Annotated in this window: 54 protein-coding genes (2 of these 54 cut by a window edge); 32 read left to right on the forward strand and 22 right to left on the reverse strand. The window is 74.5% G+C overall.

Annotated features, from left to right (window positions below; all coding sequences use genetic code 11):
* The 3 genes from FHX75_RS25190 to FHX75_RS25205 all read left to right on the forward strand — a co-directional run.
* A protein-coding gene (locus tag FHX75_RS25190; RefSeq protein WP_154942839.1) for a DUF5522 domain-containing protein crosses the window boundary here: on the forward strand, positions 1–159 show its 3' portion. 84 nt of this gene lie to the left of the window's left edge; 159 of the gene's 243 nt are visible here — the last part of the coding sequence; the start codon falls outside the window, past its left edge; it ends in the stop codon at positions 157–159.
* Between the two features lie 121 nt (positions 160–280).
* A complete protein-coding gene (locus tag FHX75_RS25195) occupies positions 281–1552 on the forward strand; it encodes an MFS transporter (protein ID WP_154942840.1) in 1272 nt (423 codons plus the stop codon).
* A gap of 153 nt (positions 1553–1705) precedes the next feature.
* Positions 1706–2254 (forward strand): hypothetical protein, encoded by a 549-nt coding sequence (locus FHX75_RS25205; protein ID WP_154942842.1) that lies wholly within the window; start codon positions 1706–1708, stop codon positions 2252–2254.
* A gap of 85 nt (positions 2255–2339) precedes the next feature.
* On the opposite strand, the gene FHX75_RS25210 is transcribed toward FHX75_RS25205, so the two are convergent.
* The gene (locus FHX75_RS25210; RefSeq protein ID WP_154942843.1) at positions 2340–3023 is read right to left on the reverse strand and encodes an iron-dependent transcriptional repressor DtxR; all 684 of its coding nucleotides are present in this window, start codon (positions 3021–3023) and stop codon (positions 2340–2342) included.
* Between the two features lie 94 nt (positions 3024–3117).
* Here FHX75_RS25210 and FHX75_RS25215 point away from each other — a divergent pair, with 94 nt between their 5' ends.
* The 3 genes from FHX75_RS25215 to FHX75_RS25225 are packed head-to-tail and all read left to right on the forward strand — an operon-like array spanning position 3118 to position 7789.
* Positions 3118–3975 (forward strand): sulfurtransferase, encoded by an 858-nt coding sequence (locus tag FHX75_RS25215; protein WP_154942844.1) that lies wholly within the window; start codon positions 3118–3120, stop codon positions 3973–3975.
* A gap of 48 nt (positions 3976–4023) precedes the next feature.
* Positions 4024–5205 carry an acetoin utilization protein AcuC gene (locus FHX75_RS25220; protein WP_154942845.1) on the forward strand — a complete coding sequence of 394 codons (1182 nt, stop codon included), beginning with the start codon at positions 4024–4026 and terminating at the stop codon, positions 5203–5205.
* Between the two features lie 28 nt (positions 5206–5233).
* Positions 5234–7789 carry a bifunctional acetate--CoA ligase family protein/GNAT family N-acetyltransferase gene (locus FHX75_RS25225; RefSeq protein ID WP_154942846.1) on the forward strand — a complete coding sequence of 852 codons (2556 nt, stop codon included), beginning with the start codon at positions 5234–5236 and terminating at the stop codon, positions 7787–7789.
* 8 nt (positions 7790–7797) lie between these two features.
* Here FHX75_RS25225 and FHX75_RS25230 read toward each other — a convergent pair whose 3' ends face one another.
* Positions 7798–8205 (reverse strand): VOC family protein, encoded by a 408-nt coding sequence (locus FHX75_RS25230; protein WP_154942847.1) that lies wholly within the window; start codon positions 8203–8205, stop codon positions 7798–7800.
* Positions 8206–8297: 92 nt separating this feature from the next.
* Positions 8298–9314 carry an RNA polymerase sigma factor SigB gene (sigB, locus tag FHX75_RS25235; RefSeq protein WP_425463538.1) on the reverse strand — a complete coding sequence of 339 codons (1017 nt, stop codon included), beginning with the start codon at positions 9312–9314 and terminating at the stop codon, positions 8298–8300.
* A 222-nt stretch (positions 9315–9536) separates the two neighbouring features.
* Here sigB and FHX75_RS25240 point away from each other — a divergent pair, with 222 nt between their 5' ends.
* On the forward strand, positions 9537–10325 hold the full coding sequence (locus FHX75_RS25240; RefSeq protein WP_154943150.1) for a sporulation protein: 789 nt from the start codon (positions 9537–9539) through the stop codon (positions 10323–10325).
* A gap of 145 nt (positions 10326–10470) precedes the next feature.
* On the opposite strand, the gene dtd is transcribed toward FHX75_RS25240, so the two are convergent.
* Entirely contained in the window at positions 10471–10893 is a 423-nt protein-coding gene (gene dtd / locus FHX75_RS25245; protein ID WP_154942848.1) for a D-aminoacyl-tRNA deacylase, read from the reverse strand.
* A 103-nt stretch (positions 10894–10996) separates the two neighbouring features.
* Positions 10997–12481, reverse strand: a complete 1485-nt coding sequence (locus FHX75_RS25255; RefSeq protein WP_211364583.1) for a DUF7782 domain-containing protein — start codon at positions 12479–12481, stop codon at positions 10997–10999.
* A 188-nt stretch (positions 12482–12669) separates the two neighbouring features.
* Here FHX75_RS25255 and FHX75_RS25260 point away from each other — a divergent pair, with 188 nt between their 5' ends.
* Positions 12670–13884: a S8 family peptidase gene (locus FHX75_RS25260; protein ID WP_154942849.1), complete on the forward strand. Its 1215-nt coding sequence runs from the start codon at positions 12670–12672 to the stop codon at positions 13882–13884.
* Between the two features lie 61 nt (positions 13885–13945).
* Here the strand turns inward: FHX75_RS25260 and FHX75_RS25265 are convergent, their stop codons facing one another.
* The 3 genes from FHX75_RS25265 to FHX75_RS25275 all read right to left on the reverse strand — a co-directional run bounded on the left by FHX75_RS25265 (position 13946) and on the right by FHX75_RS25275 (position 17693).
* Positions 13946–15034 (reverse strand): ABC transporter ATP-binding protein, encoded by a 1089-nt coding sequence (locus FHX75_RS25265; RefSeq protein ID WP_154942850.1) that lies wholly within the window; start codon positions 15032–15034, stop codon positions 13946–13948.
* The gene (locus FHX75_RS25270) at positions 15031–16563 is read right to left on the reverse strand and encodes an ABC transporter permease (RefSeq protein WP_154942851.1); all 1533 of its coding nucleotides are present in this window, start codon (positions 16561–16563) and stop codon (positions 15031–15033) included. The genes FHX75_RS25265 and FHX75_RS25270 overlap by 4 nt, the downstream gene beginning before the upstream one ends.
* A gap of 71 nt (positions 16564–16634) precedes the next feature.
* Positions 16635–17693 carry an iron ABC transporter substrate-binding protein gene (locus FHX75_RS25275; RefSeq protein WP_154942852.1) on the reverse strand — a complete coding sequence of 353 codons (1059 nt, stop codon included), beginning with the start codon at positions 17691–17693 and terminating at the stop codon, positions 16635–16637.
* Positions 17694–17836: 143 nt separating this feature from the next.
* Between FHX75_RS25275 and FHX75_RS25280 the strand changes: the two genes are divergently transcribed.
* A complete protein-coding gene (locus tag FHX75_RS25280) occupies positions 17837–18412 on the forward strand; it encodes an HhH-GPD-type base excision DNA repair protein (RefSeq protein WP_154942853.1) in 576 nt (191 codons plus the stop codon).
* A 57-nt stretch (positions 18413–18469) separates the two neighbouring features.
* Positions 18470–19669, forward strand: coding sequence for a low temperature requirement protein A (locus FHX75_RS25285; RefSeq protein WP_154942854.1), 1200 nt, complete (start codon positions 18470–18472; stop codon positions 19667–19669).
* A gap of 25 nt (positions 19670–19694) precedes the next feature.
* Here FHX75_RS25285 and FHX75_RS25290 read toward each other — a convergent pair whose 3' ends face one another.
* On the reverse strand, positions 19695–20006 hold the full coding sequence (locus FHX75_RS25290; protein WP_154942855.1) for a hypothetical protein: 312 nt from the start codon (positions 20004–20006) through the stop codon (positions 19695–19697).
* Entirely contained in the window at positions 19996–20307 is a 312-nt protein-coding gene (locus FHX75_RS25295; RefSeq protein ID WP_246158594.1) for a hypothetical protein, read from the reverse strand. Before FHX75_RS25295 ends, FHX75_RS25290 begins: the two co-directional genes overlap by 11 nt.
* Positions 20308–20413: 106 nt before the next feature.
* On the opposite strand from FHX75_RS25295, the gene FHX75_RS25300 reads away from it, so the two are divergent.
* Entirely contained in the window at positions 20414–20770 is a 357-nt protein-coding gene (locus tag FHX75_RS25300) for a DUF3099 domain-containing protein (RefSeq protein ID WP_088964797.1), read from the forward strand.
* Between the two features lie 46 nt (positions 20771–20816).
* Here the strand turns inward: FHX75_RS25300 and FHX75_RS25305 are convergent, their stop codons facing one another.
* Positions 20817–21716 (reverse strand): carbohydrate kinase family protein, encoded by a 900-nt coding sequence (locus FHX75_RS25305; protein ID WP_088963333.1) that lies wholly within the window; start codon positions 21714–21716, stop codon positions 20817–20819.
* Positions 21713–22648, reverse strand: coding sequence for a pseudouridine-5'-phosphate glycosidase (locus FHX75_RS25310; RefSeq protein ID WP_154942857.1), 936 nt, complete (start codon positions 22646–22648; stop codon positions 21713–21715). The genes FHX75_RS25305 and FHX75_RS25310 overlap by 4 nt, the downstream gene beginning before the upstream one ends.
* A gap of 88 nt (positions 22649–22736) precedes the next feature.
* Between FHX75_RS25310 and FHX75_RS25315 the strand changes: the two genes are divergently transcribed.
* The 3 genes from FHX75_RS25315 (at position 22737) to FHX75_RS25325 (ending at position 25653) form a co-directional block, all read left to right on the forward strand.
* On the forward strand, positions 22737–22955 hold the full coding sequence (locus FHX75_RS25315; RefSeq protein ID WP_154942858.1) for a DUF3039 domain-containing protein: 219 nt from the start codon (positions 22737–22739) through the stop codon (positions 22953–22955).
* A 42-nt stretch (positions 22956–22997) separates the two neighbouring features.
* Positions 22998–23648: a trimeric intracellular cation channel family protein gene (locus tag FHX75_RS25320; RefSeq protein WP_154942859.1), complete on the forward strand. Its 651-nt coding sequence runs from the start codon at positions 22998–23000 to the stop codon at positions 23646–23648.
* Between the two features lie 271 nt (positions 23649–23919).
* Positions 23920–25653 (forward strand): DEAD/DEAH box helicase, encoded by a 1734-nt coding sequence (locus FHX75_RS25325; RefSeq protein ID WP_154942860.1) that lies wholly within the window; start codon positions 23920–23922, stop codon positions 25651–25653.
* A 204-nt stretch (positions 25654–25857) separates the two neighbouring features.
* Here the strand turns inward: FHX75_RS25325 and FHX75_RS25330 are convergent, their stop codons facing one another.
* Together FHX75_RS25330 and FHX75_RS25335 are read right to left on the reverse strand one after the other, a co-directional pair.
* Positions 25858–26091 (reverse strand): DUF7455 domain-containing protein, encoded by a 234-nt coding sequence (locus FHX75_RS25330; protein WP_088964796.1) that lies wholly within the window; start codon positions 26089–26091, stop codon positions 25858–25860.
* A 247-nt stretch (positions 26092–26338) separates the two neighbouring features.
* Entirely contained in the window at positions 26339–27952 is a 1614-nt protein-coding gene (locus FHX75_RS25335; protein ID WP_154942861.1) for an RNA polymerase sigma factor, read from the reverse strand.
* 288 nt (positions 27953–28240) lie between these two features.
* On the opposite strand from FHX75_RS25335, the gene FHX75_RS25340 reads away from it, so the two are divergent.
* Entirely contained in the window at positions 28241–29059 is an 819-nt protein-coding gene (locus tag FHX75_RS25340; RefSeq protein WP_154942862.1) for an inositol monophosphatase family protein, read from the forward strand.
* A 124-nt stretch (positions 29060–29183) separates the two neighbouring features.
* Here FHX75_RS25340 and FHX75_RS25345 read toward each other — a convergent pair whose 3' ends face one another.
* Complete coding sequence (locus tag FHX75_RS25345; RefSeq protein ID WP_211364600.1) at positions 29184–29699, reverse strand: LytR C-terminal domain-containing protein; 516 nt, start codon at positions 29697–29699, stop codon at positions 29184–29186.
* A 433-nt stretch (positions 29700–30132) separates the two neighbouring features.
* Between FHX75_RS25345 and FHX75_RS25350 the strand changes: the two genes are divergently transcribed.
* Entirely contained in the window at positions 30133–30429 is a 297-nt protein-coding gene (locus tag FHX75_RS25350; RefSeq protein WP_046565779.1) for a DUF4193 domain-containing protein, read from the forward strand.
* 600 nt (positions 30430–31029) lie between these two features.
* Positions 31030–31914: a hypothetical protein gene (locus tag FHX75_RS25360; protein WP_425463539.1), complete on the forward strand. Its 885-nt coding sequence runs from the start codon at positions 31030–31032 to the stop codon at positions 31912–31914.
* Between the two features lie 4 nt (positions 31915–31918).
* Here FHX75_RS25360 and FHX75_RS25365 read toward each other — a convergent pair whose 3' ends face one another.
* Positions 31919–32413: a DUF3093 domain-containing protein gene (locus FHX75_RS25365; RefSeq protein WP_211364601.1), complete on the reverse strand. Its 495-nt coding sequence runs from the start codon at positions 32411–32413 to the stop codon at positions 31919–31921.
* A 90-nt stretch (positions 32414–32503) separates the two neighbouring features.
* On the opposite strand from FHX75_RS25365, the gene dut reads away from it, so the two are divergent.
* From dut to FHX75_RS25385, 4 genes are all read left to right on the forward strand, one after another.
* Positions 32504–33031 carry a dUTP diphosphatase gene (gene dut, locus FHX75_RS25370; RefSeq protein ID WP_154942865.1) on the forward strand — a complete coding sequence of 176 codons (528 nt, stop codon included), beginning with the start codon at positions 32504–32506 and terminating at the stop codon, positions 33029–33031.
* A gap of 25 nt (positions 33032–33056) precedes the next feature.
* Positions 33057–33725 (forward strand): DUF3710 domain-containing protein, encoded by a 669-nt coding sequence (locus tag FHX75_RS25375; RefSeq protein WP_154942866.1) that lies wholly within the window; start codon positions 33057–33059, stop codon positions 33723–33725.
* A 322-nt stretch (positions 33726–34047) separates the two neighbouring features.
* Positions 34048–34428, forward strand: coding sequence for an OB-fold nucleic acid binding domain-containing protein (locus FHX75_RS25380; protein ID WP_154942867.1), 381 nt, complete (start codon positions 34048–34050; stop codon positions 34426–34428).
* Positions 34425–35096: a DUF3159 domain-containing protein gene (locus FHX75_RS25385; protein WP_154942868.1), complete on the forward strand. Its 672-nt coding sequence runs from the start codon at positions 34425–34427 to the stop codon at positions 35094–35096. Before FHX75_RS25380 ends, FHX75_RS25385 begins: the two co-directional genes overlap by 4 nt.
* 99 nt (positions 35097–35195) lie before the next feature.
* Here FHX75_RS25385 and FHX75_RS25390 read toward each other — a convergent pair whose 3' ends face one another.
* Positions 35196–35885 (reverse strand): potassium channel family protein, encoded by a 690-nt coding sequence (locus tag FHX75_RS25390; protein ID WP_154942869.1) that lies wholly within the window; start codon positions 35883–35885, stop codon positions 35196–35198.
* Positions 35886–35887: 2 nt separating this feature from the next.
* A complete protein-coding gene (locus FHX75_RS25395; protein WP_154942870.1) occupies positions 35888–36553 on the reverse strand; it encodes a potassium channel family protein in 666 nt (221 codons plus the stop codon).
* Positions 36554–36718: 165 nt separating this feature from the next.
* Here FHX75_RS25395 and FHX75_RS25400 point away from each other — a divergent pair, with 165 nt between their 5' ends.
* The 4 genes from FHX75_RS25400 (at position 36719) to dxs (ending at position 43247) form a co-directional block, all read left to right on the forward strand.
* Complete coding sequence (locus FHX75_RS25400; RefSeq protein WP_154942871.1) at positions 36719–38791, forward strand: APC family permease; 2073 nt, start codon at positions 36719–36721, stop codon at positions 38789–38791.
* On the forward strand, positions 38788–40053 hold the full coding sequence (locus FHX75_RS25405; protein WP_246158597.1) for a class I SAM-dependent RNA methyltransferase: 1266 nt from the start codon (positions 38788–38790) through the stop codon (positions 40051–40053). Before FHX75_RS25400 ends, FHX75_RS25405 begins: the two co-directional genes overlap by 4 nt.
* Before the next feature lie 13 nt (positions 40054–40066).
* Complete coding sequence (locus FHX75_RS25410) at positions 40067–41227, forward strand: anhydro-N-acetylmuramic acid kinase (RefSeq protein WP_154942872.1); 1161 nt, start codon at positions 40067–40069, stop codon at positions 41225–41227.
* Positions 41228–41297: 70 nt separating this feature from the next.
* The gene (gene dxs, locus FHX75_RS25415; protein WP_154942873.1) at positions 41298–43247 is read left to right on the forward strand and encodes a 1-deoxy-D-xylulose-5-phosphate synthase; all 1950 of its coding nucleotides are present in this window, start codon (positions 41298–41300) and stop codon (positions 43245–43247) included.
* 253 nt (positions 43248–43500) lie between these two features.
* On the opposite strand, the gene FHX75_RS25420 is transcribed toward dxs, so the two are convergent.
* Positions 43501–44694 carry a hypothetical protein gene (locus FHX75_RS25420; RefSeq protein WP_154942874.1) on the reverse strand — a complete coding sequence of 398 codons (1194 nt, stop codon included), beginning with the start codon at positions 44692–44694 and terminating at the stop codon, positions 43501–43503.
* A gap of 345 nt (positions 44695–45039) precedes the next feature.
* On the opposite strand from FHX75_RS25420, the gene FHX75_RS25425 reads away from it, so the two are divergent.
* Complete coding sequence (locus FHX75_RS25425; protein WP_246158601.1) at positions 45040–46938, forward strand: DUF6311 domain-containing protein; 1899 nt, start codon at positions 45040–45042, stop codon at positions 46936–46938.
* Positions 46939–46969: 31 nt separating this feature from the next.
* Here FHX75_RS25425 and FHX75_RS25430 read toward each other — a convergent pair whose 3' ends face one another.
* Entirely contained in the window at positions 46970–48841 is a 1872-nt protein-coding gene (locus FHX75_RS25430) for a DUF6311 domain-containing protein (protein WP_211364602.1), read from the reverse strand.
* A gap of 115 nt (positions 48842–48956) precedes the next feature.
* Between FHX75_RS25430 and FHX75_RS25435 the strand changes: the two genes are divergently transcribed.
* Together FHX75_RS25435 and FHX75_RS25440 are read left to right on the forward strand one after the other, a co-directional pair.
* Positions 48957–50243: an outer membrane protein assembly factor BamB family protein gene (locus FHX75_RS25435; protein WP_154942877.1), complete on the forward strand. Its 1287-nt coding sequence runs from the start codon at positions 48957–48959 to the stop codon at positions 50241–50243.
* Positions 50240–51511: an outer membrane protein assembly factor BamB family protein gene (locus tag FHX75_RS25440; protein ID WP_154942878.1), complete on the forward strand. Its 1272-nt coding sequence runs from the start codon at positions 50240–50242 to the stop codon at positions 51509–51511. Before FHX75_RS25435 ends, FHX75_RS25440 begins: the two co-directional genes overlap by 4 nt.
* Here the strand turns inward: FHX75_RS25440 and FHX75_RS25445 are convergent, their stop codons facing one another.
* A complete protein-coding gene (locus tag FHX75_RS25445; protein ID WP_154942879.1) occupies positions 51512–52774 on the reverse strand; it encodes a C39 family peptidase in 1263 nt (420 codons plus the stop codon). It lies immediately after the preceding gene.
* Between the two features lie 133 nt (positions 52775–52907).
* On the opposite strand from FHX75_RS25445, the gene FHX75_RS25450 reads away from it, so the two are divergent.
* The 4 genes from FHX75_RS25450 (at position 52908) to FHX75_RS25465 (ending at position 56621) form a co-directional block, all read left to right on the forward strand.
* On the forward strand, positions 52908–53576 hold the full coding sequence (locus FHX75_RS25450) for a response regulator transcription factor (RefSeq protein WP_154942880.1): 669 nt from the start codon (positions 52908–52910) through the stop codon (positions 53574–53576).
* An 85-nt stretch (positions 53577–53661) separates the two neighbouring features.
* Complete coding sequence (locus tag FHX75_RS25455; protein ID WP_425463540.1) at positions 53662–54876, forward strand: sensor histidine kinase; 1215 nt, start codon at positions 53662–53664, stop codon at positions 54874–54876.
* 82 nt (positions 54877–54958) lie between these two features.
* Complete coding sequence (locus tag FHX75_RS25460; protein WP_154942881.1) at positions 54959–56071, forward strand: AEC family transporter; 1113 nt, start codon at positions 54959–54961, stop codon at positions 56069–56071.
* Positions 56072–56234: 163 nt separating this feature from the next.
* On the forward strand, positions 56235–56621 hold the full coding sequence (locus FHX75_RS25465; protein ID WP_154942882.1) for a VOC family protein: 387 nt from the start codon (positions 56235–56237) through the stop codon (positions 56619–56621).
* A gap of 56 nt (positions 56622–56677) precedes the next feature.
* On the opposite strand, the gene FHX75_RS25470 is transcribed toward FHX75_RS25465, so the two are convergent.
* Positions 56678–57245 carry the 3' portion of a hypothetical protein gene (locus tag FHX75_RS25470; protein WP_154942883.1) on the reverse strand. Its footprint extends 245 nt past the window's final position, so the window shows 568 of its 813 coding nt (coding positions 246–813); its start codon lies off the right edge, out of view — the gene reads right to left on this strand; its stop codon occupies positions 56678–56680.

Here is a 57245-nt window from a genome sequence, read left to right on the forward strand (position 1 = left end):
GAGCGGATCCTCGCGGCCCACGCCGCCGCGCTTGCCGTCGGTGAGGCCGGCTACCTCGACCCGGCCAGCGGGCTCTTCGTGCTCAGCGCCGGCTTCCTGGCCCGCCGGGGCACCTGCTGCGGGCGCGGCTGCCGCCACTGCCCGTACGTCGACGACTGACCGCCGGCCAGGCGATATTCGGGTGCCCGCACCGGTGGCGCCGCCTAGGTTGGGTCGGCCGAGCCGCCGGTTCGGTGTCGGTCCTCGTCGGCCCGTCCCTGCCGCCGGAAAGTGGTGACCCGTGCCCCGGCAACTGGAGGCCGTCGCGCCGGAGCGGCCCCGCCGGCCCGGGCCGCTCTGGCGCAGCCGCGACTTCGCCCTGCTCTGGGGCGGTCAGACGGTCAGCGAGATCGGCACCCGGATCTCCGGGGTGGCGGTACCGCTGCTCGCCGCCGACACCCTGCGCGCGAGCGTGTTCCAGGTCTCCCTGCTGACCTTCCTGGCGTGGCTGCCCTACCTGCTCTTCTCGCTCCCCGCCGGCCTGCTCGCGGACCGGGTCGACCCGCGGCGGCTGATGGTCGCCTGCGACCTCGGCCGCGCCGCGCTGCTGCTGTCACTGCCGGTGGTCGCCCTGGTCAATCGCCTCACCCTGCCCTTGCTGTACGTCGTGGTCGGGCTCTGTGGCGTGCTGACCGTCCTGTTCACCGTGGCGTACAAGAGCACCCTGCCCCGGCTGGTGCCGGCGGACCGGCTCGTCGAGGGCAACGCCCGGCTCACCGTCAGCCAGGACGGGGCCCAACTGGTCGGGCCGACGGTCGGCGGGACGCTGACCGGGCTCGTCGGCGCGGCGTGGACCTTCCTCGGCACCGCGCTGGCCTTCGTGGTCAGCGCGGTGACGCTGCTGCTGATCCGGCAGCCGACCGCCGCCCGACCCGCCACCGGCGATCGGGTGCCGGTGCGGGTCGCCCTCACCGAGGGGCTGGGTTTCATCCGCCGACAGCCGATCCTGGTACGGATCCTGGCCTGCGTCACCACGTCCAACTTCTTCGCCATGGCGACCAGCTCGTTGGAGGTCACCTACCTGGTGCGGGAGCTGCACGCCTCCCCGGCGGTGGTCGGCGTGGTCTTCTCCCTCGGCGCGGTCGGCGGGCTCGTCACCGGTGCCTTGGCCGACCGGCTCTCCCGGTGGATCGGTTCGGCGCGGGTGATCTGGGTCGCGATGGCCGTCCCGGGGCCGCTCTACCTGCTGGTGCCGCTGGCCCGGCCCGGCTGGGGCCTGGCGCTCTACGCCGTCGGCCTCGCCGCGTTCTCCGCCAACGCGGTGCTGTTCAACGTCGCCATCCTGTCCTACCGGCAGCGCATCACCCCGCCGGAACTGCTCGGCCGGGTGAACGCCTCGTTCCTGTGGATCTGCTTCGGGGTGGTGCCGCTCGGCGCGCTCTTCGGCGGGACGCTGGGCAGCCAGTGGGGGCTGCGGCCGGCGCTGGTCCTGACGGCGTTGGGGACGTGGAGCGCGGCGCTGTTCGTGGTCTGCTCGCCACTGCGCCGACTGCGCGACCTGCCGCCGACCTGACGAGGTCGGGGTGACGCGGCGGTCGCGGACCGCGACCCTCGACGAGGGCCCGCCCCGGGTACGCGCCGAAGGACTTTCGCGTCGGCACGGGTTGCCCGTACGGTGTCCGACGGACATCCGGCGGGCCCCCGCCGACGATCGCGGAGGTTCCCCGTGCACGCGCGGATCTGGCTCACCGCCTCAGCCGTCCTGCTGACCACCGGCTGCGGCGCCCAGCCTCGACCGGTGGCCGTGCCGGCGGTGGACCCGGTGACGGTGGAGGTGGCCGCCGCGTCGTCGGGCGGCGCGTGCCGGCTGCTGGACTTCGCGGTGATCGAGGAGCACGCCGGCGTCCGGTTCGACGTGGCCGCCGCCAGCGACAAGGGCGACACCCACACCTGCGTGGTGCGCAGCGGGTCGGCGGCGCTGCCCGAGCTGACCCTGACGGTCACCGACACGTCGATCGACGTCGCCACGTTCAACGCCGACGTGCTGCCCGATGGAACGACGAAGGTGTCGAAGCTGGGCCAGGTCGCCTACCGCCGCACCCTCGCCAAGACCGCGAAGCACGGTCCGGTCGCCGAGGTCGGCTGGCTGGCCACCGAGGACCGGTTGGCCACCCTGCAGTGGACGTGCGAGCGTGGCGCACCGAAGGCTGAGGCCGAGGAGTTGACCGGCAAGCTGGTCGCCCTGGCAAAGAAGATCAACACCCGGGCCATGTGAGGCTCGCAGGCGGGGCGCGCCAACGGAAGCGGGCCGCCCGCGCGGACCGGGGCAATGGCCCCCGGAGAGCAGGCGGCCCGAGCCGTCAGTGCGCGGCGACGAAGACCCGCGAGGCGACCTCGCGGGGCAGCCGGACCCGCTCGCCCGAGCGGTCGATGAACACCCCGTCCCGCTCCTGCGCGACGGTGACCGTGGCGCCCGGGTCGACCCCGGCGGCGTGCAGCTGGCGCAGCACGTCGGCGTCGGTCTGCACGCTCTCGCAGATCCGCCGGACCACGACCGTCCCGGACAGGCCGGGGAAGGCCAGGTTGCGCTCACCCTCGACCGTGTCGGCCTCGGGCTCCGGCGAGCCCAGCTCCTCCAGCCCGGGGATCGGGTTGCCGTACGGCGAGCGGGTGGGCCGGTTGAGCAGGTCGTAGACCCGCTTCTCGACGGCGTCGCTCATCACGTGCTCCCACCGGCAGGCCTCCTCGTGGGCCTCCTCGTAGGGCATCCCGATCACGTTGACCAGCAGCAGCTCGGCGAGGCGGTGCTTGCGCATCACGGAGACGGCGCTGTTGCGACCCAGCGGGGTCAGCGTCAGGTGCCGGTCGCCCTCGACGGTGAGCAGCCCGTCGCGCTCCATCCGGGCGACGGTCTGGCTGACGGTGGGCCCGCTCTGGCGCAGCCGCTCGGCGATCCGCGCGCGTAGCGGCGGCACACCCTCCTCCTCGAGCTCGAGGATGGTGCGAAGGTACATCTCGGTCGTGTCGACCAAATCGTGTTTCACGTCAGCCCTCCGGTGCACGATGCTACCCCGCAGCCCCGACAACGGCCGCTGCCGAACCGCCAGGTCGCTGCCCGGATGGTGTTGACTGGTCGCCATGTCCGGAACTCAGGAGCCGCTGATCGAGGTCGAGCAGCTCGCCGCCGCGCTCGCCGAGCCCGACCCGCCCACCCTGCTCGACGTGCGCTGGCGGCTGACCGGCCCGCCCGGCCGCGAGGACTACGCCGCAGGTCACCTGCCCGGCGCGGTCTTCGTGGACCTGGACACCGCGCTCTGCGGCCCGCCCGGCGCCGCCGGCCGGCACCCGCTGCCCGACCCGGCCGCCCTGCAGGCCGTGCTGCGGGCCGCCGGCGTCCGCGCCGGTCACCCCGTCGTCGTGTACGACGGCGGCGACGGCATGTCCGCCGCCCGCGCCTGGTGGACCCTGCGCTGGGCCGGTCACCGACCGGTACGGCTGCTGCACGGCGGGTGGCCGGCCTGGCTCGCCGCCGGCCTGCCCACCTCCACCGAGGCGCCCGCCCCGCCACCGGGTGACGTGACCGTCCGCCCCGGTGCCCTGCCGGTGCTGGACACCGCCGCCGCGGCGGCGCTCGCCGCCGCCGACGAAGGCGTCCTCCTCGACGTCCGGGCCGCGCCCCGCTACCGGGGCGAGACCGAGCCGATCGACCCCGTCGCCGGGCACGTGCCGGGCGCGGTGAACCTGCCCGCCCCGGAGTACGTCACCGAGGGGCGGTTCCCGGCCGCCGAGGCGCTGCGCGAGCGGTTCGCCGCCGCCGGGGTGACCGAGGGCACGCCGGTCGGCGCGTACTGCGGATCGGGGGTGACCGCCGCGCAGGCGGTGCTCGCCCTGCACCTGGCGGGGCGACCGGACGCCGCGCTCTACGTCGGCTCGTGGAGCAACTGGGTGGCCGACCCGGACCGGCCGGTGGCCACCGGGGAGACATCACCCCGCTGAGCAGCGCGTGCGGTGGGCGGCCGGCGGCCCTCGTGCGACGATGACCTCATGTCGGACGACACAGTGGTGGTGTGGGACGAGGCCCTGCTCGCCTACGACATGGGAGAGCACCCACTCGACCCGGTACGGGTCGAGCTGACCATGGCGCTGGCCCGGGAGCTGGGTGTCCTCGACCGGCCCGGGGTCCGCCTGGTCCGGCCGACGCCGGCCGACGACGCGCTGCTCACCCGGGTGCACCAGCCGGACTACCTGGACGCCGTCCGGGCCGCGCCGCGCGACCCGCTCTTCGCCGGCTACGGGCTGGGCACCTCCGACAATCCCGTCTTCGAGGGGATGCACGAGTCCAGCGCGCTGATCGCCGGGGCCAGCGTCACCGCCGCCGAGGCGGTCTGGCGGGGCGAGGCCCGCCGCGCGGTGAACGTGGCCGGTGGGCTGCACCACGCCATGCCGGACCGGGCCGCCGGCTTCTGCGTCTACAACGACCCGGCGGTGGCCATCGCCCGCCTGCTCGACCTGGGCGCCGAGCGGGTCGCGTACGTGGACGTGGACGTGCACCACGGCGACGGCGTGCAGGAGATGTTCTACCGCGACCCGCGGGTGCTCACGGTCAGCCTGCACGAGACCCCGCTGGCGCTCTTCCCCGGCACCGGTTTCCCCGACGAGACCGGCGGTCCGGGCGCGGAGGGCAGCGCGGTGAACGTGCCGCTGCCGCCCGGCATCAACGACGCCGGCTGGCAGCGCGCCTTCCACGCGATCGTGCCGTCGGTGCTGCGCGCGTTCCGGCCGCAGATCCTCGTGACCCAGTGCGGCGCGGACGGGCACCGGATGGACCCGCTGGCCGACCTGCACCTCACCGTCGACGGACAGCGCGCCACCTACCTGGCCCTGCGGGCGCTCGCCGACGAGCTCTGCGAGGGTCGCTGGGTCGCCACCGGCGGCGGCGGGTACGCGCTGGCCGAGGTGGTGCCCCGGGCGTGGACCCACCTGCTGGCCATCGCCGGCGGCGACCCGATCGCGCCGGCCACCCTGACCCCGCCGGCCTGGCGGGAGCTGGTCGCCAAGCGGCTGCCCGGCCGGGAGATCCCGCTGCGGATGACCGACGACGTCGACCCGGCGTACGAGCCGTGGCAGCCGACCGGCGAGCCGACCTCCGTGGACCGGGCGATCGCCGCCACCCGCAAGGCGGTCTTCCCGCTGGTCGGGCTCGACCCCCACGATCCGCGCGACTGAGCCGGTGGCCTGGGGAGGGGACCGACCGGTGACCACTGTCGACCAACCGGTGGACGTGCTGCTCAGCGACGGCAGCACCGTCCAGCTGCGCCCGATCCGCCCCGCGGACGGGCCGGGGATCGTGGCCATGCACTCGCGCTTCTCCGAGCGCACCCGCTACCTGCGCTACTTCTCCCCGTACCCGCGCATCCCCGACCGCGACCTGCAGCGCTTCATCAACGTCGACCACCGCGACCGGGAGGCCTTCGTGGTGCTCGCCGGGGACCGGATCGTCGCCGTCGGCCGGTACGAGCGGCTCGGCCCGGAAGCCCCGGAGGCCGAGGTGGCGTTCGTGGTCGAGGACGCCTACCAGGGGCGGGGGATCGGCTCGGTGCTGCTGGAGCACCTCGCCGACGCGGCCCGGCGCGCCGGCATCGTGCACTTCGTCGCCGAGGTGCTGCCCGCCAACGGCGCCATGCTGCGGGTCTTCTCCGACTTCGGTTACCAGGTCCAGCGCCAGTTCGCCGACGGCGTGGTGCACCTGAGCTTCCCGATCGCGCCCACCGAGTCGACGCTGGAGGTGCAGCGCGGTCGGGAGCACCGCACCGAGGCCCGCTCGATCGCCCGGCTGCTCGCCCCGCGCGGCATCGCCGTCTACGGCGCCAGCGCCACCGGGCAGGGCGTCGGCGCGGCCGTGCTCGGGCACCTGCGCGACGGCGGCTACCCCGGCGCGATCGTGCCGGTGCACCCGAGTGCGGCCACCGTGGCCGGGCTGCCCGCGTACCCGTCGGCGGCCGACGCCGGTCTCGACATCGACCTGGCGGTCGTGGCCGTGGCCCCCGACGCGGCGCCCCTGGTGGTCGCGGACGCCGCCGCCGCCGGCGCGCACGGCCTGGTGGTCATCTCCGCCGGCTTCGCCGAGGCCGGTGGCGAGGGCGCGGCGGCGCAGCGCGCGCTGGTCCGCGCCGCGCACGCCGCCGGCATGCGGGTGGTCGGCCCGAACTGCCTGGGCGTGGCCAACACCGACGAGAAGGTACGCCTCAACGCCACCCTCGCCCCCGTCCTGCCGGCTCCCGGCCGGGTCGGCCTGTTCAGCCAGTCCGGTGTGTTCGGCGTGGCGCTGCTCGCCGAGGCGCAGCGGCGCGGGCTCGGCCTGTCCAGCTTCGTCTCGGCCGGCAACCGGGCCGACGTCTCCGGCAACGACCTGCTCCAGTACTGGCAGGACGACCCCGGCACCGACGTGATCCTGCTCTACCTGGAGACCTTCGGGAACCCGCGCAAGTTCGCCCGGCTGGCCCGGCGGATCGGCCGGGACAAGCCGGTGGTCGCGCTCGCCTCGCTGGCCCGCCCGGCCGGCCTCGGCGCGGGGCCGGCGCTGGACGCCGCCGCGGTCAGCGCGCTCTTCGCCCAGTCCGGGGTGATCCGGGTGGACACCGTCGCCGAGCTGCTCGACGTCGGTCTGCTGCTGGCCCGCCAGCCGCTGCCCGCCGACCCCCGGGTCGGCGTGGTCGGCAACTCCTCGGCGTTGACCGGGCTCGCCGCCACCGCCTGCGCCGCCCAGGGGCTCACCGTCGCCGACGGGTACCCGCGCGACGTCGGCCCGCACGCGGGCACCGCCGAGTTCAGCACGGCGCTGGCCGAGGCGACCGCGGACCCGGGGGTGGACGCGCTGGTCGCCGTCTTCGCCCCGCCGCTGCCCGGCCAGGTCACCATGGAGGAGGCGGACTTCACCGCCGCCCTGCCGACCGCGCTCGCCGCCGGCAAGCCCACCGTGGCGACGTTCCTGGCCGGGCGGGTGCCGGCCGGCGTGCCGGCGTACCCGAGCGTGGAGGAGGCGGTGCGGGCCCTGGCCCGGGTCACCACGTACGCGGCCTGGCTGCGCCGGGACCCGGGCACGCTGCCCGACCTGCCCCGGGTGGACCCCGTCGCCGGGCAGGCCGCGCTGCGCGCCGACGCCACCGACCCGGCCGGGCTGCTCGCCGCGTACGGGATCGACGTGGTCGGCTCCGCGCCGGCCGCCACGGCCGACGAGGCGGTGGCCGCCGCCGACCGGCTCGGCTGGCCGGTGGCGCTCAAGGCCGCCGCCGCCGGTTTGCGGCACCGGCTCGACCTCGGCGCGGTACGCCTCGACCTGGCCGACCCGGTCGCGCTGCGCCGCGCGTACGCCGAGATGGCTCCGGTCTTCGGCCCGGACGTGCTGGTCCAGCCGATGGTCCCGCCCGGGGTGGCGTGCGTGGTGGAGCTGCTGGAGGACCCGGCGTTCGGGCCGGTGGTCGGCTTCGGTCTGGGCGGCGTCGCCACCGAACTGCTCGGCGACCGGGCCTGGCGGGCGGTGCCGCTGACCGACCGGGACGCCGCCGAGCTGGTCGACGAGCCACGGGCCGCGCCGCTGCTGCGCGGGCACCGGGGCGCGGCGCCGGTGGACCGGGCGGCCCTGGTCGACCTGCTGCTGCGGGTCGGCCGGCTCGCCGACGAGCAGCCCCGGGTCCGGTCGCTGACGTTGAACCCGGTGCTGGCCCGGCCGGACGGCATCTCGGTGCTGCACGCCGGCGTCCGGATCGGCTCGGCGGGCGCCCGCCCGGACACCGGCCCCCGGCGCCTCTGAGTCGCGGCTCAGCCGCGGCTGGAGATCTGCTGCACGCCCCAGGCGTTGCCGTCCGGGTCGGTGAAGAAGACGAAGCCCACATTGTCCAGCGGGTGCGGCACCGGCCGGGGATTCTGGCCCAGCACCTGGATCTCGCTGACCTCCACGCCCCGCGCGACCAGCTCCGCGCGCGCCTTCTCCACGTCGGGCACCACCAGTTGGAGGCCCTTGAGCGAGCCCGGCGGCATGTCGGGCACCGCGCCGCGGCCGATCACGATCGAGCAGCCGGAACCCGGGGGAGTGAGCTGCACGATGCGTACGTCGTCGCCGATCCGGGTGTCGTGGTCGACGACGAAGCCGAGCCGGTCGGCGTAGAACTCCTTGGCCCGGTCGATGTCGCTGACCGGCACCACCACCACTTCCAGCGTCCAATTCATACGCCGACCCTGCCCGACCGGTACGACATCACCCAAGCGCCACACGCCGGAAGGCCCCGGCGAACCGCCGGGGCCTTCCGCTCAGGGGTGGGTCAGCAGGCGTACGCCTCCAGCCGCTGCGCCCGCTCCGGGGCGCGCAGCTTGAGCAGCGTCACCTTCTCGATCTGCCGGATCCGCTCCCGGGACAGGCCGAACTCCTTGCCCACCTCGTCCAGGGTGCGCTGCCGGCCGTCGTCCAGGCCGAACCGCAGCCGGATCACCGCCTGCTCCCGCTGGGAGAGGGTGGCCAGCACGATGCTCACCTCGTTGCGCAGCTCACCGTTGGCGGCCGCGTCACCCGGCTCCTCGCGCGGGTCCACCGCGGCGACGAAGTCACCCAGCGCGCTCTCGCCGTCCTCGCCGACGGCCTGGTCCAGGCTGACCGGCTCCCGGTCGTACGAGATCAGCTCGATCACCTGGTACTCGGGGATCTCCAGGGCGACGGCCACCTCGGCCACGGTGGGCTCCCGGCCCAGCGAGACCGACAGCTCGCGGCGGACCCGGACCATCCGGTTGACCTGCTCGACCATGTGCACCGGGATGCGGATGGTGCGGGCCTGGTCGGCCATCGCCCGGGTGATCGCCTGCCGGATCCACCAGGTGGCGTACGTGGAGAACTTGTAGCCCTTGGCGTAGTCGAACTTCTCCACCGCGCGGATCAGGCCGAGGTTGCCCTCCTGGATCAGGTCCAGGAACGCCATCCCGCGCCCGGTGTAGCGCTTGGCGATGCTCACCACCAGCCGGAGGTTGGCCTCCAGCAGGTGGTCCTTGGCGGCGCGGCCCTGCGCCACGATCAGCTCCAGGTCACTCTTCAGCTCGGCGGAGACCGGGGTGCAGGCGGAGAGCTTCTCCTCGGCGAACAGCCCCGCCTCGATCCGCTTCGCCAGCTCGACCTCCTGCGCGGCGGTCAGCAGCTTCGTCCGGCCGATCCCGTTGAGGTACGCCCGGACGAGGTCGGTGGAGATGCCGCGCTCGTCGGTCGCGTCCAGGTCGGTCAGGGTCTCCGGGCCGTGCTCGGCGTCAATGGTGGTGGCCGGGCGCGTCTGGTTCTCGATCATCTGCAGGGCCATCTCAGTTTCTCCCCGTGTCCGCTTCTGTGCCGCGTACCGGCCCCAGTGGTGCCGGTGACAGACAGCTTTCCAACCGGGGCGTGAAACGGGAGTGAGGCGATCGGGGACCCGACAGCAATCCGGTCGGTCGCCGGGTGTCGTCGCCCGGTCCGCTTGCCGGCGACGGTTACCGTGCCAGCGGTCGGCCACCGGGGCCGGCCGGAACAGGCGACGGAGGACGTGGTGGTCTTCAAGCGGCTCATGCAGGCGATGGGTGTGGGTGGTCCCTCGGTGGAAACCGTGCTGGCCAACCCGAACTGCCGTCCGGGCGGTCAACTGGAGGGACGGATCCAGGTGGCCGGCGGGGACCACCAGGTGGACGTCTCCTATGTGGCCCTCGGCCTGGTCACCCGGGTCGAGGTGGAGGGCGCCGACTCCGAGTACGACACCACGCAGGAGTTCGGTCGCCGCCAGGTCACCGGCCCGTTCCGGCTGGAGCCCGGCCAGCGGTACGACATCCCGTTCCGCTTCGACGTGCCCTGGGAGACCCCGCTGACCGACCTGTACGGGCACCACCTGCACGGGATGACGATGGGTCTGCGTACCGAGCTGGAGGTGGCGCGGGCCGTCGACAAGGGCGACCTGGACCCGGTGGCGGTGCACCCGCTGCCGGCGCAGGAGCGGCTGCTGGAGGCGCTGCTGCGGCTGGGCTTCCGGTTCGCCCGGGCCGACGTCGAGCGGGGGCACATCTACGGCGTACGGCAGAGCCTGCCGTTCTACCAGGAGATCGAGTTCCACCCCGCGCCGCAGTACGCCCGCGCGATCAACCAGCTGGAGCTGACCTTCATCAGCGACCCGCAGCAGACCCAGGTGGTGCTGGAGATCGACAAGCGCGGCGGCATCCTCACCGAGGGGCGCGACGCCTTCGGCCGCTTCACCGTCGACCACGCCACCCTGGACCGCACCGACTGGGCCGCCCAGCTCGACGGCTGGCTCCGCCAGTCCATCCAACGCCGCGGCCTCTTCTTCTGACCCTCCCCACCCCCGGCCCCGGCCCTGCCCCCGCCCGCCCGGTGCCGGTGATCAAGAAGTTTGCGTCAGAAAAGCGGGCTCGGCTGACGCAAACTTCTTGATCAACGAGGCGGAGGCCGGGGGCGGGGGGCGGTAGGGGTGGGGGTCAGAGGTCGAGGAGGAGGGTGCGGGGGCCGATGTTGACGCTCTCCACCAGCATGTGGGCGCGGAAGCGGCCCGTCTCGACCTTGGCGCCGCGGTCGCGGAGCGCCTCCACCACCGCCGTCACCAGGGGTTCGGCGACCTCGGCGGGGGCGGCGGCGGTCCAGCTCGGACGCCGGCCCTTGCGGGCGTCGCCGTAGAGGGTGAACTGGCTGACCACCAGGATCGGGGCGCCGGTGTCGGCGGCGCTGCGGTCGTCGTCGAGGATGCGCAGCTCGTGGATCTTGCGGGCCATCGTCTGCGCCACCTGCGGCGTGTCGGCGTGCGTCACGCCGAGCAGCACCAGCAGCCCGTCGTCGATCTGGCCGACCACCGCGCCGTCGACCGTCACGCTGGCCCGGCCGACCGTCTGCACCACCGCCCGCATCAGCGGACCCCCCTTCGGCCGCCTCCCGGCACCCCCGGCACCCCCGGCACCCCCGGCACCCCCGGCACCGCCGGCACCGCCGGCACCGCCGGCGCGACCCGCGTCACGCCGTCACCGGCTCGATGATGCCGCGTTCGATCAGGTGCGCCACGATCGGGCCGGCCGCCTCGGCCAGCTCCTGCCGGGTCACGTCGTGCGCGGCGGCCAGCAGGGCGAGCTGGTCGCGCAGCGCCAACCGGCCGTCGCAGCCGCCGACCAGCGCCAGCACCAGCGGGTCGACCTCCTCGCTCCAGCGCAGCCCGTGCGGCATCGTGAGGACCTGCCGGTCCACCGCCCACCCCTCGTCGCCCATGGTGGCCTCCTGCCGCAGCTGGAGCCCCTCGGCGGCCCGGTAGCGCTCGGCGAGCAGCGCGTCGGTGTCGCGTACCCGGAGGAAGTCCTGGCGGTCGAACCAGGTGGCGACCCGGTCACCCATCGGCGGTTCCACCCGCTGGCGCAGGTCCTCCACCCGGATCACCGGGTCGGCGTGCCCGGACCGGCGCAGCGAGACGATGCCGAAGCCGATCGCCTCCACCTTGTGCGCGTCGAACCAGTCCAGCCAGGCCGCCATCCGTTGCGGGTCGGTCGCCTCGCCGACGTCGGTGAGCCAGAGGTTGACGTACGCCATCGGGTCGGCCACCTCGCGCTGGATCACCCAGGCGTCCAGGCCGGTACCCGCGAACCAGCCGGTCACCCGCTCGTGCCACTCCTCGCCGGCCACGTGCACCCAGTTCGCCAGGTACTGCATGGTGCCGCCCTCGGTGAGCAGGCCCGGCGCGGCGGCGGCCAGCTCGGCCCCGATCGCGTCGCCGACCCGCCCGGAGTCGCGGTAGACGTGGGTGGTGGTGCCCGGGCCGACAACGAACGGTGGATTGCTCACCACCAGGTCGAAGCGGCGTCCGGCGACCGGGGCGACCAGGTCGCCGCGGAGCAGCTCCCAGTCCTGGCCGTTGAGCGCGGCGGTCGTGGCGGCGAAGCGCAGCGCCCGCTCGGAGACGTCGGTGGCGGTGACCCGGTCCGCGTGGGTGGCCAGGTGCAGCGCCTGGACGCCGGAGCCGGTGCCCAGGTCCAGCGCGGTCTGCACCGGCCGCCGGACGGTGGCGCCGATCAGCGTCTGGGTGGCGCCGCCGATGCCGAGCACGTGCTCGCTGTGCAGCGGCCGGCCGGGGCGGGCGCTGGCCGGAACGTCGGCGAGGACCCACCAGTCGTCCCCGTACGGTTCCAGGTCGACGCCGGCGCGCAGGCCGTCGCCGTGCCGTTCGACCAGCCCGCCGGCGAGCGCCTCGGCGAGGTCCAGCGGGGCGAGCGCGGCGGCGACCGCCGCCTCGGGCTCGGTCTGGTCGCAGATGAAGACCCGGATCAGCGTGGCGAGCGGGTCGCGGTCCTCGGTGGCGCGCAGGGCGGCGCGGAAGTCGTTGCGGGCCACCGCGCCGGTGGCCTGCGCGCCGAGCCGGCCGGCGATCCCGTTCGAGGTGAAGTCCGCCCGGGTCAGCGCGGTGCGCAGCGCCTCGACGCCGGCGGGGGAGAGCAGCATGTCGTGTCGTTCCACGTCGCCATCCTGCCCCCCGACGGCGGTCGATCGGCCGGCACCCGCGACATCCATACCGCGAGCTGTATTGATTGGTCGTTATCTCTTTTATGGCCATCAATGTATGGCTAGCATCTGCCCCAACATCCGTCGATGGGCGTCCCGGCGGCCACCAGCCTGCCCGGGGCGTACCGGTAGGGAGTCAGACGATGTCAGCACTGCCCGTCCCCCGCGCGATCCGCGCCCTCGCCGTCACGGCCGCCGCGGCGGCGCTCTCCGTCGCCGCGTCCACCCCCGCCCTCGCCGCCCCCACCGGGGAGATCCGCGGCGCGTCCGCGCCCGGCGCGATCAGCGGCAGCTACCTGGTCGTGCTGCGGACCGACGCGGTCGGCGCCGCGAACACCCTCGCCGCCCGCACCGCCGTGCCGGACCGCGCCGCCACCCTCGCCAAGCGGTACGGCGGCAGCGTCGCCGACGTCTACAGCGCCGCCCTCACCGGCTTCAGCGCGAAGCTGAGCGCCGGCCAGGCCCGCCGGCTCGCCGCCGACCCGGCCGTCGCCTACGTCGAGCAGGACCGGGTGGTCACCGTCCAGGGCACCCAGGCCAACCCGCCGTGGGGCCTGGACCGGATCGACCAGCGCAGCCTGCCGCTCAACGCCAGCTACACGTACCCGAACACGGCCTCCAACGTCCGGGCGTACATCATCGACACCGGGATCCGGACCACCCACACCGACTTCGGTGGCCGGGCCAGCTGGGGCACCAACACCGTCGACAGCAACAACACCGACTGCAACGGCCACGGCACCCACGTCGCCGGCACCGTCGGCGGCAACCGGTACGGCGTGGCGAAGGCCGTCCGCCTGATCGCGGTGAAGGTGCTCAACTGCTCGGGCAGCGGCAGCACCACCGGCGTGGTGAGCGGCATCAACTGGGTGACCGCCAACGCGGTCAAGCCTGCGGTGGCCAACATGAGCCTCGGCGGCGGCGCCAGCTCGTCCATCGACAACGCGGTGACCAACTCGGTCAACTCGGGCGTCACGTATGCGGTGGCGGCCGGCAACTCCAGCGCCAACGCCTGCAGCTACTCGCCCGCCCGGGCCGCCGCCGCGATCACCGTCGGCGCCACCACCAGCAGCGACGCCCGCGCGTCCTACTCCAACTACGGCTCCTGCGTGGACATCTTCGCGCCGGGGTCGAGCATCCTGTCCGCCTGGCGGACCAGCGACACCGCCTCCAACACCATCAGCGGCACCTCGATGGCCTCGCCGCACGTGGCCGGCGCCGCGGCGCTGGTGCTCTCGGCCAACCCGTCGTACACGCCGGCGCAGGTGGCCAGCTACCTGACCACCAACGCCACCACCGGCAGGGTGACCAACCCGGGCACGGGCTCGCCGAACCGGCTGCTCTTCGTCGTCAACTGACGGCACCGTCCGGCGCGGTCCGGTGGACACCACCCCTGTCCACCGGGCCGCGTCACGTGCTCTAGGCGACCGGATGGACCGGGCGTGGGTCCGCGGCGGCGGCCGGCGCGGGGACCGGCGTCGCCGGCCAGGCGCGGACGGTCCCGTCGACGCGTACCGCCACCTCGGCGCCGACCTCGACGGGATCGGTGGAGTCCCAGACCCGGGCGGTGACCCGGGTGTCGTCGGCCAGCCGGAGGGCGACCAACGCGTCGTGACCGTGGAAGTCGTGCCGCAGCACGGTGGCGGTCACCGCGTCGGTGCCCGACGCGGGGGCCAGGCGCAGCTGCTCCGGACGGACCAACACGGTGACCGGGCCGTCGGTCGTCGGGCCGGCGATCGGCAGGGTGCCCAGCGGCGTGCGGGCGGCCCCGGCGGAGGCGACCGCCGGCAGCAGCACCGCGTCGCCGACGAAACCCGCCACCCACTGGTCGGCCGGCTCCCGGTAGAGCGTGCCCGGCGCGGCGGACTGCACCACCCGCCCGGACCGCAGCACCACCACCCGGTCCGCCACCGACAGGGCCTCGCCCTGGTCGTGGGTGACCAGCACGGCGGTCGCCCCGTCGGCCCGCAGCGCCTCCCGGACGTCGTGCCGCAGCCCGGCGCGCAGCCCGGCGTCGAGCGCGCTGAACGGCTCGTCGAGCAGCACCAGCGACGGGCGCGGCGCCAGCGCCCGGGCCACGGCGACCCGCTGCTGCTGGCCGCCGGAGAGCTGGTGCGGCATCCGGTCGCCGTACCCGGCGAGCCCGACCAGGGCCAGCACCTCGTCGACCCGGTCGCCCCGCCGGTCGGCGCGGTCCAGCCCGTAGGAGATGTTCGCCGCGACGGTGAGGTGCGGGAAGAGGGCGCCCTCCTGCGGCACCACGGCGATCCGGCGGCGGTGCGCCGGCATGTGCCGACCGGGGCCGGCCACCTCGCGCCCGTCCACCCGGATCGCTCCGGCGTCGAGGCGTTCGAAGCCGGCCAGGCAGCGCAGCAGGGTGGTCTTGCCGCAGCCGGACGGGCCGAGGACGGCGGTCAGCGCGCCCGCCGGGACGGTCAGGTCCACGCCGTCCAGCGCGGTCACCGGGCCGTACCGCTTGACGACGCCGGTCAGCACCACCTCGCTCATCGGTCCTCCTTGTCGAGCAGGCCGCCCCGGGCGACCAGCCACCAGGTGGGCAGCGCCGAGATGACCACCAGCAGCGCCGCGTAGGGAGCGGCGGCCGCGTACGCCCCGACGGAGGTCGCCGTCCACAGCTCGGTGGCCAGGGTGTCGGTGCCGGTGGGGCGCAGCAGCAGGGTGGCCGGAAGTTCCTTCATGCCGGTGAGGAAGACCAGCGCCGCCCCCGCCCCAATCCCGGGCAGGGTCAGCGGCAGGGTGACCGTGCGCAGCACGGCCAGCGGCCCGCGCCCCAGCGAGCGGGCCACCTCCTCCAGGCCGGGTGGGGACTGGGCGGCGGCGCCCGCCACCGCGCCGACGGCCAGCGGCAGGAAGAGCGTCGCGTAGGCCAGCGCCAGCAGCCACGGCGTCTGGTACAGCGGATACGCGACGCTGATGCCGAAGAAGATCAGCGACAGCCCGATGACCACCCCGGGCAGGGCGTGGGCCAGGTAGGCGAGCCGGTCCAGCGCGGTGGCCAGCGGGCCGGGGGCGCGTGCGGTGAGCAGCCCCAGCGGCAGGGCCAGCAGCATGGTCAGCGCGGCGCCCGCCAGCGACAGCCAGAGCGAGTTGCCGGCGGCCGTGGCGACCTCGCCGAGCGCGCCGGGCCGGGACACCCCGCTGACCAACCGGCGGGCCAGGCTGAGCGCCGGCACGCCGAGCGCCAGCGCGGCCACCGCGAGCAGCGCGGCGAGCGCGGGCCAGCGGGCCGCGCCGAGGCGCAGCCGGGCGGCGGGGCGGCGGGTGCCGCCGAGCCGGGCGTACCGGGCGCCGCGCCGGCGGGTGGCGGTCTCGCCGGCCAGCAGCAGCACGGTCAGCGCCACCAGCACGCTGGAGAGCACCAGCGCGCCGGTGCGGTCGAAACCCAGGTCGAAGGCGACGAAGATGGCCCGGGTGAAGGTGTCGGCCCGCAGGATCGACACCGCGCCGAAGTCGGCCAGCACGTAGAGCGCGACGAGCAGCGCCCCGGCGGCGGTCGCCGGCCGGATCTGGCGCAGCGTGACGTCGGTGAAGGTGCGCCAGCCGCCCCGGCCCAGCGAGCGGGAGACCTCCTCCTGCGCCGGGTCCGCGCCGCGCAGCGCCGCCGCGACCGGCAGGAAGACGTACGGGTACGAGCAGAGGGTCAGCACCAGCGCGGCCGGCCAGAAGCCCTCCAGCCGGTCGAACAGCGAGACCCAGGCGAACGCGGCGATGTAGGTGGGCACGGCCAGCGGCAGCGCGGCGAGCACCGCGAAGGCGCGTCGGCCGGGCAGGTCGGTCCGGGTGACCAGCCAGGCGGCGCCCACGCCGATCAGCACGCAGGCGGTGGTGACCACGGCGGCCAGCCCGAGGCTGCGGACCGCCAGCAGTCCGACCCGCTCGGTCCACAGCTCGGCGACGACCCGGTCGGCGCCCGCCTCCGCCGTGCGTACCGCGAGGTAGACCAGGGGGATCAGGGCCACGGCGACCGCGGCGGTCGAGGCCGCGAGCAGCGCCGGGCGCGGCGCCAGCCGGCGCAACGACCCCGGTACGCCGAAGCGGGCCGGCCCGGAACGGGCCGGCCCTGCCTCGGGCGTGGTGGTCGGGGCGGTCAGGGTACGAGCCCCGAGTCCTTGATCAGGCCGATCGTGGCGTCCAGCGTGTCCAGGTCGTTGAGGTCGATCTCCGGGCTGTCCAGGTCGGCCAGCGGCGGGACGCCGGCCGGGGCGGCGACCCCGGCCACCACCGGGTACTCGAAGGTCTGCTCGGCGAAGTACCGCTGCGACTCGGGGTTGAGCAGGAAGTCGACGAAGGCCTTCGTGTCCGGGTCCGTGGCGGAGCGCTTCAGCACGCCGACGCCCGCGACGTTCACCAGCGCGCCGGTGTCCCCACCAGGGAAGAAGTGCAGCTTCGCCTTCAGCGCGTCCGGCGTGGTGCCCTTCTCCTTGGCCACCTCGCCGAGGTAGTAGTGGTTGACCAGGCCGACCGCGATGGTGCCCTTGTCGACCTCTTCCACGATCTTGACGTTGTTGTCCCGGATCTGCGGCTCGTTGGCCTTGAGCCCGGCGAGGAAGTCCTTGGCCTTCTGGTCGCCGTGCTGCACCCGGATCGCGGTGACGAATGCCTGGAACGAGGCGTTGGTCGGGGCGACGCCGATCTTGCCCTTCCACTTCGGGTCGGTCAGCGCGAAGACCGACGTCGGCAGCTCGGCGGCGGGCACGGCGTCGGCGTTGTAGGCGAGCACCCGGGAGCGGGCGCTGACGCCGACCCACTGGCCGGTGCGGGAGCGGTAGGACTGCGGCACCTTCTCCAGGTCGGCGGCGGGCAGCGGGGCGAACATGTCCCGCTTGGCGACCGCGCCGAGGGCGCCGGCGTCCTGGGCGAAGAAGGCGTCGGCCGGGGACTTGCCGCCCTCCTCGACCAGCTGGGCGGCGAGCTGGGCGGTGGTGGCGTACCGGGTCTTCACGGTGATGCCGGTCTGCGCGGTGAACCGGTCCAGGAGCGGCTTGACCAGCTGCTCGTTACGGCCGCTGTAGACGGTGATGGTCTTGTCGCCGGGCTTGCCGGGGTCGGCGGCGTCGTCCTCGCCGGACCCGCAGGCGACCAGGCCGAACGAGAGCAGGCCGGCGGCGACGGTGACCGCGAGGGACCTGCGGGCGGGAACGGGCACGGCGGCACTCCTTCGGCTCCGGCCGGCGGGCCCTCCGCCGACGCGGAGAAGTTAGCACAGGCTAACCTTGGTGTTCCTGTGGGTCCGGCGCCCGCTCGGGGAGTCGGCGACGCGACCGTTGCGCCGACCGGCAGGATGGGCGCATGACGCTCTCGCTGCCCATCGATCCCGAGGCCAACCGGCTGCTGGAGCGCAGCCCGCTGGCCCTGCTGACCGGCATGGTCCTCGACCAGCAGATCCCGCTCGAGAAGGCGTTCACCTCGCCGTACGTGCTGGCGCAGCGGCTGGGGCACGAGCCGGACGCCCGGGAGCTGGCCGGGTACGACCCCGAGGCGCTGGTCGAGATCTTCGCCCGGCCACCGGCGCTGCACCGCTTCCCGAAGGCGATGGCGGCCCGGGTCCAGCAGGTGTGCCAGGTGCTCGTCGACCGGTACGACGGCGACGCCGCCCGGCTCTGGTCGGACGCCGCCGACGGGCGGGAGCTGCTGCGCCGGATCGGCGAGCTGCCCGGCTTCGGCAAGCAGAAGGCGCAGATCTTCGTCGCCCTGCTCGGCAAGCGGTACGACGTGTGCCCGGACGGCTGGCGGGAGGCCGCCGGCGGGTACGGCGAACCGGACGCGTACCGGTCGGTGGCCGACATCACCGACCCGGAGTCGCTGCGCCGGGTGCGCGAGTTCAAGCAGGCGGCGAAGGCGGCGGCCAAGGCGGCGAAGGGCTGACGCAACCGGCCCGCGCGCCGGCTCGTTGAGACCCGCGACGGCGGCGACGGGTGGGCGATGGCGGACGGGCAGGGTGGGGCGCTGCTGCGCGGCGTGACGAGTTCGCCCCGCGCCACCTTCCTGGAACTCTTCTTCGACCTGGTCTTCGTCTTCGCCCTGACCCGCGTCTCGCAGCGCCTGATCGACGACGTGTCGGCCAACCCCCCGGACGTGCTCCGTCAGGTCGCCCAGACCGTGCTGCTGTTCCTCGCGCTGTGGATGGTCTGGATCCTGACCGCCTGGGTGACCAGCCGGTACGAGCCGGAGCGGAACCCGATCCAGTTCGTGGTGGTCGCCTCCATGTTCGCCAGCTTGGTGATGGCCGTGGCGCTGCCCCGGGCGTTCGCCGAGCGGGCGCTGCCGTTCGCGCTGGCCTACCTGGCGATCCAGGTCGGCCGGCCGCTCCTGCTCACCCTGGCCCTGCGCGGGCATCCGCGCCGGTCGGTCACCCGCCGGATCCTGCTCTGGTTCACGGTCGGGGCGGTGCCATGGCTCCTCGGCGCCCTGCTGCCGCCGGCCCAGGAGGTGCTGTGGACGCTCGCCCTGGCCTGGGACTACGCCGGGCTGGCGCTCGGCTGGCCGGTGCCCCGGCGCGGGGCGGCGCGCCCCTCGGGCTGGGCGGTGGCCGGGGAGCACCTGGCCGAGCGGTACCAGCAGTTCTTCCTGATCGCGCTCGGCGAGACGGTCCTGGTCATCGGATTGACCTTCAGCGGAGCCGTCTTCTCCTCGCACGCGGCGCTCGCCTTCACCCTGTCCTTCCTCACCACCGCGCTGCTGTGGCGGATCTACTTCCACCGGGCGGGACACGTGCTGGCCGAGGCGATCAGAGTGGCCCGCTCGCCGGGAGTGCTGGGCGAGTCGGCGAGCTGGACGCACCTGGTGATCGTGGCCGCTGTGCTGCTCACCGGGGTCGGCTACGAGCTGGTGATCTCCCACCCGCACGGTGGGCGTACGCCGACGGGCTGGGCGGTCTTCGTGACGGGCGGCCCGGCGCTCTTCCTGACCGCCCGGGCCCGCTTCGAGTACGAGATCTTCGCGCGGGTGTCGCGCAGTCGGGTCGTCGGCGTGGTGCTCCTGCTCGGACTGCTCCCGTTGGCGCCGTTGCTGCCGCCGGTCGGGCTGCTGGGGCTGAGCGTGGCGGTGCTGGCCGGGATCGCCGTCGCCGACACCGCGCGGGCACACGGCCGTCCCCTCGAACGACCCGCGTCGCCCCTCTAGCCGCCGCGGCCGGGAGCCGACCGGCTCAGGCGGCGGTCGGGCGGGACAGCGAGGCCAGTGCCCGCCGGACGTCGGCGAGGGAGACGGTGGCGGAGTCGTCCAGGTCGGCCAGCCCGGCCTCGATCCACTGCCGCATCAGCGTGGTGACGCCGATGCCCCGGGCCTCGGCGGCCGCCCGGACCCGCTCGTAGGTCTCCAGCGGCAGGCGTACCGAGCGGCTGACCATCGGCACGTCGCTGTCGGGGGTGGGCAGCTCCACCGGCTGGCTCTCGTCGATCAGCTCGGCGAACGCGTCGTCGCCACCGTGGAACCGCTTGGTCGCGTCGTCACGGTTCATCGTGACCGCCTCCTCGTCGGCGATCCCTCCGCACGGCCTCGTCGTAGCGCTTGGCCTCGACGTCGCTCAGGTCGCGGGCGGAGAGAATGTCCCAGTCGTTGTCGGTGCCGTCGGCCTCGGCGAGCAGCACGGCCAGCCGCCTGCCGCGGCGGTTCGCCGCGTAGACGACCATGACGTCGTCGCCCAGGTGCCGGATCACCCGGCGGGTGCTGTGCAGGGCCTCCCAGACTTCCCCGGGTGTGACGTCGTAGACCCGCAGGTTGGTCAACGCCTCGTCGGTGAAGCTGAAGCGGTTGCCCACGGGCGGAGCGTACCACGGGCGTAACACGCACTGGGATGAGTCGATTTTCGCTGATCACGGCCGGGGAGTGACAGGATGGGTCGTAATCCCCTCGAGGAGGCCCGTGGTGAAGCGTCAGGCGTACCAGCCGATTCTGATCACCGACGCCTCGCGCAGCCAGGACGACCAGCTCACCAGTCGGCAGAAGCGCTACGTGCTGATGATGGGCATCCGGGTGGCCTGCGTGATCGTCGGTGCGATCCTGGTCGGCGCGAAGGCCCCGCTGCTCTGGCTCTGGCTGCCGCTGTGCGCCGTCGGGATGGTGCTCATCCCGTGGCTGGCGGTGCTGCTGGCCAACGACCGCCCGCCCAAGGAGCAGCACCGGCTGGCGGGGAAGTTCCAGCCCAGGATGCGCGACGAGACGCCGCCGATGAGCCTGACCGCCGAGGAGCGGCCGCACAAGATCATCGACGTCGAACCCTGACCGCCGGGCGCCGGACCATCCGATCCGGCGCCCGTGCAGGTGCGGGTCAGCCCGTCGGCCGGGCGCCCACCGTCGAGACGGCCAGCGCCCCGAGATCGCCGGCCCGGCCCAGCGCCGCCCGCGGCTCCGCGCCGCCCAGCCAGGCGGTCAGCAGGCCCGCTGCGAAGGCGTCCCCGGCACCGGTGACGTCGACCACCGCGACCCGCCGGGCGGGCGCCACGCTCACCGTCGCGCTCCGGTCGACCCAGACCGCCCCGGCCTCGCCCCGCTTCACCACCACCCGCCGGGCCGACACCGACAGCGCCCGCGCCTGCGCCCCCGGGTCCAGCCCGCCGGCGAGCACCCCGGCCTCGTCCGCGTTGACCAGGAGCAGGTCGACGTCGCGTACCCAGGACAGGAAGGCCGCCGCGCCGACCCGCCGCAGCGGCGCCGCGGACGCCGCGTCGACGCTGGTGGTGAGCCCGCGGGCGCGGGCGGCGGCCAGCGCGGCCAGCCCGGCCGGTCGCGACGCGGCGTCCAGCAGGCAGTACCCGGACAGGTGCAGGTGCGCGGCGTCCGGCGCCGCGGCCAGCGCCCGCTCTACGTGCTCGACGGTCAGCCGCAGGTTCGCGCCGCGTTCGGTGACCATCGTGCGTTCCCCGGCGGTGGCCAGCACGATCACCGTGCCGCTGGCGCAGCCCGGATGCACCTCGACGGCGCACTCCACGCCGACCCGCTCCAGCTCGGCCACCCGGTCCCGCCCGGCGCTGTCGTCGCCGACCGCGCCCACCAGCGTCACCGGCACGCCCTGCGCCGCGATCCACGCCGCGGTGTTGGCCGCCTGGCCACCTCCGCTGACCTGGATCGTCGCCGGCGTGTCCGAGCCGGTGGCCAGCGGCCCGGCCAGCACCGCCACCACATCGGTGATCAGGTCACCGACCACGACCACCCGGGACGGGCCGGTCATGCCGGCGCGTCGGTGCGCAGGGCGGCCGCGGCGACGGCGATCCGGGCGGCCAGGTCGGCGTTGCGCAGGATGATCCGCACGTTCACCGCCAGGCTGGCGCCCTCGGTGGCCGAGTGGAAGTGGGCCAGCAGGAACGGGGTCACCGCCTTGCCGGTCACCCCCTCGCGGCCCAGCCGGGCGAGGCCCTCGGCGAGGGTCCGGTCGTGCAGCGCCGGGTCGAGCTGCTCGTCGGTCGGGAGCGGGTTGGCCACGATCAGCCCGCCGCCGTGCACCCCCTGCTGCTCCCGGGCTGCCAGCACGTCCGCCACCTGCTCCGGGGAGTCCACCGACCAGTCCAGGTCGAAGCCGGCGTCGGTCAGGTAGAAGCCGGGGAACCGTCGGGTGCGGTAGCCGACCACGCCCACGCCGAGGGTCTCCAGCCGCTCCAGCGTCGCGCCCACGTCGAGGATCGACTTCACCCCGGCGCAGACCACCGCGATCGGCGTCCGGGCCAGGGTCACCAGGTCGGCGGACTCGTCGAAGGTCTGCGCCGCCTCCCGGTGCACGCCGCCCAGCCCGCCGGTGGCGAAGACACCGATCCCGGCCGCCGCGGCGACCGCGCTGGTGGCGGCCACCGTGGTGGCGCCGTCCGCGCCGGTGGCGGCGGCCACCGCCAGATCGCGTACGGAGAGCTTGCTCACTCCGTCGACGGTGGCGAGCCGGGTGAGCTGGGCGTCGTCGAGCCCCACCACCAGCTCGCCGCCGACCATTCCGATGGTGGCCGGGACCGCCCCGGCCTCCCGTACGGCCCGCTCGATCTGGCGGGCCACTCGCAGGTTGTCCGGTCGGGGCAGACCGTGCGAGACGATGGTGCTCTCCAGGGCGACGACCGGTCGACCGTCACGCAGGGCGTCGGCGACCTCAGCGCCGAGACGGGTGTGAAAGTTGGTCACCTCCGTTACCGTACGGGCCGCCCTCGGGTGGGCTGCGGTGGACCGCCCCCCGCCGACCTGCCAAACTAAAACGTTGGAGGTGTCAACAGTGAGCACACAGATTCTCGAACGGCCGGAGCTGAAGGACGCGGACACCGGTCCGGAGATGTTCCACTACGTCCGCAAGGAGAAGATCGCCGAAAGTGCCGTCATGGGCACCTACGTGGTGGCGCTCTGCGGCGAGACGTTCCCGGTGACCAAGGCGGCCAAGCCCGGCTCGCCGGTCTGCCCGAAGTGCAAGGAGATCTACGACTCGTACGGCGAGTGATCCCGGGCGGCCGGCCCGGCCGCCCCCGTACTCTTCGGCGGTGTGACCACCTCCACCGCCCTGCTCTTCGCCGATCTGACCGGAGTGGCCGTCTTCGCCGCCTCCGGGGCTTCCGCGGCGGTGGCCAAACGGCTCGACCTCTTCGGCGTCGTCTTCGTCGGCTTCGTGGCCGCCCTCGGCGGCGGGATCTTCCGTGACCTGGCCATCGACGAGGTGCCCCCGCTGGCCTTCGCCGACTGGCGGTACGCCACCACCGCCGCGGTGACCGCCGCCGCCGTCTTCTGGCTGCACCCGCAGCTGGCCCGGCTGCGCACCACCGTGCTGGTGCTGGACGCGGCGGGCCTGGCCCTGTTCACCGTCACCGGCACGCTCAAGGCGCTCGACGCCCACGTGCCGCCGGTCGGCGCCTGCGTGATCGGCATGCTCACCGCCATCGGCGGCGGGCTGGGCCGGGACCTGCTCACCGCCGAGATCCCGGTGGTGCTGCGGCGGGAGATCTACGCGGTGGCCGCGCTGGCCGGCGCGGTCGCGGTGGCCCTGCTCGACGCCGCCGGACGCGCCGGTACGGCGCCGCTGACCGCCGCCGCCCTGCTGGTCTTCGCGCTGCGGCTGGTGGCGCTGCGGCGGCGCTGGTCGGCCCCGGTGGCCACCCTGCGACCCCCGAAGACCGGCGTCCGCGGCCCCCAGACCTGACCACCCACCTCGTCACACCGCGCCGCGCGCTGTGCGGCGTGTCGGGGTCTCCCCGGCCCGGGATGCCCCGACACGCCGCAAACCGCGCCGGGCGGGGCGCGGGCGGGGGTGGCGGATGTGACCAGCGTGGCGTCGAGTGGGGCGAGCGGCCCGGGCTGGTTATGCTGAGTCGGCCTTCGCGGCATCTTCTGCGCGGAGGCGTTTTCATGGGCGGCGGTACCCGTGGCCCTCGGCCGGGGTCCGCCATGGTGCGGTCGGAGAGGAGCCTCGCGTGGCAGCCCGGTTGCCGGCGCTAGAGACGTTCCCGCCCCTGCGTGCCTGGCAGCGCAAGGCGATGGTGGAGTACCTGCGCCGCCGCACCGACGACTTCACCGCGGTCGCCACGCCCGGCGCCGGCAAGACCACCTTCGCCCTGCGGATCGCCGCCGAGCTGCTCGTGGACGGCACCGTCGAGGCGGTCACCGTGGTCGCCCCGACCGAGCACCTGAAGACCCAGTGGGCGAGCGCCGCCGCCCGGGTCGGCATCCAGCTCGACGCCGCGTTCCGCAACGCCGACGTGCACTCCGCCGCCGACTTCCACGGCGCGGTCGTCACCTACGCGCAGGTCGGCATGGCCCCGCAGGTGCACCGGCGGCGCACCATGACCCGGCGCACGCTGGTCATCCTCGACGAGATCCACCACGCCGGCGACTCCCGGTCCTGGGGCGACGGGGTCAAGGCCGCCTTCGAGCCCGCGGTACGCCGGCTGATGCTCACCGGTACGCCGTTCCGCTCCGACGACAATCCCATCCCGTTCGTCACCTACGAGCGCGGCGGCGACGGGCTGCTGCGCTCCCGCGCCGACTCGGTCTACGGCTACTCCGACGCGCTGCGCGACGGCGTGGTCCGGCCGGTGCTCTTCCTGGCGTACTCGGGGGAGACCCGGTGGCGCACCAACGCCGGCGACGAGCTGGCGGCGCGGCTGGGCGAGCCGATGACGCAGGACCTGGTGGCGCAGGCCTGGCGTACCGCCCTGGACCCGGCCGGGGACTGGATGCCCCAGGTGCTCCGGGCCGCCGACGCCCGGCTGACCGTGCTGCGCAACGCCGGCATGCCGGACGCGGGTGGCCTGGTCATCGCCAGCGACCAGCAGAACGCCCGCTCGTACGCGAAGCTGATCGAGCAGGTGACCGGCGAGAAGGCCGCCGTGGTGCTCTCCGACGACGTGGGGGCGTCCGCGCGGATCGCGACGTTCGCGGCGTCCGAGCAGCGTTGGCTGGTCGCGGTCCGGATGGTGTCCGAGGGCGTCGACATTCCCCGGCTGGCGGTCGGCGTCTACGCCACCAGCGCCAGCACCCCGCTCTACTTCGCCCAGGCGATCGGGCGTTTCGTGCGGGCCAGGCGGCCGGGGGAGACCGCCTCGGTCTTCGTGCCGAGCGTGCCGCACCTGCTCGGGCTGGCCAGCGAGATGGAGGCCGAGCGGGACCACGTGCTCGGCAAGCCCAAGGAGTCCGACGGCCTCGACGACGACCTGCTGGAGCGCGCCCAACGCGACGACCAGGCCAGCGGTGAGCTGGAAAAGCGCTTCACCGCGCTCTCCGCCACCGCCGAGCTGGACCAGGTCATCTTCGACGGCGCGTCCTTCGGCACCGCCGCCCAGGCCGGCACCCCCGAGGAGGAGGAATACCTCGGCCTGCCCGGTCTGCTCACCGCCGACCAGGTCTCCATGCTGCTCACCAAGCGGCAGGCCGAACAGCTCGCCGCGCAGCGCCGGCGGGCGGCCACGCAGACCGCTGAGCCGGCCGCTGACGCCCCCGCGGCACCGGCCGCACCGATGAGTGCCGCCCAGCGCCGGGTGGCCCTGCGCCGCCAGCTGAACGCCCTGGTGGCCGCCCGGCACCACCGCACCGGCCAGCCGCACGGCAAGATCCACGCCGAGCTGCGCCGCCTCTGCGGCGGCCCGCCCAGCGCCCAGGCGACGATCGAGCAGCTCGAAGAGCGCATCGCCACCGTCCAAACCCTCTGACCCCACCCGCCCCAGCCACCCCACCCGGCCGGGCCGTCAAGATCCCTGCACTTTCCCGGAAAGTGTGGCTATTCGGCGCGTCGAGGCCACTCATTCCGTGAAAGTGCGCGGATCTTGGGCGCGGGGCGGGAGAGCGCAGACGAAGCCGGCCGGGAGCCCCTTGGGGCTCCCGGCCGGCTATGTCGTCGTTATGTGGTTGCGGATTCAGTTCGCCATCAGATCGGCGCCACGCCAGCTGAACTCCGGGTCCGTCGCGTACTTCACGGTGATCTTCACGAGATCCTCCGCGTACTTGTTCGCGTGGTGCCCACAGAACACCAGCTCGCTCCCACCCGCCAGAGTGATCCGGAGCTTGCCGGCAGCATTGCAGCGGTCGCACCGTTCATCGGCGGCCGGGGGGGCCACCGTCTCGGGCGGCGGCGTGAGGGTCGGGGTCATCGCCTTCCTCCTCTGGTCGTCACCGATGAACACTCTCTTCGGTCGTTGCTCACCCATCGTGCAACACCCTGGTCGGGCCCTGCCTTCCCTGTGTGCCCGCGGGCGACCGAGGTCACACATGGCAGGGAGACAGTGTGCCGTGTGCCAAGGGTGCCACGTCAACGATCACAAACAGGCAACCGACCGATCACCTTTGAGTGTTCTACGGCTAGTGGTCAAACCGACACGGCTGGTTGACGTGAAGGGGTCAGTCCAGGTAGTCCCGGAGCACCTGGGAACGGGACGGGTGACGCAGCTTGGACATCGTCTTGGACTCGATCTGCCGGATCCGCTCCCGGGTCACCCCGTACACCTGGCCGATCTCGTCCAGGGTGCGCGGCTGACCGTCGGTCAGGCCGAAGCGCAGGCGTACCACGCCCGCCTCACGCTCGGAGAGCGTCTGCAGCACCTGCTGGAGCTGGTCCTGCAGCAGCGAGAAGGAGACGGCGTCGACCGCGACGACGGCCTCGGAGTCCTCGATGAAGTCACCGAGCTGGCTGTCGCCCTCGTCGCCGATGGTCTGGTCCAGCGAGATGGGCTCCCGGGCGTACTGCTGGATCTCCAGCACCTTCTCCGGTGTGATGTCCATCTCCTTGGCCAGCTCCTCCGGGGTGGGCTCGCGGCCCAGGTCCTGGAGCAGCTCGCGCTGGATCCGGCCGAGCTTGTTGATCACCTCGACCATGTGCACCGGGATGCGGATGGTGCGGGCCTGGTCGGCCATCGCCCGGGTGATCGCCTGCCGGATCCACCAGGTGGCGTAGGTGGAGAACTTGTAGCCCTTGGTGTAGTCGAACTTCTCGACCGCGCGGATCAGGCCGAGGTTGCCCTCCTGGATCAGGTCCAGGAAGGCCATGCCGCGGCCGGTGTAGCGCTTGGCCAGCGAGACGACCAGTCGGAGGTTGGCCTCCAGCAGGTGGTTCTTGGCGCGCTCGCCGTCGCGGGAGATCCAGCCCAGGTCCCGCTGCATGTCGCGGGTGAGCTTCTCCTCACCCTCGTCGGCCGCGCGCAGCCGCTCGGCGGCGTAGAGCCCGGCCTCGATCCGCTTGGCGAGCTCCACCTCCTGCTCCGCGTTGAGCAGCGGGACCTTGCCGATCTGCTTGAGGTACGCCCGGACGGAGTCGGCCGAGGCGGTGAGCTCGGCGTCGCGACGCGCCTGCTTGAGCGCCTCGGACTCCTCGTCGTCCCACTCGAAGTCGTTGTCCGTGGCGGAGCTGGCCGCGTCGGCCTCGGCGGCCTGGGTCAGCTCGGCCGGCTCCTCGACCACCACGTCCTCGATCGCGGCCGCGAGCTCCTCGGGGTCGATCTCGCCCTCGGCGCCCTCGCCCTTGGCCTTGCCGGCGGTGGCCTTGGTGGCCTTGCCGGCCGCGGCCACCGTCGCCTTGGTGGCGCGGGTGGACTTCGTCGCCTTGGCGGCCGGCGCGGCGGCCTTGGCGGCCACGTCGGCGGTGGTGGCGGCGGCCTTGCGCGGCGCCGCCTTGCGCGGGGCGGGCGCCGGGGCCTCGTCGGCGGCGGGCGCCTGCTTGGGGGCGGGCGCGGCGGCCTTCTTGGTGGTCTTGGCGGTGGTGGCACGCGAGGCCGGGGTGGCGGACCGGGCCGCGGCGACCCGGCGACGGGTGCTGGCCGAGCCGTCGACGACCACGGTCACCCCCGCCTCGGAGAGCGCCCGCAGGATCTTCTTGGCCTGGGCCGGGGTCACCTCAGCGGACTCGACGGTGCGCGCGAGCTGGGCCGACGTCAACTGGCCGCCGGCGCTCTGCGCGTGGGCGATCAGGGTGTCGGTGAGCGAGCGAACGTCGGCGCCGGTCTGGCGGGGTTCTGTCACGAATGACCTTCCGGAGGCGAAGAGCGAGCACGGCCGGGTCGTCCGGCGCAGCGTGGGGCACCGTGCCGGGCGATGTCGTTGAGGGACCCCCGTGTCCCGGGCCGGCCGTCCGGCGGCGGTCCGTGGCGCGTGGGCAGGGTGAATTGTAACGCCGTCTGCGGCGATCATCCTGCGGCGCACGGCGTACCGGCGGCGGGGACCGCCGATTCGGCGCAGATGTGGACTTTGTTAAGGATGATACCCGCGCGCACGGCGGGGCGTCCCGATCGTGCGGGAAGGGGACGAACCATGACTCGTTCGGCACCGGCACCGGCCGAACTGCTCACGATCGCGATCGATGTCGCTCGGCAGGCCGCGGCCACCGCGTACCGGATGCGCGCCGAGGGGGTGTCGGTCGCCGCGACCAAGAGCACCGTCACGGACGTGGTCACCGCCGCGGACCGCGCCGTCGAGCGCCAGGTCCTCGACGCGCTGCACCGGGTACGCCCCGACGACGCCGTCCTCGGCGAGGAGTACGGGGCCGGGGCGGCCGACGGTGCGGTCAGCGGGGTGCGTTGGATCGTCGACCCGATCGACGGCACGGTGAACTACCTCTACGGGCTGCCGTACTGCGCGGTGTCGCTGGCCGCCGAGGTCGACGGCGAGGTGGTCGCCGGGGTGGTGCGCAACCTGGTCACCGGCGAGGAGTGGACCGCCACCGCGGGCGGCGGGGCCTGGCGCGACGGGCAGCGGCTGCGCTGCTCGACCGAGGTCGACCTGGGCCAGGCGCTGGTCGCCACCGGATTCGGCTACGACCCGGCGCGCCGTTCGCACCAGGCCCGGGTGATCGCCGAGCTGATCCCGCACGTCCGCGACATCCGCCGGCTCGGCGCCGCCGCGCTGGACCTCTGCCTGGCCGCCGAGGGGCGGGTGGACGCCTACTACGAGAAGGGGCTGGCCGCCTGGGACCAGGCGGCCGGCGGTCTGGTGGCCGCCGAGGCGGGCCTGCGGGTCGCCGGGCTGGGTGGCCTGCCGGCCGGCCCGGACCTGGTGATCGCCGCGCCGCCGGCGCTCTTCGCGCCGCTGCACGACCGGCTCGCCGACCTCGACGCCTCCGGCGGCCCCTGACCGCCCGGACCCGGCCGGCGCGACCGGGCCGAATCTCCGACAACAAAAACGGCGGTGTCCCGGGAGACACCGCCGTTTCGGTCAGATCAGTCCGGTCGGTCCGCCGGCCCGGCCGGCGGAACGGTCACTTCTCGACCGGCATGGGGCAGGAGCCGGCCGGCGCCTCGGGCGCGCCCAGGTCGCCCAGGGACTGGTTCACCTCGGTGGTGGTGGCCAGCTGCTGGAAGCCGTTGCCCAGCACGACGTCGACGGTGTCGTCCTTGCGCTTGGCGTCGTACACGGGCTCGGCGTTGTTCAGGAAGTAGGCCCGCAGCAGGTGCGCGGAGCCGACACCCTTGGGGCCGTAGCGCAGCAGCGCCACCTCGTCGACGCCCTTCGGCGCGGTGGCCGTCTTCTTCACCTGGAACTTCCGGTTGCGGAAGTCGTCGGCGATGTTGCCGGCCAGACCGATCTGGTCGGTGGCGTTGAAGACGTTGATCTTCACGTCCTTCGGCTCGCGCAGGGTGATGTCGGCGAGCGGCCAGCCCTCGGGGCAGCCCCCTGCGGCACCCGCCTTGCCCTGCGTGTCCCGCACCATGGCGACGACGACGAAGACCAGGGCGACCACCGCCAGCAGACCGACGACAACGAGTGCTCGCACTCGCGCAAAACTCATCTGGGCGCTCCCCGGACAGTGATGGGTGGCGGCGGCCAGCCGGTGGTCGGGCCGCCCCGCCGGCCGTCGAGTACGCCGCTGAGGTTAACGGTTGTCCGACCGTCGCGTGGAAACAGTCCGACATGCCGGCGCGCCATCCGGGAAGCGGGTACTACTACCCCTATCTTCGTGTCGCCTGAGTCACATTGGGAACAACTCGGGGTGCTGGGGCGTACATCTCAGCCACGAGGGCGGTATACATGCCTCGCCCGAGGGGGGTAAGGTTCCGCGCTCGCTGGGGGAGGCCCCTGTCGGCCTCCGGCCAGAGCGGCCGGCGGTCGGGTGACCGACACAAAGGGTGGCCGGCCAGTGGGAACCGAAACAACGTCGTCCGGCGTTACAACCGGAAGCGACAATATCGATATGGGAGAGTGAACCGATGGCCACCGACTACGACGCCCCGCGTCGCGACGAGGTCGACCTCGGCGAGGACAGCCTGGAAGAGCTCAAGGCCCGGCGGGTCGACTCACAGTCGGGCGCCGTGGACGTCGACGAGGCCGAGGTGGCCGAGAGCTTCGAGCTGCCCGGAGCCGACCTGGCCGACGAGGAGCTGACCGTCAAGGTCCTGCCGATGCAGCAGGACGAGTTCCGTTGCGGCCGCTGCTTCCTGGTCCACCACCGGAGCCAGCTGGCGGTCGAGCGCAACGGCGAGCTGATCTGCCGCGAGTGCGTCTGACCCCGAACCGCACATCGGCGGCGGCCGCCATTACGGGGCCGCCGCTGCCCGAGCTGCCGTGCGGGGGCGGCGGGGAGCTGCTTGACTCATAACGGGCGGTGACCACGCCGACGGGAGCACGGGAGGTCGGGCGGCATGAGCGAACGCGACGAGCGGGCCGGTGGGACGGCGGGGGGTACGCCGACCGGACCGCGCCCCGGCGCCGGGGCGGACGCCCCGGCGCAGCCGGAAGCCACGACGCGTCCGGAGTCGGGTGCCACCCACCGCCCGGACGACACCGTCGCCGGCCGCCCGCGCACCGGGACCACCGGTGCCCGGACGTCCGGCGCCGACCCGACGTCCGGTGGCGCGGCCGGAGCGGCCGGCGGCACCCTCGACGCGCCGTCCGGCACACCGGAATCAGCCGACCGGGCCGCTGAGGAACTCGGTGAGACCGTCGCCGCGCTGACCGCCGACGACATCGAGCCGGCCCGCCGCCGTCAACTGCTGGCGCGCGCCAGCGGGCTGGCCGACCGGTTCAAGCCGAAGGCCGCGCTGCGCCGGATGACCGACACGGTCTCCGACGTGGCGCCGCGCATCCCGGTCCCGGATCTGGCCACGCTGCGCCGGCACCTCCCGGGCGCCGGGGCCACCGGTGCCCGGGAGGCGGCACCATCCGGCGCCGGCCCGACGTCCGGTGGCGCGGCCGGCGGCACCCTCGAGGCGCCGTCCGGCAGGCCGGAATCGGCCGACCGGGCCGCTGAGGAACTCGGTGAGACCGTCGCCGCGCTGACCGCCGACGACATCGAGCCGGCCCGCCGCCGCCAACTGCTCACCCGGCTGGTCGGGCAGGCGCGCGCCCGCGGGCTGGCCGACCTGTTCAAGCCGAAGGCCGCCCTGCGCTGGATGACCGACACCGTCTCCGACGTGGCGCCGCACATCCCGGTCCGGGACCTGGCCACGCTTCGCCGGCACTTCCCCGGACTGGACGACGAGGCGCTCGCCGAGCGGCTGGTGCGCAACGCCGCCCGGGCCACCGCCGGGGTGGGCGCCGCCGGCGGCGGCGTCGCCGCCGTGGAGTGGGTGGCCACCCCGACCCTGCTCTCGGCGCCCGTGCTGCTGGCCGCCGAGACGGTCGCCGTGGTGTCGATCGAGCTGAAGCTCATCGGGGAGCTGCACGAGGTCTACCACGTGCCGCTGCCCACCGGGGGCAGCCAGCGGGCGATCGCCCTGATGCAGTCCTGGGCCAACCAACGCGGAATCAACCCGATGACGCCCGGGGTGGGCGTCGGCGCGGTGCTCGGCACCGCGGCCCGCAAGGAGCTGCGCGACACCCTGCTCAGGCGGTTCGGGCGCAACCTGACCACGCTGGCGCCGTTCCTCACCGGCGCGGCCGTGGCCAGCTACCTCAACCGGCGGGCCACCCTGACCCTCGCCGACGAGATCCGCCGGGACCTGCGCCGCAAGGGCGAGGCGCTGCCCGGCGGCCGGCGGGCCCTGCCCTGAGGAGTCAGGCCGCGTCGCGGGCGGCCATGACGGCGCGGGCCAGCTCGACCGGGTGACGGGTGCTGACCACCCAGAACGGGGTCGGGTCGGCCGGATCGTCCAGCACCACCTGCACCGCGCCGCCGATCCAGGGCCGCTGCACCACGAAGGCCAGCGGATCCGCGCCCACGCCGAGGACCTCGCGGCGCCCGGCGGCGTCCAACGGGACCACGTCCGCCACGTACCGCACCGGCAGGTGGGCGTCGTCCACGAACAGCTCGCCGTCGCGCACCGCCACCCGGACCCGGCCCAGCCACCACAGCGCGACCGCCGTCGCCGGCGGAAGGACCACGAAGGGCAGCCAGGCCCGCACCCCGGGGGCGCCCATCCACACCTCGGCGGCCAGCAGCCCGGACAGGGCCAGCCCGACCACCCAGAGCCACCAGGGCAGACTCAGCCGTTCGGAGTGCTCCGCGGCCGCTGCGGTGCGCGGGGCCGGCGAGGACGGGGAAGGCGACACGCTCACACCTGCGAGGGTACGGCGCGCGGTGGCCGTCCGACCCGGCAGGATGGCAGGGCCACCCACGAACCCGACGGAAGAGGGAGCACCGTGACCCACGTCGTACCCGTGCCCGTGCGGCAGCTCGACCCGGAGCTGCCGCTGCCCGCGTACGCCCATCCCGGTGACGCCGGCGCCGACCTGGTGGCCGCCGCGGACGTCGAGCTGCCTCCCGGCGGCCGGGCCCTGGTCCCGACCGGGGTGGCGCTGGCGCTGCCGGAGGGGTACGTCGGCCTGGTGCACCCGCGCTCCGGCCTGGCCGCCAGGCTCGGCGTGACGGTGCTCAACGCGCCCGGTACGGTCGACGCCGGCTACCGGGGTGAGATCCTGGTCAACCTGATCAACCATGATCGGGACACGCCGGCGAAGATCTCCCGTGGCGATCGCATCGCGCAGCTCGTTGTCCAGCGGGTGGAGCGGGCGGATTTCCAGCCGGTGGCCGAGCTGCCCGGGTCGCGGCGCGGGGCCGGTGGACACGGCTCGACCGGCGGACACGCCGGTCTGGTGCCGCCGCCCGCGACCGGTCGACGGGAAGATCCCGACCGGGCGGGCGGACAGACGGAAGAGGTGGCAGGGTGAGTGCGAACAGCGGAGGGTGGGCGCAGTGATCTTCAGCCGGAAGCGGGCCGACGGCGGGCGGGGTGCCCGTGACGAGCGGGCCGCCGAGGTCCTCGACTCGTACGACGCCGAGCCGACGGGTCCGTCGCGCGGCCCGTACGACAGCTCGGAGGCGCCGGACGGCGTGCAGCGGCTCGACCTGGGCAGCCTGCACATCCCGGCGGTGCCCGGCGTCGAGGTGCGCGTGCAGGCCGACCCGCAGGGCGTGATCCAGCAGGTCGTGCTGGTGCACGGGGAGAACGCCCTCCAGCTCGGCGTCTTCGCCGCGCCCCGGTCCGAGGGCATCTGGGACGAGGTGCGCGAGGAGATCCGCCAGTCCCTCTTCGCCGACGGCGCCGCCGCCCAGGAGGTCGAGGGCGAGTACGGCACCGAGCTGCACGCCCGGGTACGCACCCCGGACGGCCTGACCGACCTGCGTTTCGTCGGCATCGACGGGCCGCGCTGGATGGTCCGCGGTGTCTACCAGGGCGCCGCCGCCACCGACCCGGTCGCGGCCGGGCCGCTGGCCGAGTGCCTGGACGGCCTGGTCGTCGACCGGGGGCAGGAGGCGAAGCCGGTGCGCGAGCCGCTGCCGCTGCGGCTGCCCCGCGAGGTCGCCGAGCAGGCCGAGGGGGGCGAGGGCGGCGCTCCGGCGCCCGCCCCGCGCGAGGCCTGACCGGCACGGCAACGACCACTCACCGGGCCCGGCACCGTCCACCGACGGAGCCGGGCCCGGTGCCGTGTCCGGCCGCCCCTGACACACACGACGGCGCCCCCGGGCCGGTCCCGCCCGGCTCCGCGCCCCGGGTGGGCCCGACCGTCGCCGGGGGCCGGTGGACCGGGTCCGGCCGGCTCCGCCCGGCCGCCCGCCGTCGCGGGTACGCCGGACCGGTCCGGCCGGCGGGATCGGCGTACGCTGGCGGGACGGTTCCGGCATCGGCGGGGCCGGGCCAGTGCCGGCGCGGGCCGGTCAGCGTGGAGAGGGTGGCGCGGAGGTCATGACGACCGACGAGGGCCGGGTGTCGCTGCGGCGCATCCTGCGGCGGCTCACCGCGAGCGAGGCCGAGATCGAGGCGCAGGAGCTGCAGCGGGAGAGTGCCGAGTGCGGCGGGGTGCCGGCCCGGCAGTGCACGCGCGGCCAGGTGGTCTCGGTCACCGGCCGGCTCCGCACCGTGGTCTACACGCCGCGGACCAACCTGCCCACCCTGGAGGCGGACCTCTACGACGGCAGCGACGTGGTGACCCTGGTCTGGCTGGGCCGGCGGCACATCGCCGGCATCGAGCCGGGGCGGCACCTCACCGCCCGCGGCCGGGTGGCCGTCCGGGACGACCGCAAGGTCATCTACAACCCGTACTACGAGCTGGAGTCGCCGAAGTGACGACGGGACAGCAGCCGGCCACCGCGCCGCACCCGGAGGACGACGGGCAGCTACCCAGCCTCGCCGAGCAGATGGCCGACCAGCTCGGCGGCTGGCGGGGCCTGGTCGAGTCCAGCATCCCCGTGCTGGTCTTCGTGCTCGCCAATATGGTGGGCGACCTGCGGCCCGCCGTGATCGCCTCGGTCGGGGTGGCGGTGCTGATCGCCGTCGCGCGGCTGGCCCAGCGGCGTCCGGTCCGGCACGCGGTCAACGGCCTCGTCGGCATCGGCATCGGCGCGTTCATCGCCTGGCGCACCGGCGACGAGCGGGACTTCTACCTCCCCGGCATCCTCTACGGCATCGCCTACGGGGTGGCCCTGCTGATCTCGGCGGCGATCCGCCAGCCGCTGGTCGGCTGGATCTGGTCGGTGCTGGTCGCCAAGGGGCGCTCCGAGTGGCGCGACGATCCCCGGCTGGTGCGCACCTTCACCCAGCTCACCGTGCTCTGGGGCGTGGTCTGGCTGGCCAAGGTGGGCGTGCAGGCCGGGCTCTACCTGGCCCACCAGGACACCGCGCTGGGCGTGGCCCGGCTGGCGCTGGGCTACCCGCCGTACGCGCTGCTGCTGCTGATCACCGTCTGGGCGGTCCGCCGGGTGACCCGGCAGGGCGCGCCGCTGCCCGGCGCCTGAGCCCGTCCGGCCACCTCGCCGGGCGGCGGGCTCGGCCGGTCCGCCCGGCCGTCCCTGCCCCGCTGGCCGGCCGGCCGAACGCTGGCCCCGCCGGTCGGCTCAGCCCTTGCCGCGGGTCCGCTCGACGCTGTCGGGGCCGAGGATCACCGCGCGGACCTGGTCCTCCACCTCGGCGGTGCAGACGAAGATCAGCTCGTCGCCGGCCTCGATCGGGTCGTCCGGGCTGGGCACCAGCACCCGCTTGCCGCGCAGGATCGCCACCAGCGCGGCGTCCCGGGGGATCGGCACCGCGTGGATCGGCTGGCCGACGTAGGGCGCGGTCGGCGGCAGGGTGATCTCGACCAGGTTCGCCTCGCCCTGCCGGAAGGTCATCAGCCGGACCAGGTCGCCGACGGTGACCGCCTCCTCGACCAGCGCGGCCATCACCCGCGGCTTGCTGACCGCCACGTCGACGCCCCACTGCTCGGTGAAGAGCCACTCGTTCTCGGCCCGGTTGACCCGGGCGACAACCCGGGGCACCGCGAACTCGGTCTTGGCCAGCAGCGACACCACCAGGTTGACCTTGTCGTCGCCGGTCGCCGCGACGACCACGTCGCAGCCGGCGACGTTGGCCTCCTCCAGGCTGGTCAGCTCGCACGCGTCGGCCAGCACCCAGTCGGCGGCCGGTACCCGGTCCGGGCGCAGCATCCGGGGCTGGCGCTCGATCAGCATCACCTGGTGGCCGTTGTCGATCAGCTCCTGGGCGATCGACCGGCCGACGTTGCCGGCACCGGCGATGGCGATCCGCATGCTCAGAGCCCTCCTTCGGGCGGCGCAGCGGCCACCGCGGTGACCGAGGCGGCGATGTCGTCGGTGACCAGCACGTAGAGCTGGTCACCCTCCTGCACGACGGTGGAGGCGGTGGGCAGCGTGCCGATGCCGAAGCGGATCAGGTACGCCACCCGCGCGCCGGCCGCCTCCTCCAGCTGGTGCAGCGGCCGCCCGACCCACTCCTTGTGCACCGGCACCTCGATGATCGAGACGGTGCTGGTGGGGTCGCGGAAGATCTCGATGTTGCCCTCGGGGACCAGGTGCCGCAGCATCCGGTCGGCCGTCCACCGCACGGTGGCCACGGTGGGGATGCCGAGCCGCTCGTAGACCTGCGCCCGGCGCTGGTCGTAGATGCGGGCGGCGACCCGGGAGACGCCGAACGTCTCGCGGGCCAGCCGGGCCGAGATGATGTTGGAGTTGTCGCCGCTGGAGACGGCGGCGAAGGCGTCCGCCCGCTCGATGCCGGCCTGGCGCAGCACCTCGCCGTCGAAGCCGGCGCCGGTGACGGTGATGCCGGCGAAGTCGGGCCCGAGGCGGCGGAACGCGTCGGCGTCCTGGTCGATCACCGCCACCGAGTGACCCCGGGACTCCAGGCTGTGGGCGAGGGTCGAGCCGACCCGGCCACAGCCCATGATCACGACATGCACTGGTGTCCCTCCCAAAGGTGCCGCCCGTTCGGCGGACGGCGGCGCTCTCTGCGAGCGTGCCACGTCCGCCGCGCCGACGGGGGACCGACCGTACCGCGCGGGTGCGCGGGGTGGTGATCAGGCACCCCCGACGGTCGGCGCGCGGTGGTCGTACCCTTAGCGCTTGTGGCCAGTCCCACCTCGCTGCTGAAGCGACTCCTCGTCGGTCGACCGTTCCGGTCCGACCGGCTCCAGCACACCCTCCTTCCCAAGCGCATCGCCCTGCCGGTCTTCGCCTCCGACGCCCTCTCCAGCGTCGCGTACGCGCCCGACGAGATCCTGCTGACGCTGTCGATCGCCGGGGCGTCGGCGTTCCTCTTCTCACCGTGGATCGCCCTCGCGGTCGTCGTGGTGATGCTCACCGTGGTCGCCAGCTACCGGCAGAACGTGCACGCCTACCCGTCGGGCGGCGGCGACTACGAGGTGGCCACCGTCAACCTCGGGCCGCGGGCCGGCCTGGCCGTGGGCAGCGCGCTGATGGTCGACTACGTGCTCACCGTCGCGGTGTCGGTCTCCTCCGGGGTGGCCAACCTCGGCTCGGTGGTGCCCTTCGTGGCCACCCACAAGGTGCTCATCGCGGTCGTCGCGGTGGTGCTGCTCACCGCGATGAACCTGCGCGGTCTGCGCGAGTCGGGCACCGCCTTCGCGATCCCCACCTACGGCTTCATCATCGTGATGGTCGGAATGATCCTCACCGGGCTGGTCCGGATCTTCGTGCTGGGCGACGACCTGCAGGCGCCCAGCGCCGGGCTGGAGATCCAGGCCGAGCACAGCGTGACCGGTTTCGCCCTGGTCTTCCTGCTGCTGCGCACCTTCTCCTCGGGCTGCGCCGCGCTCACCGGTGTGGAGGCCATCTCCAACGGGGTGCCCGCGTTCAAGGCGCCCAAGAGCCGCAACGCGGCGACCACCCTGCTGCTGCTCGGCACCATCGCGGTCACCATGCTGGTCGGCATCATCTGGCTGTCCCGGCTGACCGGCCTGCAGTTCGTGGAGAACCCGGAGCTGCAGATCGTCTCCGGCCCCGAGGGCTACGTGCAGAAGACCGTCACCACCCAGCTCGGTGAGACCGTCTTCGGCTCCGGCTCGATCCTGCTCTACGTGGTCGCCGGGGCGACCGCGCTGATCCTCTTCCTGGCCGCGAACACCGCGTTCAACGGCTTCCCGGTGCTCGGCTCGATCCTGGCCCAGGACCGCTACCTGCCCCGACAGTTCCACACCCGGGGCGACCGGCTGGCCTTCTCCAACGGCATCGTCTTCCTGGCCGTCTTCGCCATCGTGCTGATCGTCGGCTTCCAGGCCGAGGTGACCCGCCTGATCCAGCTCTACATCGTCGGGGTGTTCGTCTCGTTCACGCTCTCCCAGGCCGGCATGATCAGGCACTGGAACCGGTACCTGCGCACCGAGCGGGACCCGGAGGCGCGGCGGCGGATGATCCGGTCCCGGGCGATCAACACCTTCGGCATGGTGATGACCGGCGCCGTGTTGATCATCGTGCTGCTCACCAAGTTCCTGCTCGGCGCCTGGATCGCGATCGCCGCGATGGCGGTGATCTACCTGGTGATGCTCGCCATCCACCGGCACTACGACCGGGTCGCCGCCGAGCTGGAGCCGACCGAGGTCCGGGGCGTGCTGCCCGCCCGCAACCACGCCATCGTGCTGGTCAGCAAGCTGCACCAGCCGACCCTGCGGGCCATCGCGTACGCCCGGGCCACCCGGCCGGACACGCTCACCGCCGTGACGGTCAACGTCGACGACAAGGACACCCGGCAGTTGCAGGCCGAGTGGGAGCGGCGCGAGGTGCCGGTGCCGCTGACCGTCGTCGACTCGCCGTACCGGGAGATCACCCGGCCGATCCTCAACTTCGTGGCCAACACCCGCCGGGAGTCGCCCCGCGACGTGGTCACCGTCTTCATCCCCGAGTACGTCGTCGGCCGCTGGTGGGAGAACCTGCTGCACAACCAGAGCGCGCTGCGCCTCAAGGGGCGGCTGCTCTTCGAGCCGGGCGTGATGGTGACCAGCGTGCCGTGGCAGCTCGCCTCGACCGCCAGCAAGAACCTGGACCGCCTCGACGCCACGCTGAGCCGGACCCCGGCCCGCGGACCGCGGGTGGCCCCGCGCAGCACCCTGCCGCCGAACGTCCCGCCGGTCGTCTCCGCCCCGCCGGGCGAGAGCGGCCCGTCGAGCGGGGACCGGCCGTGACCGACCCGACCGGCGGCCTGCCGGGCACGGCGGAGCGGCGCGCGCTGGAGGAGGCCGAGCGGGTCGAGCTGACCGTCGGCGCGGTCGCCCCCGGCGGTCACTGCGTGGCCCGGGTCGACGGCCAGGTGGTCTTCGTCCGGCACGCGCTGCCCGGCGAGCGGGTGATGGCCGAGATCACCGAGCTGCACAAGGGCTTCGCCCGCGCCGACGCGGTGGAGATCCTGACCGCGTCCCCGGACCGGGTCGAGCAGCCCTGCCCGTACGCGAAGCCGGGCCGCTGCGGCGGCTGCGACCTGCAGCACGTCACCCCCGCCGCCCAACTCGACTGGAAGACCGCGGTGGTGCGCGAGCAGCTCGTCCGGCTGGGCGGGCTCACCGAGGCCGAGGTGGACGCGCTCGGGGTGGCCGTCGAGGCGCTGCCCGGCGGGCCGCTCGGCTGGCGCTCCCGGGTCCGGTACGCCGTCGACGCCGCCGGCCGGGCCGGGCTGCTCAAGCACCGCTCGCACGAGGTCGTCCCGATCGACCGCTGCCTGATCGCCCACCCGGCGATCCGGGAGCTGCCGGTGCTCACCCCGTCCGGCGCGCGCTGGCCGGACGCCGAGGCGGTCGAGACCGTCGCCTCCACCGGCGGGGACGTCAGCGTCGCCGCCGTCACCGAGGGGGTGGCCACTCCGGTCAGCGGGCCGCAGGCCGTCCGCGAGGTGGCCGCCGGCCGGGACTGGACGCTGCCCGCCGCCGGTTTCTGGCAGGTGCACCCCGCCGCCGCCGACACCCTCGTCGGGGCGGTGCTCGACCTGCTCGACCCGCGCCCCGGCGAGTCCGCCTGGGACCTGTACGGCGGGGCCGGCCTCTTCGCCGCCGCCCTCGCCGGCCGGGTCGGCCCGCAGGCCCGGATCACCCTGGTCGAGTCCTCCGCGCAGGGGGTCGCCGCCGCCCGGGAGAACCTGGCCGACCTGCCCCGGGTGGAGGTGGTCGCCGCCCGGGTGGAGACCGCGCTGGCCCGCCGCCGGGTCACCGGCCCGGTCGACCTGGTGGTGCTCGACCCGCCCCGCTCCGGCGCGGGCGCGCCGGTGGTACGGGACGTGGTCGCCGCCCGGCCGCGTGCCGTGGCGTACGTGGCCTGCGACCCGGCCGCCTTCGCCCGGGACGTGCGCACCTTCACCGGGCTCGGCTGGCGGCTCGCCGGGCTGCGCGGGTACGACCTGTTCCCGATGACCCAGCACGTCGAGTGCGTGGGGTTGTTCCTGCCGCCCGGGCAGTGACTAGCCTGACCCGATGAAGATCGTCGGGTTGATGTCCGGCACCTCGTACGACGGGGTGGACGTGGTCGCCGCCGAGTTCACCACCGACGGCGACACCCTGCGGATGCGTCCGCTCGGGCACCGGGGGCTGGACTACGACGACGCCCTGCGCGAGTCGATCGGCGCGCTGCTGCCCCCGGCGGCCACCACGATCGAGGCGGTCTGCCGGCTGGACAACGCCCTCGGCGAGGTCTTCGCCGCCGCCGCCGCGCTCGGCGTCGAGCTGGCCGGCGGGCGCGCCGACCTGGTGGTCTCGCCCGGCCAGACCGTCTTCCACTGGGTCGAGGACGGCACCACCCGGGGCACCCTCCAGCTCGGCGCGCCGGCGCGGGTGGCCGCCCGGGTCGGCGTACCCGTGCTGGCGGACCTGCGCTCGGCGGACGTCGCCGCCGGCGGTCAGGGCGCGCCGCTGGTCCCGGCCTTCGACGCGCTGCTGCTCGACGCGGCCGGCGGGCCGCGGGCGGCGCTCAACCTGGGCGGCATCGCCAACCTCACGGTGGTCGCCCCGGGCGCGCCGGTCCTCGGGTACGACGTCGGCCCGGCCAACGCGCTGCTCGACGCGGCGGCCCGGCGCTTCCTGGACCGCCCCTGCGACCTGGACGGGGCCCGGGCGGCCGCTGGCCGGGTGCATCCGCGGTTGCTGGAGTTGCTGCTCGCCGAGCCGTACTACGCCGCGCCGCCGCCCAAGTCCACCGGCAAGGAGCTGTTCCACGGCGGCTACCTGGACGACCAGCTGGCCATCCTGGGCGAGCCGGTGGCCCCCGACGACGTGCTCGCCACGCTGACCGTGCTGACCGCCGCGACCGTGGCCGCCGAGTGCGCCCGGCACGGGGTGACCGAGGTGGTCGCGGCCGGCGGCGGGGTGCGCAATCCCACACTTATGTTCCGGCTGGTCGAACTCGCCGAGGGCCGCTGGCGGCTGCGCACCACCGACGAGCTGGGCGTGCCGGCGCAGGCCAAGGAGGCGTACGCGTTCGCCCTGCTCGGCTGGCTCTCCTGGCACGGCCTGCCCGGGGCGATCCCCTCGGTCACCGGCGCCCGCCGGGCGGCCGTGCTGGGCGCCTGGACGCCGGCCGGGCCACTGCACGGCGCCACCCCGCCGACGCCGCCCCGGCGGCTGGTCGTCGAGCCCTGAACCTGGGAACCAGCTGGGATGATCCACGGCCGAGCTGCGGTGCGGCGGGCGGCCGATAGACTCTTCGCTCATGAGTGTTGAAGAGGGCACGGCCAACCACGGTCGGCTGCTGGGCGCCGTCCGCGGTCCGCAGGACGTCAAGCGGATGACCGCCGAGCAGCTGGACATCCTCGCCGCCGAGATCCGTGACTTCCTGATCGCCAAGGTCTCCCGTACCGGCGGGCACGTCGGCCCCAACCTGGGCGTGGTGGAGCTCACCCTGGCGATGCACCGGGTCTTCGACTCTCCCCGCGACCGGCTCCTGTTCGACACCGGCCACCAGGCGTACGTGCACAAGATCCTCACCGGGCGGCAGGACGGCTTCGACAAGCTGCGCCAGCGCGGTGGGCTCTCCGGCTACCCCAGCCAGGCCGAGAGCGAGCACGACCTGATCGAGAACTCGCACGCCTCCACCGCCCTGTCGTACGCCGACGGGCTGGCCAAGGCGTACGCCCTGCGCGGCGAGCAGCGCAGCGTGGTCGCCGTCGTCGGCGACGGCGCGCTCACCGGCGGCATGTGCTGGGAGGCGCTGAACAACATCGCCACCGCCGGCAACCCGCTGGTGATCGTGGTCAACGACAACGGTCGGTCGTACTCGCCGACCATCGGCGGCCTCGCCGACCACCTCTCCTCGCTGCGGCTCAACCCCGGCTACGAGAAGGTCCTCGACACCGTCAAGGACGCCCTCGGCTCCACCCCGCTGGTCGGCAAGCCGATGTACGAGGTGCTCCACGCGGTCAAGAAGGGCATCAAGGACGCGGTCGCCCCGCAGGCGATGTTCGAGGACCTCGGCATCAAGTACGTCGGCCCGGTCGACGGGCACGACATCGCCGCCGTCGAGTCGTCGCTGCGCGCCGCGAAGAACTTCGGCGGCCCGGTGATCGTGCACGCGGTCACCCGCAAGGGCTACGGCTACCGCCCCGCCGAGGAGGACGAGGCGGACTGCCTGCACGGCCCGAGCGCCTTCGACGCCGAGACCGGCAAGCTGCTCGCCGCCCCCTCGGTGAAGTGGACCCAGGTCTTCGCCGACGAGCTGGTGGCCATCGCCGACGAGCGCCCCGATGTGGTCGGCATCACCGCCGCCATGGCCGAGCCCACCGGCATCGCCACCCTGGCCCGCAAGCACCCCGAGCGGGTGTACGACGTCGGCATCGCCGAGCAGCACGCCGCCACCTCCGCCGCCGGCCTGGCGATGGGCGGGCTGCACCCGGTGGTGGCGGTCTACGCGACCTTCCTCAACCGCGCCTTCGACCAGGTCCTGCTGGACGTGGCGATGCACAAGCTGCCGGTGACCTTCGTGCTCGACCGGGCCGGCATCACCGGGCCGGACGGGCCGAGCCACTACGGCATCTGGGACATGTCCGTCTTCGGCGTGGTGCCCGGCCTGCGCATCGCCGCGCCCCGCGACTCCGCCAGCCTCCGCGAGGAGCTGCGGGAGGCCGTCGCCGTCGACGACGGCCCGACCATCGTCCGCTTCCCGACCGGCACTGTCGCCGCCGACCTGCCGGCCGTACGCCGGATCGGCAGCGTCGACGTGCTGGCCGAGTCGGCGCGTACCGACGTGCTGCTGGTCGCGGTCGGCTCCTTCGGCCAGCTGGGCATGGAGGTCGCCGCCCGCCTCGCGGAGCAGGGCTACGGCGTGACCGTGGTCGACCCGCGCTGGGTCCGCCCGGTCCCGGCCGAGCTGGTCGAACTGGCCGCCGGGCACCGGCTCGTGGTCACCGTCGAGGACGGCGTCCGGGTCGGCGGCGTCGGCGACGCGCTCGCCCAGTCGATGCGGGACGCCGACGTCCGGGTGCCGCTGCGCGACCTCGGCGTGCCCGCCGGCTGGCACCCGCACGGCACCCGCGCGCAGATCCTCAGCGACCTGGGGCTCACCGCGCAGGACGTGGCGCGCAACGTCATCGGCTGGATCTCCGGCCTGGACGCGGAGCCGGTGGAGCCGGTCCGGCTGCCGGCCAGCGAGGCCAGCCCCAACTGACCGGTCCGACCCGACGGGCGGTTCCGCACTCGCGGGGCCGCCCGCCGTCGTCTCCGGCCCGGTCTCCGGGTGCCGGTCGCCCGCGTGATCGACTCCGTGTCGGCGAGGTGGGGGTGTCCTGACCGCGTGATCGACTCCGTGTCGGCGACGTGGCGGTGTCCCGGTCGTGCTCATACCGCCGTTCCGGCGACACGGAGTCGATCGAGCCCACGCGGTGCGGAGCGGGACCGGCGGTGTAGGGCGGGGCGGTGGGTCAGCGGCCGCCGACGGAGCGGTAGTAGGTCTTCTCCGCGCCGGCCAGGCTGAAGGTCTGCTTCGCCGCCGGCATCGGCACCACCGCCAGGCCGGGGCGGTCCACCAGCCGGGGCGTGCCCGGTGGCACCGAGAGCGAGGCGTCTCGGGTGCCCCGCCAGGTCAGCACCACCAGCGGCTGCCCGGGCACCGGCAGCACGTACGTCTGAAGGGGGTTGGACCGGTCCGCCGGGGAGACCACCGGGGTGCCGCCGTCGGCGGGCCGGTAGACCACCGCGGTCATCGTGCCGGCGTCCGTCTCCCAGGTGAGCTGCTCCAGGTCGCCCGGGTCGCCGCCGCCCAGCGCCATCTCGCCGATCGCCCGGACGCTCACCTTCTCCATCGGCCACGACTCCGGGGCCGAGCGGGGCGCGTCCCGGTCGCCGATGCGGCGCGGGACGCTGCCGAACGGGCCCCGCTCGTCGGCGAGCACGCAGGTGTCCAGCCCGTCCAGGGCCCGGCGGCCGGAGCCGGTCTCGTCCCGGACCAGCGGGTAGCGCGGCTCGGCGGTGGCGGTGCCGAGGTCGAGCAGGCGCTCGGCGGCGCGACCGCGCGGCAGCGACTCGGTGGCCCGCAGCGTCGCGGTGACCGGCACGGCCGCGCAGGCCGGCACGCGCACCGGGCGGCTCAGCCCGTCGGTGAGCACCAGCGCCCGACCGTTCGGGCCGAGCAGGCGCTCCACCCGCCCGGAGGTGAGGTAGCGCCGGCCGTCGGCCAGCTGCACCGGCAGGACGTCGGCGTAGGCGAGGTAGCCGGGGTCGGAGTACTCGCTGGCCCGGGTCACCGTGTACCGGCCGCCGTCGCCGGTGAGCTGGAGCAGCCAGGACGCGCCCTCGCCGGGCACGTCGGCGGCGACCAGGGCCAGCCGGGTGCCGTCGACCTCGCCGGAGAAGAGGATGCCGGAGGAGGGCAGGTGGGCGCGGTCGTCGATCGGCGACCGCCAGGCGCGTACCGCCTCGGTCACCGCCCGCGTCGCGGCGGCGTCCCCGGCGAGCGAGCCGCGCGGCGGCCAGACCGGCAACGTGCCGTCCAGGCTGTCGTAGCCGACCCGCAGCTCGCGGGCCCCCCGGTCGGCGACCGGGCCGCAGGCGGTCGCGGCCAGCACCATGGTGAGCAGTGCGGTGGCCGTCGTGCCGCGGCGGCGGACTGAAGCCACCTGTACGCCTCCCGATCGCCTCGCCGTCGTTGCCGGAAGCCCACATGGTACGCAACGGTCGGGGAGCGCCTCGCGGCCGTGTCCGACGGCCACAAGGGACAGCAGTGTGAATTTCGGGCTATTCTCCGGCTCCGGTAGACTCCGCCGACTGTGACGTCTGTCGAGCCCCGTGGCGCCTCCGCACCGGACCCCGACGCCTCTCCGGGCTCCGCCCGCGGCGCCACGGCGACCGCGACCGCGTTCCCGGCACGGGTCCTCGACACACCGGCGGCGAAGGCACCCGCTGCCACCGCGTCGACCGGGCAAGCACCGACCGTGGACACGCCGGCCGGCCGAGCGCCGACCGTGGACGCACCGGTCGTGGACGCGCCCGCCCCGACGGCACCGGCCGTGGACGCGCCCGCCCCGACGGCGCCCGCCGTCGACGCGCCGGCGCGGGGCGTACCCGGGAAACGGCCGGCGGCGGCGGACGGCGACAGTGCGCCGGCGCCCGCGCGGCGCTGGCGCTGGACGGCCCGGCGCAAGGACCTCGCCGTCTACGGGATCTTCCTGCTCGTCGCGCTCTGGGTGACCAGCCAGCTCTGGGTCGACCCGGCCGGCCGGGTCGCCTCGCTCTACAGCAGCGACCCCGCTCAGGTGCAGTTCTTCCTCGCCCACTCGGTACGCGTGGTGCTGCACGGCGAGTTCCCGTTCTTCACCGACCAGTTCAACTACCCCGACGGCGTCAACCTGATGGCCAACACGGCCGTGCTGGCGCTGGGCATCCCGATGGTGCCGGTCACCCTGCTCTTCGGACCGGCCGTGTCCTTCGTGGTGCTGGTCACCCTGGGCCTCGCCGGCACCGCCGCCGCCTGGTACCACGTGTTCTCCCGGCACCTGGTCCGCCGGCGGCTGGCCGCCGCGGTGGGCGCCTGGTTCTGCGGGTTCTCACCGGCGATGCTGTCGCACGCCAACTGGCACCCGAACATCATCTCCCAGTTCCTGCTGCCGTTCATCGTCTGGCGGGTGATGGTGCTGACCCGCTCGACCCGGCCGGTGCGCGACGGCGCGCTATTGGCGCTGCTGGTCACCGTGCAGGCGTTCATCAACGAGGAGATCCTGCTCTTCACCGCGCTGGCCTGCGGCGTCTTCCTGACCGCGATGGTGGTGCAGCGCCCGGCGCTGTGGTCGGTGGCCTGGCGTCCGCTGGCCAAGGGGCTGCCGGTGTGCACGGTGCTGGCCGGGGCGCTGCTGGCGTACCCGCTCTACATCCAGTTCGCCGGGCCGATGGCGTACCACGGGCTCAGCGACGCGGTCCGCGACTACGGCAACGACATCGCCGCCTTCTTCGCCCCCGGCTCGCCGACCTTCGGCGGCAACGAGCGGGCGAACGTCAACCTGGCGCCGAACTACTCCGAGGAGAACGCCTTCTTCGGCTGGAGCCTGTCGCTGCTCGCCGTCGGCATCGTGGTCTGGCTGCGCCGCGAGGTGCTGGTCCGGGCGCTCGCCGCGACCGGGTTCTTCTTCGCCGTGCTCTCGCTCGGCGAGCGGGTGTCCTGGTGGGACCGGGACCTCTTCACCGGCCCGTGGGACCTGCTGGTCCGGCTGCCGCTGCTCGACGCGGTGGTGCCGACCCGGTTCGCTCTGATCACCAGCGTGGTGATCGGCATGCTGCTGGCGCTGGCCGTGCAGCGGGCGTGGACGCTGCGCGGCCTCGAGTGGCGGCACGCGAAGACGGTCACCGTCGGCGCCCTGGTGCTCGCGCTGCTGCCGATCGTGCCGATGCCGTTGAAGGTGACCTCCCGCCCGCCGGTGCCGACCTTCATCACCGCCGACCGCTGGCGGCAGTACGTCGGCCCGGACCAGACGCTGGTGCCGGTGCCCGTGCCGAGCATGGGCAACACGCACGGGATGCGGTGGTCGGCCTCCACCAACCTCGACTTCAAGATCCCCGGCGGCTACTTCCTCGCCCCACGCAACGGCAACACCGGCGACCCGGGTCGCTTCGGCGGCCGGCCCAGCGGCATCGGCGAACTACTCGACGAGGTCGCCACCACCGGGCGTACGCCCAAGCTCGACGACCGGCAGCGCCGCCGTAGCCTGGACGAGCTGCGCCACTGGAACGCGGCGGTCCTGGTGCTGCCGGTGGGCCACCAGCACGCCGAGCCGCTGCGGCGCACCGTCGAGCAGCTGGTCGGCCCGGCGAAGCGGGAGCTGGACGTCTGGGTCTGGGACGTCCGGCCACTGACCGTCCGTACCGCCTGACCTTCCCGCCCTCGGCGGGCCGGGTGGGCGGTCAGCCGACCAGCGGGCGCACGTCCCAGAGCCACACGTCGTCGACCCGCTGCGCCGGCCCGATCAGGCCGGTCATCAGCTCGCGCAGCACCGCCTCGCGCGGGTGTGCGCCGAGCACCACCACCGAGGCCTTCCAGTAGCGCAGGTCCTCGACCGCCTGGCGGCGGTTCTCCTCGGTCAGCGCCGGCACGGTGCCGGTGTCCATGCTGGAGTAGATCAGGGTGCTGGTGGGCCGGTTCGGCGCGCCGAAGACCCCCTCACCGTCGAGGTTGGGCCCGATGAAGTAGCCGCCCGGCACCGGGAACTCGTGCCCGGTCAGCGCGCTCCAGCGCAGCGTGGGCAGGCCGTGCACGTTGCTCGGGATCGGCACCGGCACCAGGGTCCGGCCCGCCGGGACGTACGGGCGCCAGCCGCCGGCGGTGATGAAGTGCGGCGGCGGGTCCACCGGCTGCGCCGGCAGCGGGCGCGGGAACAGCGGCAGCACGGCGAGCGTGATCGCCGCGTACCCGACCGGCCGGACCCAGCGCCGCCGCGCCGGCCTGGCGGTCGCCGCCCTCGTGCCGGCGTCGTCGGCCGCCGCACGGGGCGCGGGGACCCGGGCGCGGCCGTAACCCGCCGCCGCGTCCCAGCCGAGCGCGAGCAGGACACCGACCGCCGCGGCCACCACCAGGGCCAGCCGGGTCGGCATCATCATCTCCACCAGCGGCAGGTCGTCCGGGATGTACGCCCACGGGCCGTCGACCGTCGTCTCCACGCCGTCGAAGCGCACCTTCGGGCCGATCGCGGCGACGGTGAAGACCAGCACCAGCACGCCGGCGATCCGGGCCGGCAACGAGCGACGCCAGAGCAGCACCAGGGCGACCAGCGCCACCAGCACCAGCGGCCAGCCGAACCAGGTGTTCTGCTCGGTCAGGCCGATGGTCTTCTCCACCGCCTCGTCACCGGCCACGGTGTCCCGGGCGAAGGTGACGAAGGCCATCAGGTCCTCGCCCCAGTTGTGGAAGACCCCACCCTGCAACCCCCGGTAGGACTGCGGGCCGTTGAACTGGTACCAGATCGGGTAGGCGGTCAGCAGCAGGGCCAGCCCGCCGCCGAGGCCGAGCGCGGCCAGGAAACCGCCGGCCCGGGCCCGCGCCGCGCGAGGTCGCTGCACCACGTACGCCAGCACCGCCACCAGGCAGGCCAGCGCGGTGAGCAGCAGCATCTCCTCGTTGATGAAGATCTGGTACGCCACCAGCAGCCCCAGCACGACCCCGTCGCGCCGCCACCGGCCCGGCTCGCCCAGGCGCAGCACCCGGGCCACGATCACCGGCAGCAGGAAGTTGGAGACGAAGTTCGGCTGCCCGTTGGCGTGGTGCACGATGCCCGGCGCGAAGCCGAGGAAGGCGCCGCCGACGAAGGCCGCCGCCCGCGAGCGCACCAGGTGGCGCGACAGCATCCAGTACGAGGTGCCCGCGGTCGCGGCCAGCGCGCCGCCCAGGTAGAGCGCGTACGTCACCTGCGGACCGAAGAGGAGGGTGACCGGCGCCAGCGGCAGGGTCATGCCCAGCAGCGAGGTGTTGGCCATCATGTTCACCCCGTCCGGGGCGTTCTGCCGGGCGCTGAACAGCGGGTTCTCCAGGTGGCGCACCGAGTACGCGCCGTGCGAGAAGAGCCACTCGAACCAGCTGTGGTCGGTCGGCAGGTGCGACGAGACCCGGTGCTGCACGTCCACCCAGTAGTTCAGGCACACGAGAACGCCGAGCAGCACATAGGCTCCGATGGCCAGGACGTCGGCCCGGCTCGGGCGCCGACGGGGCCGCCGTGCCGGATCGGCCGCGACGGGCTCGACCGCCTCGGGCGCGGACGTCTGGTTCAACGAGGGATCTACCACCGGCACAGCCACGACGGGCCATCGTACAGGCGGTGACGCGCCGCACCCGCCGGGCCGGTGGGGCGTCCCGCAGGGCGTGCTGCGGCCGGCAGCCGGCGGTCGGGGGAGGTCGGGCGTGGCGCTCATCGATCTGGGTGACGTCCGCGAGGAGTCGGCGCCGGAACCGCCCCGGCGTCCGCCGACCACCGTCGGGCGTCCGGCGCGGGTGGCGGCGCTGCTCGTGCTCACCCTGGTTTCGCTGGCCTCAGCGGCCCCGGTGGCGGCGCCGGCCGGCTTCACCGTCCCGGCCCGGTCCGCCACCACGGCCTTCCTCCGGGACGACCGGCTGTTCCTGATGGAGCCGGCGGACGCGCCCGCCGGGCGGGGCGGTCAGTTGACCGCGTACGCCGTGCCGGAAGCGGGCGACGGTCCACTCGCGCCGCTGTGGCGCACGCCGCTGCCGGCCGCCGGCACCGACGGCGCGGTCTTCGTCCACCGGGACGTGGTGCTGGTCACCGGCGGCTCGCTCGACGGGCCGCGCCGCGCCTTCGCGTTCGACCTGGGCACCGGGCGGCTCCGGTGGGAGCGGCCGGGTCACGTCGCACCGGCCGGGGACGCGCTGCTGGCGCTGGAGACCGGGGGTGAGGAGCCGGGGCGGGTCAGCTCCGTCGACCCGGCCACCGGGCGGGTCGCCTGGTCGGTGGCGACGCCGGTGGAGGCCACCACCTTCCGGGTCCGGCCCGACGGCGTCGATCGCATCGTGGCCAGCCCCTCCTCCGGGCAGGTCGAGGTCTGGGACGCCCGCAGCGGGGCGCGGCTGCGCGCCGCCGACATCCGCCCCGGCGAACTCCCCGTCTACCAGCGGAGCCAGTCGGTCGACGAGCTGCTGCTGGTGGTCCGGGACACCGCCGCCCTGGTGACGGCGTACGGCCTGGACGAGCTGGACCGGCGCTGGGAGATCCGGCTGGGACTGGTGGCCTACTTCGCCGCCTGCGGGCCGCTGCTCTGCGCGTACGGGCAGACCGGCGGGATGTGGGCGCTGGACCGGGCCACCGGGGACGTCCGGTGGCGCGCCACCCGCTGGCACGAGACGCTCATCGAGCGGGAGGGCCGGATGCTGGTCAGGGGCCCGGGCAGCGGCGCGCAGGACTCCTTCGCGGTCCTCGACACGGCCACCGGGCAGGCCGTCGCCGACCTGGGCACCTGGGAGGTGTCCGGCCGGTATCCGGCCGAGGGCCGGCCGATCGGGGTACGGCCCGCCGACGGCGACCGGCTGTTCGTCGCCGAACTGGACGTCGCCGGCGGCCGGACCCGGGTCCTCGACGTGCTCGCCGGGGTGACCGGCGACTGCCAGGCCGACGCGAGACTGCTGCTGTGCCGCCGCAGTGGCGGCGGCTTCGGCATCTGGCGGCTGGACCGGTGACCGTCATCGACCTGGGCGAGGTGGGCCATGACGTCGAACCGGTCCGGCCACCCCGACCGCCTCGTCCGGTCGGCCGCCCGGTGCGGCTCGCGTTGGTCGCGCTCCTGGCCCTGCTGGGCCTGGCCGCAGCGGCGCCCGGATCGCCGCCGCCCGTTCGGGTGGCCGTGCCGGCCGGGCCCGACCCCGGTCAGCTCGTCGGCGACGACCTGTTCGTCCGCTCCGTGCCGACCGCCGCCCTGATGGGCCGGGAGCTCACCGCGGTGGGGCTTGAGGATGGGCGGATCCGATGGCGGTCGCCGGTGCCCGCCGGGCACCACCTGGTCGTGCTGACCGAGGTGGGCGGGGACGTGGCGGTCACCTCCGACCCGGGCGGCGAGCCGGTGTCGGCGGTGCTCGACCACACCGATGGCCGGGTGCGGTGGCGCCAGCCGGGCGTCGCGGTGCCGACCGGCGACGGCGGCCTGCTGCTGGAGGACGCGGAGCCCGACCGGGTCGCCGTGCGGGGCGTGGACGTGGCTTCCGGCTCGCCGCGCTGGTCGGCCGCCATCGGCCCGGGCGCGATCGGTTACCGCTACGACGACCGGGGGATCACCCAGATCGTCCTGGTCGCGCACGATGGCCGGGTCGAGGTGCGGGACCGGATCACCGGGCAGCTCCGCCGGACCTTCCGGATCCCGCCGGCCCGCGGCCCGATGCGGGAGACCGTTCAGGTCGTCGGGGACGCGCTGCTCACCGACGCCGGCTCTGGGCAGGTGGCCGCCTACCACCTCGACACCGGGGATCTCCGCTGGCGGAGGCCGCTCGATCCGGCCGCCCCCTTCGTCCAGGCCTGCGGCGACGCGGTCTGCCTGGGGCAGCGCAGCGGCGTCCGGGTGCTCGACCTCACCACCGGTCGGCTGCGGTGGGCCGACGACCGGTGGTCGCCGCTCTGGCTGGTCGACGACCGCCTGCTGGCGGTCAACTCCGGCGGGGGACCGGAGACCTTCGCGCTGCTCGACCCCGCCACCGGTCGGGTGCGCAGCGAGCTGGGGCCGTGGCAGATCGTCGGCGCGGACACCTCGGGCGGCCGGCTGGTGGGGCGGCCCCTGCTGGTGACCCGGGCGGTCTCCGGCGGCCGGCAGCTCCTCGGTGAGCTGGACGTCGGCACCGGCGAGGTGCGGCCGCGCGACGTGCTGCCCGGCGGGTGGGAGTTCTGCACGCACCGGGGTCGCACCGTCGTCTGCTGGCGGGCGAACGGTGAACAGGGAGTGTGGCGGCTCGGCGGCTGATCACCAGTTCGGCTGGGCGGGCGGCGCGGGCAGCGGCACCGACGCCGGGTGGACCACGTACGCCGCCCCGCCGCTGCCGTCCTGCCAGGCCGCCTCGAAGCGCGCCCGGTCCACGATCCGGCGTACCGACGCGTCGTCCGGGGCGTACGGGTCGTTGAGCACCGGGTCGCCGGCCTCGGTGAAGCCGACCAGCACCATCAGGTGCCCGCGGGTGTCGTAGTCCAGCCCGGGCACCTGGCCGGCACGGAACGCCGCGGAGACCACCAGCGGCACGCCGGCGGCCACGAACGCCTCCGCCTCGGCCAGCGAGCGCAGCCGGGTGACGAACGCCTCCACCCCGTGCAGCCCGGCGTACGCGGTGTTGAACGCCCAGTTGCCGGCCCCGGCGTACGCGTGGTCGTAGCAGTGCCGGGCGGCGTGCACCACCACCGGGCGGGGGCCGGGCGGCTCGACCCAGGCGTACCGCTCGGCCGGCGGCCCGGCGCCCCAGAAGGCCAGCACCATGGACATGCAGGTGGGGCTGCACCAGGAGTCCCCGCCACCGCCCCAGCGCGACTCGCCCCCGACGGCGTGCCGGCGCTGGGAGTAGCGAGGCACGGCCAGCACCACGCCCCGCGCGCCGGCCACACTCGCGCCCGCCGCCGGCCCGTGCGCCGCCGCGCCGGCGTTCGGCCCGGTCGCGGACTCGTCGGTCTGTCCGTTCGTCCCGTGCGAGGGCTGGCCGGCCGGGTCGGTCGCCGGGCGGGCTGGTCCCGAGGCGACCGCGCCGACCGTGCGCAGCACCGGGCCGGTCGTCGCGCCCACCGGGCGCAGCAGGGTCACCCGGACCTGCCAGCCGGTCACCGTGGCCTCGCCGACCACCAGCGTGTCGGTGTCCACCCGGGCGTCGGGGTCCCGCTGCCCCGGCACCGAGGTGCGGCGTACCGGCTCCTCGCCCTCCGCCCAGCGGGCCAGCGTGTACCAGCCGGTGGTCGGCGCATCCGCATGCCAGCCGCGCAGCTCCACCTCGACCCAGCAGCCGGGCGGCGTCCGGGCCGTCCAGGACGGCACCACCTCCGCGACGGCGAAGCCGGCCGGCACCGGGGGAGAGGTCCAGCTCCCGACCTCGTACGTCCCGCCGTCGTGCTCGCGCCGGTCGACCGGGTCGGTCAGCTCCAGCCCGCCGGCATGCGACCGGACGCCGACGCCGGTGCCGAGGCGCGCGTCGACGGCGAGGCGGAAGCCCCGGTAGGCGATGTCCCGCCCGGTCGGTGTCGCGGTCACGGCCCGTCCCCCTGTAGATCAGTGCCAGCAGCATCCCGTACCCCGGAGGTTTCCTGCAACGACCCCGGGCGGGCGGTGACGCCGGTTTGGCGGCCGGCACTAGGTTGTCGGGCAGGTCGGCGAGGAGGTCCGGATGCGGGTGCTGGTGGTCGAGGACGAGCGGAATCTCGCCGACGCGATCGCGCGTGGGCTGCGCAAGCGCGGCATGGCGGTCGACGTGGCGTACGACGGCGACACCGGCCACGAGGCCGCCTTCGTCACCCGGTACGACGTGGTGGTCCTCGACCGGGACCTGCCCGGCGTGCACGGCGACCAGATCTGCGCCGACCTGGCCGCCTCCGGCACCCTGACCCGGGTGCTGATGCTGACCGCCAGCGACAGCGTCGCCGACCGGGTGGAGGGGCTCGGCCTCGGCGCCGACGACTACCTGCCCAAGCCGTTCGCCTTCGACGAACTGGTCGCCCGGGTGCAGGCGCTCGGCCGGCGGGCCACCCCGGCCGCCCCGCCGGTGCTGGAGGTCGGCGACGTGGTGATCGACCCGGCCCGCCGGGTGGTCACCCGGGGCGGGGCGCCGGTCGACCTGACCAACAAGGAGTTCGGCGTCCTCTGCGAGCTGGTCAAGGCGCGCGGCGCGGTGGTCTCCAGCGAGGAGCTGCTGGAACGGGTCTGGGACGCCAACACCGACCCGTTCACCACCATCGTCCGGGTCACCGTGATGACCCTGCGCAAGAAGCTCGGCGACCCGCCACTGATCGAGACGGTCGTCGGCGCCGGCTACCGCACGGCCGAGGGGGCGGCGTGAGCGCGAGGAGTGAGCCGGGGTTGCGAGCCCCGCAGTCGCGAACTGAGGCGGCAGCGTGAGCGCGAGGAGTGAGCCGGGCACGCGCGTGACCCGGCGGCTGCGTCCGACCCTGCGGCTGCGGTTGACCCTGCTCAACGGGGTGCTGCTGGTCGGCGCCGGGGCGGTCCTGGTGGTGCTGGCCTGGCTGCTGGTCCGCGACGCGCTGCGTCCGAGCGACGAGCTGCGGCCCGGTACCACCGTGCTGCTGGCCGACGGCCGGTCGTTGGACGCCGCCGACTGGCAGCGCCAGCTCGTCGACGCCGCCTCGCAGGAGCTGCTGCTGAAGGGGTTCGTCGCGCTGCTGGCGATCAGCGTGGTCGGGGTGGCCGGGGCGTACCTGGTGGCCGGCCGGGCGCTGCGCCCGCTGCACCAGGTCACCGCCACCGCGCAGCGGCTCGGCGAGGCCACCCTCGACCAGCGGATCGGCTGGTCCGGGGCGGACGACGAGGTGGCCGAGCTGGCGCGCACGTTCGACGCGATGCTCGACCGGATCGCCGCCGCGTTCGAGTCGCAGAAACGCTTCGTGGCCAACGCCTCGCACGAGCTGCGCACGCCGCTGGCCGTGATGCGTACCGAGATCGACGTGACGCTCAGCGACGACGAGGCCGACACCGCCGAGTACCGCCGGATGGCCACCGTGGTGCGCGACGCCTCGGAGCGGGCCAACGGACTGGTGGACGCGCTGCTGGTGCTGGCCCGCAGCGAGGCGCAGACCGGCCGCCGGCTGGCCCGGCGTACCGAGTGCGACCTCGCCACCGGCACCGCCAACGCGCTGTCCGCGATGGCCCGGGAGGTGGAGCGGATCGGGCTGCGCGTGCAGACCTCGCTGCGGCCCGCCCCGGTGGTCGGCGACCCGGGGCTGCTGGACCGGCTGGCCGGCAACCTGATCGAGAACGCGGTCCGCTACAACCACCTGCACGGGCGGCTCTGGGTGCGCACCGACACCGACGGGCGGACGTCCCGGCTGGTGGTGGGGAACACCGGGTTCGAGGTGGACCAGGCCGACGTGCCGGGGCTGTTCGAGCCGTTCCGGCGGGGCGGGCGGGAACGGACCGGGGCGCGCGGCTCGGGGCTGGGGCTGTCCATCGTCCGGGCGGTCTGCGACGCGCACGGCGGGACCGTGACGGTGCTCGCCCGCTCGGGTGGCGGCCTGGAGGTGACCGTCGCGCTGCCGTCCGCCGACGTCGAGTGCCCGGCGACCCCGGCCCGCTCCGGCGGCGCCGCGCCGGCCGCCCGGTCGGAGCCGCACCGGAGGCGGTGACGCCGGCCCGCGCCGGTCGTCCGGTCGGAGCCGCACCGGAGGCGGTGACGCCGGCCCGCACGGGCGTCCGTACGCTGCCCAGGTGCTCGCCGCCTTCGTACCCATCTGGGTGCTCACCGGGCTCGGCTGGCTGACCGGACGACGCGGGCTGCTGGGCGGTGAGGCCGAGCGGGTGCTGGGCGGCTTCGTCTTCCACCTGGCGATGCCCGCCGCGCTGTTCACCGCGCTGTCCCGCACCGAGCTGGACGTGCGCCTGCCCGCACTCGGCGCCTTCGCGGCGAGCACCGCCGCCACCATGGCGCTGGCGTTCGTCCTGTGCGCGGTGACCCGCCGCCGTGCAGGCGGCGAGGCGACGATCGGGGCGATGGCGGCCGGCTACGTCAACTCGGCGAACCTGGGCATCCCGGTGGCGCTGCAGGTGCTCGGCGACGCCACCTTCCTCACCGGGGTGCTGCTCTTCCAGGTGCTGGTGGTCACCCCGGTGGTGCTGGTCCTGCTGGACCGGTCCGCCGGGCGGGCGTGGCGGCCCGGGCGGCTGCTGACCCTGCCGCTGCGCAATCCGGTGATCGCGGGGCCGGCCCTGGGCGCGCTCTGCGCGGCCCTGCACTGGCGGCCGCCGGAGCTGATCGGCGCTCCGCTCGCCCTGCTCGGCGCCGCGGCCGTGCCGACCGCGCTGGTCACGCTCGGCCTCTCGCTCACCGCCGGCTCGCGCGCCGCCGGGCCGCCTGCCGGCGACCGGCCGGTTCCCCACGCCGGACCGCCCGTCGGCACCGGACCGCCCGCGCCCGACCCCCCGGCCTCCGGCGGTGTCGCCGCCACCGGCGCCGTCGTGGCAGTCCGTGCGGTGCCGGCGGTCGACGGCGAGGCGGGCAGCACCGACGGCGAGGTCACCGCGGGCGTCCCGGCGACCGGCGGTGGGTCGCGCGGGGGCGGCGCGAAGATGGAGGTGGCCCTGCTCTCCGGCCTGAAGCTGCTGGTCCAACCGGTGATCGCCTGGTCGGTCGGGCGGCTGGTCGGGGTCACCGGCACGGACCTGCTGGCCCTGGTGGTCTGCGCCGCGCTGCCCACCGCCCAGAACACCTACATCTTCGCCCGCGAGTACGGGCGGGCCGAGGTGGTGGCCCGGGAGACGGTCGTGGTGACCACCGCGTGCGCGATGGGGACGCTGGCGCTGATCGGCGCGCTGCTGGGCTGACCGGGGTTGTCAGCCCTCGGACCGGGATGACAAGATCGTCGCGTCGGCCCGACGGGCGGAAGGGGGTGCGCAGATGTCCACCACGATCAATGCCGCGCCCCACCCCGTTCACCGCTGACATTTCACGCACCCGGGGCGCGTCCATCCACTGCGGAGGAACACCGTGAGTGCACGGATCCACAACATCGGCATCGACTGCCGCGACACGTACGCCCTGGCCGGATTCTGGGCCCAGGTCTTCGAGTGCCCCCGTCAGCCGGACGACTTCCCCGGCGACCCGGAGGCGATGCTGCTGCCCCCGGGCGGGCCGGAGGTGCTCTTCCTGGCCGTGCCGGACGAGAAGGTGGTGAAGAACCGCCTGCACCTCGACATCGAGCCCACCGACCGGACCCGGGACGAGGAGGTGCAGCGCCTGCTCGGCATCGGCGCGGTCCAGGTCGCCGACCACCGCCGGCCGGACGGCTCCGGCTGGGTGGTGCTGGCCGATCCGGAAGGTAACGAGTTCTGCGTGCTGCGCAGCGCCGCCGAGCGGGCTGCCACGGCCGGCTGAGCCGACGAAGGCCCCGTCCACCGCGGTGGACGGGGCCTTTCCTCAGGTCGTACGGGTCAGGACTTCTGCTGGATCTGCCCGCGCATGGCGGGCAGTTCGGCGGCGGCCTCGTCACCCGACTTGAAGTAGATGATGATCATGCCCAGGCTGCCCTTGTCGCTCCACACGCAGACGCCGAGCGGCACGTTGGCGGCCTCGGCGTCGCCGCACTTGGCCTCCCCGCCCAGCGGCCCGGCGTCGACCTTCTTCATCTCGCCGAGCTGTACCTCGCTCTGGCCCGCGCCCTTGATGGTGTCGTCCAGGGTCTTGGACGGGTTGGTGTTCAGGCCGGAGGCGGCGGCGATCATCACCAGGTTCTTCTTGGCCGCCGTGCCGTAGAACGCGCCGACCGTGCTGGTGGCGTCCGGAAGGGAGTTCTTCAGCTCCGTCTCGAGCTGCTTGGCGCCGTTGAGCAGGGCCGGTTCGGTCGACTTGGCCCGACCGGCGAGCGTCGCCGGGGCGACCACCCGGGTCTTGGTGGCGTCGACGGTCTCCTTGACCTCGTCCTTGACCGCGAAGAACGTGATCGCGGCGCCGCCCAGGCAGAGCACCAGCACCACGGCGAGCGAGATCAGCACGATCTTG

The sequence above is a fragment of the Micromonospora palomenae genome (assembly GCF_007829925.1).
Classification (GTDB): domain Bacteria; phylum Actinomycetota; class Actinomycetes; order Mycobacteriales; family Micromonosporaceae; genus Micromonospora; species Micromonospora purpureochromogenes.

Coding starts and splice junctions, on each gene's coding strand:
- FHX75_RS25215 (WP_154942844.1), top strand. CDS start 3,118: ATGTCCGGAACTCAGGAGCCGCTGATCGAGGTCGAGCAGCTCGCCGCC.
- FHX75_RS25220 (WP_154942845.1), top strand. CDS start 4,024: ATGTCGGACGACACAGTGGTGGTGTGGGACGAGGCCCTGCTCGCCTAC.
- FHX75_RS25230 (WP_154942847.1), bottom strand. CDS start 8,205: ATGAATTGGACGCTGGAAGTGGTGGTGGTGCCGGTCAGCGACATCGAC.
- sigB (WP_425463538.1), bottom strand. CDS start 9,314: ATGGCCCTGCAGATGATCGAGAACCAGACGCGCCCGGCCACCACCATT.
- dtd (WP_154942848.1), bottom strand. CDS start 10,893: ATGCGGGCGGTGGTGCAGACGGTCGGCCGGGCCAGCGTGACGGTCGAC.
- FHX75_RS25260 (WP_154942849.1), top strand. CDS start 12,670: ATGTCAGCACTGCCCGTCCCCCGCGCGATCCGCGCCCTCGCCGTCACG.
- FHX75_RS25265 (WP_154942850.1), bottom strand. CDS start 15,034: ATGAGCGAGGTGGTGCTGACCGGCGTCGTCAAGCGGTACGGCCCGGTG.
- FHX75_RS25280 (WP_154942853.1), top strand. CDS start 17,837: ATGACGCTCTCGCTGCCCATCGATCCCGAGGCCAACCGGCTGCTGGAG.
- FHX75_RS25285 (WP_154942854.1), top strand. CDS start 18,470: ATGGCGGACGGGCAGGGTGGGGCGCTGCTGCGCGGCGTGACGAGTTCG.
- FHX75_RS25290 (WP_154942855.1), bottom strand. CDS start 20,006: ATGAACCGTGACGACGCGACCAAGCGGTTCCACGGTGGCGACGACGCG.
- FHX75_RS25305 (WP_088963333.1), bottom strand. CDS start 21,716: ATGACCGGCCCGTCCCGGGTGGTCGTGGTCGGTGACCTGATCACCGAT.
- FHX75_RS25330 (WP_088964796.1), bottom strand. CDS start 26,091: ATGACCCCGACCCTCACGCCGCCGCCCGAGACGGTGGCCCCCCCGGCC.
- FHX75_RS25340 (WP_154942862.1), top strand. CDS start 28,241: ATGACTCGTTCGGCACCGGCACCGGCCGAACTGCTCACGATCGCGATC.
- FHX75_RS25350 (WP_046565779.1), top strand. CDS start 30,133: ATGGCCACCGACTACGACGCCCCGCGTCGCGACGAGGTCGACCTCGGC.
- FHX75_RS25380 (WP_154942867.1), top strand. CDS start 34,048: ATGACGACCGACGAGGGCCGGGTGTCGCTGCGGCGCATCCTGCGGCGG.
- FHX75_RS25390 (WP_154942869.1), bottom strand. CDS start 35,885: ATGCGGATCGCCATCGCCGGTGCCGGCAACGTCGGCCGGTCGATCGCC.
- FHX75_RS25410 (WP_154942872.1), top strand. CDS start 40,067: ATGAAGATCGTCGGGTTGATGTCCGGCACCTCGTACGACGGGGTGGAC.
- dxs (WP_154942873.1), top strand. CDS start 41,298: ATGAGTGTTGAAGAGGGCACGGCCAACCACGGTCGGCTGCTGGGCGCC.
- FHX75_RS25450 (WP_154942880.1), top strand. CDS start 52,908: ATGCGGGTGCTGGTGGTCGAGGACGAGCGGAATCTCGCCGACGCGATC.